We start from the raw sequence: 44,080 nt of genomic DNA on the forward strand, positions 1-44,080 counted from the left end.
GATCACTTCGGGTTCCTCGCCCGACCCCATCGGGGTCAGGTCGATCACGCTGGTCGGTTCGAGCGAGCAGGCGCCGGCGTCGATCACGGCTGCCAGTTCGGGCAGGCGTTCGCGGATCTGCTGCGGGTCGTTCAGCGGCTCTTCCTCGCCGGGGGGAATCAGCGTGCTGGCCAGCAGCGGCGCGCCGTGCAGCGCGAGCAGCTCCTGCAGCGCCCGGTGCTCGGGCACGCGCAGCCCGATGGTCTTGCGCGAGGGGTGGCTGACGCGGCGCGGCACTTCCTTGCTGGCTTCGAGGATGAAGGTGTAGGGACCGGGCGTGCCGAGCTTGAGCAGCCGGTACTGCCGGTTGTCGACCCGTGCGTAGCTGGCCAGCTCGCTGAGGTCGCGGCACAGCAGCGTCAGGTGGTGCTTGTCATCGACGCCGCGGATGCGGCGCAGCCGCTCGACCGCCGACTTGTCGTCGAGGTGACAGACCAGCGCATAGCTGGAGTCGGTCGGCACGGCGAGCACGCCGCCTTTTTCCAGCAATTGCACCGCCTGCTTGAGCAGCCGGGCTTGCGGGTTCTCGGGGTGGACTTCGAAATACTGTGACATCTGGCGATTGTCCCACTTGAGCTCACGGTCCGGGTCAGACTTGTCGTGGCAGGCGTGCCGCCAGCCAGGCTGCCGTGGCGCCGCAGACCGCGATCAGCGCGATGCCGGCCATTTCGAGCCGGCCCGGCACATGGGCGAACACCAGCCAGCCGGCCAGCATCGCGAAGCCGATCTGGGCGTAGAGGTAGGGCGCCAGCGTGGCGGCCGGCGCGCGACCGAAGGCCGCGCCGAGCGCGAAATGGCCCAGCGTGCCGGTGGCACCCGTCAGGCAGAGCAGGGCCCAGGTCTGGCCGTCGGCCGGCGTCTGCCAGATCCAGGGCAGCGCCGCGGTCAGCACCAGCGCTCCGCCCCAGCCGGAATAGAAGTTCAGCGTCATCGCGTGCTCGGTGCGCGCCATGCGGCTGGTCAGGATCTGGTAGACCGAGTTCGCCAGCGTGCAGCCCAGTGGCAGCAGCAGGGTCCAGCCCGCCGTGGCGCCGCCCGGTTGCGCCACCAGCAGCGCGCCGCAGAAGCCGCCCGCGACCAGCAGCCAGCGCAGCGCGCTGACCTTTTCCTTCAGGAAGGTGGCCGCCAGCAGCGTCGTCACCATCGGCGTCAGCATGATGATGGCGGTGAACTCGCCCACCGGCATGTACTTGACGCTGAAGAAGCCCAGCAGGCTGGTGCTCAGCAGCAGCGCTGCGCGCAGCAGGTGCAGGCGCGGATGGGCGGTCTGCAGCGAGCGCCAGCCGCGCGTGGGCAGCACCACCGCGCTCATGACCAGGGCCTGGAACAGGTAGCGGAACCAGATCGCCATCAGCACCGAGATACCCAGGCTCAGGTACTTGACCGAGGAGTCGAGCGTGGCGAAGCAGGCCACCGCCAGCAACAGCAGGGCGATGCCCTGCAGCGGTCGGGCGGCGCTCATGCGGTCTGGATGCGGTCGGCCAGCAGCTCCCAGACCGGGGTCAGCCGGCCTTCGAGCAGCGGCAGGTCGCCTAGGTCGATCCGGCTTTCGTCGGGGCTGTGGAAGTCGCTGCCGCGCGAGGCGGCCAGGCCGAACTCGAGCGCGAGTTCGGCGTACTTGGGGTATTCGCTCGCAGCGTGGCTGCCGCAGACCACCTCGACGCCCTGGCCGCCATGGGCCTTGAATTCGGAGAACAGCGCGTATTCCTGGGTCGGGCTCTGGTCGTAGCGCGCCGGGTGCGCGATCACGGCGACGCCGCCGGCCTCGCGGATCCAGCGCACCGTGTCGCCCAACGCGGCCCAGCGGTGCGGCACGAAGCCGGGCTTGCCGTCGGCCAGGTATTTGCGGAACACCTCGTTGTTGTCGCGGCAGACCCCGGTCTCGACCAGGAAGCGCGCGAAATGGGTGCGCGAGATCAGTTCGGGGTTGCCGGCGTACTTGAGCGCGCCCTCGTAGGCGCCCGGGATGCCGACCTTGGCCAGCCCTGCACCCATTTCCTGCGCCCGCTCGCCGCGCCCGCCGCGCGTGCGCTCCAGGCCGCGCACGAGTGCGTCGTTTGCGGGGTCGAAGCCCAGGCCGACGATATGCACCGTCAGGTTGCAGAAGGTGACCGAGATCTCGACTCCGGTCAGGTAGGGCAGGCCCAGCGCGAGCGCCGCCGTGCGGGCGCGCTGCTGGCCGCCGATCTCGTCATGGTCGGTCAACGACCACAGCTCGACCCCGCGGGTCTTGGCGCGTTCGGCCAGGATTTCGGGCTCCAGCGTGCCGTCGGAGACGGTGGAGTGGCAATGCAGGTCGGCGTTGAGGATGGTCACCGGCTCATTTTAGTGCTGCATGGCAACATCGGGTCGGTCGCCGCTGCGACGGTCGGGTTGGCAGCAGGGGCTTGTGCGCTGCCAGGGCCGCCGGTGGCGACGGCTACACTCGCTGGCGTGTCACTGTTCAAATCCGCCTCACTCGTCTCCCTGCTGACCCTGGCCTCGCGCATCACGGGTCTGGCGCGGGAATTGCTGATCGCCTCGAGCTTCGGCGCCAGCGCGCTGACCGACGCCTTCAACGTCGCCTTTCGCATTCCCAATCTGCTGCGGCGCCTGTTCGCCGAAGGCGCCTTCAGCCAGGCTTTCGTGCCGGTGCTGGCCGCCAGCCGCGCCAAGGACGGCGACGACGCGACGCGCCAGCTGATCGACCAGGTCGCGACCCTGCTGGCGGTCGCGTTGACCTTGACCTGCATCCTGGGCGTGGCCGCCGCGCCGGTGCTGGTCTGGCTGATGGCCTCGGGCCTGCAGCAGGACCCGCATGGTTTCAACGTTGCGGTGGTGCTGACGCGCTGGATGTTTCCCTACATCGGCTTCATGTCGGGGGTCGCGCTGGCCGCTGGCATCCTGAATACCTGGAAGCGCTTCGCGGTGCCGGCGGCGACGCCAGTGCTGCTCAACCTGTCGATGATCGCGGCGGCGGCCTGGGGCGCGCCCTGGTTCGCCAGCCTGGGCATCGAGCCGATCTTCGCGCTGGCCGCCGGCGTGCTGGGCGGCGGCATGCTGCAGCTGGGCGTGCAGCTACCGGCCTTGAAGAAACTGGGCCTGCTGCCCCGGCTGCGCCTGAACCTGGGCGGGTTGCGCGCGGCCTGGGCCCATCCGGGCACGCGTCGCATCCTGGCCTTGATGGCGCCGGCGCTGCTGGGCGTGGGCGTGGCGCAGATCTCGCTGCTGATCAATACCCAGATCGCCTCCCATCTGCGCACCGGCAGCGTGAGCTGGCTGACCTATGCCGACCGTTTGATGGAGTTCCCGACTGCGATGCTGGGCGTGGCACTCGGCGTGGTGCTGCTGCCCCAGCTGTCGGCGGCCCGGGCCTCGGGCGATGATGCGCGCTACAGCGGGTTGCTCGACTGGGGCCTGCGCTGGGTCGTGCTGCTGGCGCTGCCCTGCGCGGTCGCGCTGCTCTGCTTTGGTCAGCCGCTGGTCGCGGTGCTCTACCACTATGGCGCCTTCCAGGCCGTCGACGTGCAGCAGACCCAGCTCGCGCTGACTGGCTATGGCGTCGGCCTGCTCGGGCTGATCGCGATCAAGGTGCTGGCGCCGGGCTTCTATGCCAGCCAGGACATCCGCACCCCGGTCCGGATCGCGGTGGTGGTGCTGGTTTGCACCCAGCTGTTCAACCTGCTGCTGGTGCCGTTCCTGGCACATGCCGGGCTGGCGCTCTCGATCGGACTCGGTGCGCTGCTCAATGCCGGCTGGCTGCTGATCGGGCTGCGCCGGCGCGGCGCCTACCAGCCGCAGCCGGGCTGGCGCCGCTTCCTGCTGCAGGTCGCTGCCGCCAGTGCCTTGCTGGCGCTGTATCTGGTCTGGGCCGCCAGTGCGCTCGATTGGCTGGCGCTGGGCAAGGCCGAGCGCGTGCTCTGGCTCGCGCTGGCGGTCGTCGGTTCGGCGCTGCTGTATTTCGCTGTCCTGCTGGCGACCGGCCTCAAGCTGCGCCAGTTCGTGCGCCGATAAGCCATGCTGCCGGCCTTTGAACTGCCGACTCCGCTGGGTTATTTCGCCACGCTGGTGCGCGAGGACCCGGGCTTTCCGCTGCTGGAGGCAACTGCTGCGGTCGCGCTGGACGAGTATCCCGAGCTCGACATCCAGCAGCTGCTGGGCCAGGTCGATCAGATGGCGCGGCGGCTGCAGCGCCGCCTGCCGGCCGATGCCGGACCGTTGGAGCGCTTGCGCCGGCTCAATCAGTTCTTCTTCGGCGATCTGGCCTTCGGCGGCAATGTCAACCATTACTACGACCCCGACAACAGCTACCTGAACCGGGTGCTCGAGCGCCGGCGCGGCATCCCGATCACGCTCGGGGTGTTGTGGCTCGAGCTCGCGCAGGGCCTGGGCCTGCAGGCGCGCGGGATCAATTTTCCGGGCCATTTCCTGGTCAAGGTCAGCCTGGTGCAGGTCCAGGTCGTGATCGATCCCTTCACCGGTCAGTCACTGGGCCGCGAGGACCTGTCCGAACGGCTAGAGCCGTTCCGGCGCCGCCATGGCCTGGTCGACGAGTTCGAGCCGCCGGTCGGGCTCTATCTGCAGTCGGCGCCGGAGCGCGAGATCCTGGCCCGGGTGCTGCGCAACCTGAAGGACATCCAGCGCCAGGCCGGCGACTGGCCGCGCCTGCTGCAGGTGCTCGAGCGGCTGGTGATCCTGCTGCCCGAGGACTGGAGCGAGCGGCGCGACCGCGGGTTGACGCTGGCCGACCTGGGGCGTATCGACGAGGCCAGGGCCGATCTCGAGATCTATCTGCTCCAGGCCGAGGATGCGCCCGACCACGACCTGATCGCGCAGCGGCTGGCGCAGCTGCGCGGTGGTGGGGCCTAGCGCTCAATACTCCCAGAAGATGCGCTGAAGTTCCTTGCTGTCCTGGGTCTTGGTCAGGGCTACGGCGGCCAGGATGCGGGCCTTTTGCGGGTTCAGGTCATGCGCGACCACCCAGTCGTACTGGTCGTCGGGCTGCTCGGCATTGCGCAGCACGAAGCCGCCGGCATTGACATGCGAGGAGCGGATGATCTGCACGCCCTGGCTGCGCAGCTCGCGCAGCGCCGGCACCACCCGGTTGCTCACCGAGCCGTTGCCGGTGCCGGTGTGGATGATGGCCTTGGCGCCCTGGCCGGCGAAGGCGCGGTAGGCGGTGTCGCTGACGTTGCCGTGGCCATAGGCGATATCGACTGCCGGCAGGGTCTCGATCTTCTCGATGTCGAACTCCGAGTTGATCGTGTGGCGCTTGGCCGGCAGGCGGAACCAGTAGTTCTTGCCCTCGACGACCATGCCCAGCGGGCCCCAGGGGCTCTTGAAGGCCTCGGTCTTGATGTTGATCATCTTCGACACGTCACGACCGCTGTTGATCTCGTCGTTCATCGTCACCAGCACGCCCTTGCCGTGCGCGTCCTGGCTCGCCGCGACGTTGACCGCGTTGAACAGGTTCAGCATGCCGTCGGCCGACATCGCCGTGCCCGGGCGCATCGAGCCGACCACGACCACCGGCTTGTCGCTGTGGATGACCAGGTTGAGGAAATAGGCGGTCTCCTCCAGCGTGTCCGTGCCGTGGGTCACCACCACGCCATCGACATCGCTTTGCTTGAGCAACTGGGCGACACGCTTGCCCAGCGTCAGCAGGTGTTCGTTGGTGAAGCTCTCCGAGGCGATCTGGAACACCTGTTCGCCCCTGACCTGGGCCACGGCCGACAGCGTCGGAAGACCGGCGATCAGCTTGTCGACCGGCACCTTGGCGGCCTGGTAGGTGGCGCTCTTGGAGGCATCGGCACCGGCGCCGGCGATCGTGCCGCCGGTTGCGAGGATGACCACGTTCGGCTTGTCGGCGGCCCAGGCCGTCGAGAGCGCGGCGAACAAGGTGGTGGCAGCGATGGCGCAACGCGCCAGCAAACGATGATGCTTCATGATAGGGTTTCCTTCAGTCTGGGTGCGGGTTTCCGGGATCGGGGCGAAGCCGATCGCCGACTTGGCTGCCTTTCTTGAAGCAAGCAGCGTGCCAGCTGTAAGGTTGTTGTATGGATTCTTGACTGCCGATTTCCAACCGAAAATTCATTGACCTCGATCCGGGAGGTCGGATTTCCGAGCCTGGGGTGGCCCCAGACCGTCACCAGGTCGGCAGTGCGCACCCCGCTGGCGCGTGCTTGTCGCCAGGACATGAAAAAAGCCCGTTGCCGGGCCTTTCGTGAGTGGGGGAGGGGGCTGTCTTCAGGCCACGACGACCTGCTCGCCCGCGCCTTGCTCGGCGATGCGGCCGATCTCGTAGACGTTTTCGCCCAGCTCGCGCAGCGTCGCTGCGGTGGCAGCGGCTGCTTCAGCGGCGACGACGACGACCATGCCGATGCCGTTGTTGAAGGTGCGGTTCATCTCGATGTCGTCGATGCCGGCCGTGGCTTGCAGCCAGGCGAACAGCTCGGACTGCGGCCAGCTGCCCTTGACCAGCTGGGCGGCGGTGCCTTCGGGCAGCACGCGCGGGATGTTCTCGAGCAGGCCGCCGCCGGTGATGTGCGCCAGCGCCTTGATCGGGTGCTGGGCCAGTGCGGCCAGCACGTTCTTCACGTACAGGCGGGTCGGCGCCATGATGGCCTGCTTGAACGGCTGGCCGTCCAGGGTGGCCGGGACCGTGCCCTGGCTCTCGGCGCGCTCGATGCACTTGCGCACCAGCGAGAAGCCGTTCGAGTGCACGCCGTGCGAGGCCAGGCCCAGCACCACGTCGCCCGGCTTGACATTCTGGCCGGTCAGGATCTTGGACTTCTCGACCGCGCCGACCGCGAAGCCGGCCAGGTCGTATTCGCCGGCCGGGTACATGCCCGGCATTTCGGCGGTTTCGCCGCCGATCAGTGCGCAACCCGACAGCTCGCAGCCCTTGGCGATGCCGCCGACCACGGCCGCTGCGGTATCGACGTCGAGCTTGCCGCAGGCGAAGTAGTCGAGGAAGAACAGCGGCTCTGCGCCTTGCACCAGCACGTCGTTGACGCTCATCGCGACCAGGTCGATGCCGACGGTGTCGTGCATGTTCCACTCGAAGGCCAGCTTGAGCTTGGTGCCCACGCCATCAGTGCCGGAAACCAGCACCGGCTCCTGGTAGCGCTTGGGCACTTCGAACAGCGCGCCGAAGCCGCCAATGCCGGCCAGCACGCCTTCGCGCATCGTCTTCTTGGCCAGCGGCTTGATGCGCTCGACCAGCGCGTCGCCCGCGATGATGTCCACGCCGGCGTCTTTATAGGAGATAGGAGTCGTTGTCATGTGGGTAAGCCCGATAGAATTTGCGAGATTTTACGGCCGAGCCGCCATGTCCATCCACAAGTTCCCATGCAACTGAGCCGCAGCCGAGTCCGTTTCCCGGCCTGGCGCTGGCGTGGGGCAACATTTTTCGACCGGTTTTGCCTGCTTGCGGTCATCGACCGCCAACCCTCACTGACGCCATGACCATGCGGCAACTCGTGTTGGACATGGGCCTGGCGCCCGTGCCCTCCCTGGAAAATTTCGTTGCCGGGCGCAATGCCGGCCTGCTCGAACACCTGCGGGTCTGGTCGCGCAATCCGATGCGCTCGCCGGTGCCGACCTTCATCTGGGGCGGCGCCGGCAGCGGCAAGAGCCATCTGCTGCAGGCCACCTGCGCGGCGCTGCGCGAGCGCGGCGTGCCGGTTGGCTGGATCGACCCGAACGTGATGGCGCCGCCCGAGTTCGACGAGGGCTGGGGCGCGGTGATCTTCGATGATTGCCACCTCTACACCGAGGTCCAGCAGGCGATGGCCTTCAACTGGTTCATCAACGTCCAGTCGCCACGGCGCGGCGCGGCGCGCTGGGTGTTGGCTGCCGCTGACCGCCCGCCGGCCGACCTCGCGCTGCGCGAGGACCTGCGCAGTCGCCTGGCCTGGGGCGATGTGTTCCAATTGTTTCCCCTGGACGACGCCGAGCGCCGAGCCGTCCTGCGCCGCGCCGCCGACCTGCGCGGCGTGTTCCTGAGCGACGAGGTGATGGACTTCATGCTCAACCGTTTCTCGCGCGACCTCAGTAGCCTGATGCTGCTGCTCGAGACGCTGGACGGTTATGCCCTGCGCACCCAGCGCGCCATCACCATTCCCTTGATCAAGGCCATGCTCGAAAACGAGTAAGGCCAACCGACAAAGACCTGCCCGCCATGAAACTGGCCCTCTTTGACCTGGACCACACGCTGCTGCCGATCGACTCGGACTATTCGTGGGGCCAGTTCACGACCCGCATCGGCTGGACCGATCCGGTCGAGTTCACCCGCCGCAACGACGAATTCTTCGCCCACTACCAGGCCGGCACGCTCGATGTGCACGACTATGTGCGTTTTGCGACCGAGGCGGTACGCGACCACAGCCCCGACCAGGCCGCTGCCGCGCACGAGCGCTTCATGGCCGAGGTGATCAGCCCGAACCTGCAGCCGCAGGCGCTCGAGCTGGTGCAGCGCCACCGCGACGCCGGTGACCAGGTGCTGATCATCACCGCGACCAACGAGTTCGTCACGCGTCCGATCGCCCAGGCCTTCGGCGTGACCGAGCTGATCGCGATCGAGCTCGAGCGCGGCCCGGATGGCTGGTACAGCGGCGAGATCCGCGGCACGCCATCGTTTCGCGAAGGTAAGGTCGCTCGCCTGCAGCAGTGGCTGGCCGCGCGCGGCCTGGGCTGGGACGACTGCGACATGACCTTCTATTCCGACTCGACCAACGACCTGCCGCTGCTCGAGCGCGCGCACCACCCCGTCGCCACCAATCCCGGTGCTGCCCTGCGCGAGATCGCGCAGCAGCGTGGCTGGCGCATCCTGGACCTGTTCCCCGAATCCGCATGATCAAGACCTTCATCGACAAGTTGCTGGGCAAGAGCGCCCCGGGCAAGGGCCCGAAATTCGGCAAGCGCGAGGATGTGCCGGCCACCGTGCACGGCATCGACCCCTCGCTGGTCGATGGCCGTGCGCTCGACGTGGTGCACACGCTCAAGAGCGCCGGCTTCGAGGCCTATGTCGTCGGTGGCGCGGTGCGCGACCTGCTGCTCGGCCTGCGACCGAAGGACTTCGACGTCGCGACCAACGCCACGCCCGAGCAGGTCAAGGGCCTGTTCCGACGCGCCTTCATCATCGGGCGGCGTTTTCGCATCGTGCACGTGGTCTACGGCCGCGGCCGCGAGCATGAGGTGATCGAGGTCTCGACCCTGCGCGCCCACCTCGACAGCGCCGATGCCGAGCAGGTCAGCGGCAACGAACGCAGCAGCAAGACCGCGCTGGCCGGCATGAAGCATGCGGTCGATGCCAGCGGCCGCGTGCTGCGTGACAACGTCTGGGGCCCGATCGAGCAGGATGCGGCGCGGCGCGACTTCACGATCAACGCGATGTACTACGACCCGGAGACCGAGACCGTGGTCGACTTCCACCACGGCATCCGCGACTCCAACAAGCGCGTGCTGCGCATGATCGGCGACCCGGCCGCACGCTACCGCGAGGACCCGGTCCGCATCATCCGCGCGGTGCGCTTTGCTGCCAAGCTCAGCGGCCTGGGCTTCCAGTTCGAGGCCAAGACCCGCGCCGCCATTGCGCCTTCGGTCGGCCTGCTGGCCGATGTGCCGCAGAGCCGCCTGTTCGACGAGATGCTCAAGCTGCTGCAGACCGGCCATGCGCTGGCCAGCGTCGAGCAGCTCAAGTCCACCGGGCTGGCCAAGGGCATCTATCCGCTGCTTGACCTGGTGGTCGAGCGTGCCGAGGACCCCTTCGTGCGCTCGGCGCTGCAAGACACCGACCGCCGTGTCGGCGAGGGCAAGCCGGTCGCGCCGAGCTTCCTGCTGGCCTGCGTGCTCTGGAGCGATGTGCGCGCGGGCTGGAACAAGCGCCAGAAATCCGGTCTGCCGGCCTTCCCGGCGCTACAGGAAGCGGTCGACGAGGTGTTCGAGTCGCGCATCGGCGATGTCTCGGGCCGCGGCAAGCTCGGTGCCGACATGCGCGAGATCTGGCTCATGCAGCCGCGCTTCGACAAGCGTACCGGCACCGCGCCGTTCTCACTGGCCGACCAGCCGCGTTTCCGCGCCGGCTTCGACTTCCTGCGCCTGCGGGCCCAGGTCGGCGAACTGCCCGAGGAAATCGCGCACTGGTGGGAGACCTTCAGCACCGCCAGCGATGCGGTGCGCTACGACATGGTCGACGCGATCCGCCTCGAGCAGCAGCGCGCCAAGCCCAAGTCGCGCGCCAAGACCGGTGACGCTCCGGCTGGACGCGTGTTCCGCCAACCGGCCGAAGGCCGTACCCTGCCGCCTTCCGGTGAGCAGGCTGAAGACAGCGCAGCGAACGAGCCGCCGCCGTTCGAGTCCGAATCGGGCGAGGCCGCGCCGGCCAAGAAGCGCCGCCGCCGTCGCAAGCCCAACAGCGGTGCTGGCGGTGCTGGCGGTGTGGCTGGGGCAGGGGGCGACGACGCCGGCTCCGGCCCGCAGCCATGAGCTCGGCTGTGCTGGCCCATGTCGCGCTGGGCGCCAACCTGGGCGACGCGCGCGCCACGGTGAGCGACGCGATCGCGGCGCTCGATCGGCTGCCGCAGACCCGGCTGCTGCGGGCGTCGGCGCTCTACCGCAGCGCGCCCTGGGAGGCCAGCGGCCCCGACTTCATCAACGCGGTGGCAGCGGTCGAGACCGGACTCGGCGCGCACGAGCTGCTGCGCGCCTTGCAGGCGCTCGAATTGCAGGCCGGGCGCGAGCGGCCCTACCGCAACGCGCCGCGCACGCTCGACCTCGACCTGCTGCTGTATGGCGATGCCGTTATCGACACGCCCGACCTGAGCGTGCCGCATCCGCGCCTGCGCGAGCGCGCCTTCGTGCTGCTGCCGCTGGCCGAGATTTCGCCGGCACTCGTCACGGCCGACGAGCTGCAGGCGGTTGCCGGTCAGGCCATCGAGCGGCTCTGATCCGCTGGACGGGCCGCTGTTGGGCGGCCCCGCGCCCCGGCGCGTTCTGGCGTAGGCGGTCCCCGCTCAGGGCGCCAGGCGCTCGCGCAGCCAGCCGTCGGCCTGCTGCTGGTAGCGCAGCCGGTCGTGGAGACGGCTCTTGCGGCCCTGCCAGAATTCCCAGCAGTCCGGCACCAGCCGGAAACCGCCCCAGTGCGGCGGGCGCGGCGGATTGAGCAGGAACTGGGCGCCGAACTTGGCCGCATTGGTCACCAGCAGCGTGCGGTTCGGAATCACCTGGCTCTGCGGGCTGGCCCAGGCGCCGATCCGGCTGTCGAGCGGACGGCTGTGGAAATACTCGTCGCTTTCCTCGGCGCTGACGCGCTCGACCCGGCCCTCGATGCGCACCACGCGCTCGAGCTCGACCCAGTGGAACTGCAGCGCGGCAAACGGGTTGCCGGCCAGCTCGCGGCCCTTGCGGCTGTCGTAGTTGGTGTACCAGACGATGCCGCGTGCGTCGTAGCCCTTGATCAGCACCACGCGCGTGCTCGGACGCAAGTTGCTGCCGACGGTCGCGACCGTCATCGCATTGGGTTCGGGGATCTCGCTCTTGATCGCTTCGTGCAGCCACTGGTCGAACTGCAGCATGGGGTCGGCGTGCGAGGCGTGTTCGTTGAGCTCGGCGCGCTCGTAGCTCTTGCGGATGTCGGCTATTTTCATGCTGCCAGTATAGGCAGCCCGGGCCGGGCGCGGCCGTAGAATCGACCCTCCTTGTCTCGAATGCCGTCATGACCGCTGCCATGCCCCCGACCACCCTCGACCTGCGCGCCAGCGCGCAGAAAGCCGAAACCCTGTCCGGCCAGGCGCTGCTGTCCGCCTTCGCTCGCCTGGCCGACGGCCTGCCCGAGCTCGATGTCGCTCCGGTGCGCTGGAGCGCGCAGGCCGAACTGCGCCAGCCCTTGGGCGACCTGGGCGCCGACCTCGGCCGCACCGAGCTGCCCGAGCCCCAGCTCTGGCTGCACCTGCAAGCCAGCGCCGAGCTGCCGCAAACCTGCCAACGCTGCCTGTCGCCCTACGCGCAGCCGGTCGAGGTCGACCGCTGGTTCCGCTTCGTCGCCGACGAGGCGGTGGCGCTGGCCGAGGACGACGAGTGCGAGGAAGACCTGCTGGCGCTCGAGCCACGCTTTGACCTGGCCGCGCTGATCGAGGACGAGCTGCTGCTGGCGCTGCCCCTGGTGCCGATGCACGAGGTCTGCCCGGTTCCGGTGCGCATGAGCGCGGGCGAACTGCCCGATCTGCCGGAGGAAAAGAAGCCCAATCCCTTCGCCGCACTGAGCGCGCTCAAGGGCCGTACAAGCGACCATTGACCGCCGGTCTGACAAGTCGCTATAATCCAGGGTTTCGCGCTGGCCTGAAAATCTATTTTCAAGGGGCTGGTGCAGCCATCCACCCATTTGATTTTTCGATAGGAGCCGATCATGGCCGTCCAGCAAAACAAAAAGTCCCCTTCCAAGCGCGGTATGCACCGTTCGCACAATGCCCTGAACGTGCCGGGCATCGCTGTGGAAGCCACCACCGGTGAAGTGCACCTGCGTCACCACATCAGCCCGAACGGTTTCTACCGTGGCCGCCAGGTCCTGAAGAACAAGTCCGAGGCCTGATCGGCGCTGACGCGCCATCGCCCTCGCACAGTTTGTTCGAGGCAAAGCCCGCATCACTGCGGGCTTTTTTTATCCTGTTGCTGCCACTTGAGGACGCTGGAATGATCACCATCGCGGTCGATTGCATGGGCGGAGACTACGGCCCCGCAGTCACCTTGCCGGCCTGTGCCGCCTTTCTCGCTTCTCACCCCGACGCCCATCTGCTGCTGGTCGGCCTGCCCGAGGCCATGGCCAAGCTGCCGGCCTCGATCGACCGGGCCCGGATCCAGGTCATCGCGGCCAGCGAGGTCGTCACGATGGACGATCCGCTCGAAGTCGCGCTGCGTCGCAAGCGCGACTCGTCGATGCGCGTCGCGATCAACCAGGTCAAGGACGGCGCCGCCCAGGCCGCCGTCTCGGCCGGCAATACCGGCGCGCTGATGGCGATCGCGCGCTTCGTGCTCAAGACGCTCGACGGCATCGACCGGCCCGCGATCGCTGGCCAGATGCCCAATGTCACCGGCGGCGCGACCACCATGCTCGACCTCGGCGCCAACGTCGATTGCAGCGCCGAGCACCTGTTGCAGTTCGCCGTCATGGGCTCGGCCCTGGTGGTCGCGGTCAGCGGCAAGGAGTCGCCCACGGTCGGTCTGCTCAACATCGGCGAGGAAGCGATCAAGGGCAACGAGGTCATCAAGCAGGCCGGCGCCTTGCTGCGCGCCGCCGCCGCCAACGGCGACCTCAACTTCAAGGGCAACGTCGAGGGCAACGACATCTTCAAGGGCGTGGTCGACCTGGTGGTCTGTGACGGCTTCGTCGGCAACGTCGCGCTCAAGAGCAGCGAGGGCCTGGCCAGCATGGTCAGCACCCTGATCAAGCAGGCGTTCGGGCGCAACATCCTGACGAAAATGGCCGCCATCGTGGCCTATCCGGTGCTATCGGCGTTCAAGAAACGGGTCGATCACCGGCGCTACAACGGCGCGGCGCTGCTTGGCCTGCGCGGCCTGGTGTTCAAGAGCCACGGCTCGGCCGACGCCTTCGCCTTCGAGCAGGCGCTGGTGCGCGCGTATGATGCAGCCCACAACCAGTTGCTCGACAACGTGCGGGCGCGCATCGCCCATGCGGCGCCGCTGATGGCGGCCAAGGGCGCAGCCGCCTTGTCGGCGACCCCAGCCTGAGACGCTGCTGGCGTTCAGGGCCAGACCAACCCAGACCGAACATGAGACGCTATTCCCGCATTTCCGGTACCGGTAGCTACCTGCCGCCACGCCGACTGACGAACGCCGACATGGTCGGCCTGCTGGCCGAACGCGGCATCGAGACCAGCGATGACTGGATCGTCGACCGCACCGGCATCCGAGCCCGCCATTACGCCGACGACGGTGTCAATGCCAGCGATCTCGGCCTGCAGGCCAGCCTGAAGGCGATCGAGGCCGCCGGCTGCCAGATCGGTGACATCGACCTTATCATCGTCGCGACTTCCACGCCGGACATGGTCTTTCCCTCGACCGCCTCGATCCTGCAGCGTAAGCTGACCGAGTCGGCGCAGGCGTCGGGCCAGCCCGGTGCGGCCGGTGGCGCCGCCTTCGACGTGCAGGCGGTCTGCAGCGGCTTCATCTACGCGCTGACGATTGCCGACGCCATGATCCAGACCGGTGCCGCGACGCGCGCGCTGGTGGTCGGCGCCGAGGTGTTCTCGCGCATCCTCGACTTCAATGACCGCACCACCTGCGTGCTGTTTGGCGATGGTGCCGGTGCCGTGGTGCTCGAAGCCGTCGAGCATGACGGCAGCGGCCCGGCCGTGCTGGCCAGCGACATCCACGCCGACGGCCGCCACACCGGCATCCTGTGCGTGCCGGGCACGGTCAGCGGTGGCCAGGTGCTGGGCGATCCGCTGCTCAAGATGGACGGCCAGGCCGTGTTCAAGCTCGCGGTCGGCCTGCTCGAGAGCGCCGCCAAGGCCGCGCTGGCCAAGGCCGGCATGACCGAGCCCGACGTCGACTGGCTGGTGCCGCACCAGGCCAATATCCGCATCATCCAGAGCACGGCGCGCAAGCTCAAGCTGTCGATGGACAAGGTGATCGTGACGGTCGACCAGCATGGCAACACCTCGGCCGCCTCGATCCCGCTCGCGCTCGACGAGGGCGTGCGCAGCGGCCGCATCCAGCCGGGCCAGACCGCGATGCTCGAAGGGGTGGGCGGTGGCTTCACCTGGGGCGCGGTGCTGCTGCGTCTGTGATTCCCAAGACAAGACAGTTCAGAAAGCAAACATGAGCCACTTCGCATTCGTTTTTCCGGGCCAGGGTTCCCAGTCGGTCGGCATGCTCGACGCCTGGGGCGACCATCCGGTCCTGCTCGAAACGCTCAAGGAAGCCTCCGACGCGCTCGGCGAAGACATCGGCCGCCTGATCCACCAAGGTCCCAAGGAAGCGCTGGCACTGACCACCAACACCCAGCCGGTGATGCTGGTCGGCGCAGTCGCGGCCTGGCGCATCTGGCTGGCCGAGGGCGGTGCGCTGCCGGCCGCGGTCGCCGGCCACTCGCTGGGCGAGTATTCGGCCCTGGTCGCTGCCGGTTCGCTGACGCTGGCCCAGGCCGCACCGCTGGTGCGCTTCCGTGCCCAGGCGATGCAGGACGCAGTGCCGGTCGGTGTCGGCGCCATGGCCGCCATCCTGGGCCTGGACCCCGAGGCGGTCAAACTCGGCTGCGCCGAGGCGCAGGCCCTGTTCGCGGCTGACAGCGGGGAAGTGGTCGAGGCGGTCAACTTCAACGACGCGGCGCAGACCGTGATCGCCGGCAGCAAGGCCGCGGTCGACAAGGCCTGCGAGGTCCTGAAGGCCAAGGGCGCCAAGCGCGCGCTGCCGCTGCCGGTGTCGGCGCCGTTCCATTCCAGCCTGATGAAGCCGGCGGCCGAACGCCTGCAGCAGAAGCTGGCCGAGACCGCCTTCGCCCTGCCGCAGATCCCGGTGCTCAACAACATCGACGTCGAGGTCGAGACCGAGGTCGATCGCATCCGCGACGCGCTGTATCGCCAGGCCTTCGGCCCGGTGCGCTGGGTCGAGAGCGTGCGCGCACTCAAGGCCCGCGGCATCAGCCACATCATCGAATGCGGCCCCGGCAAGGCGCTGACCGGCATGGTCAAGCGCATCGACGCCGAGCTGGTCGCCGCCGCCATCAACGACCCGGCCTCGCTGGCCGAAGTCAAGGCCCTGCTGGCCTGAAGGAAACCCATGTCTGACAACCAAACCCCCGCCCAGGTCGCACTGGTCACTGGCGCCTCGCGCGGCATCGGCGCAGCGATCGCGCTCGAACTGGCCCGCCAGGGCTATCAGGTCATCGGCACCGCCACCTCGGACGACGGCTCAAGCAAGATCAGCGCCGCCCTGTCGGCCTTTGCCGGCTGCCGTGGCGCCAAGCTCGACGTCAACGATGTTGCCGCCGGCGAGGCCCTGATCGACACCATCGTCAAGGAGCAGGGCGGCCTGCAGGTGCTGGTCAACAACGCCGGCATCACGCGCGACACCCTGGCCATGCGCCTGAAGGACGAGGACTGGGACGCAGTGCTCGACACCAACCTCAAGGCCGTGTTCCGCATGAGCCGGGCCGCGATCCGTCCGATGATGAAGCAGCGCTACGGCCGCATCATCAGCATCACCAGCGTGGTCGGTGCTTCCGGCAATGCCGGCCAGGCCAACTACGCCGCTGCCAAGGCTGGCGTCGCCGGCATGACGCGCGCACTGGCGCGCGAGCTCGGCAGCCGCAAGATCACGGTCAACTGCGTGGCGCCCGGCTTCATCGAGACCGACATGACCGGCTCGCTGCCCGAGGCCCAGCAGCAGGCGCTGCTGAGCCAGATTCCGCTCGGACATCTGGGCAAGCCGGCCGATGTCGCCTACGCCGTGTCCTTCCTCGCCAGCCCGCGCGCGGGCTACCTGACCGGCCAGGAACTGCATGTCAACGGCGGCATGTTCATGGCCTGATCGGGGCCAGGCCTCCGAATCGGATAACATCGGCCCCGGCTAGCCGCCAGGGGCTGGATCGCGGTCAGCGACGCAGTTTCCGGACTGGCGAAGCCGGCCCGGCTAAAATGGCGGCACAGTTTTCAACCACCCTCAGAGGGAAATATGAGCGATATCGAAGCACGCGTGAAGAAAATCATTGCCGAACAACTCGGCGTGGAAGAGTCCCAGGTCACCAACGAGAAGTCCTTCGTGGCCGATCTGGGTGCTGACTCCCTCGATACCGTGGAACTGGTCATGGCCCTGGAAGATGCCTTCAGCATCGAAATTCCGGACGAAGACGCCGAGAAGATCACCACGGTCCAGAACGCCATCGACTACGCAGTCGCCAACCAGAAGTAAGCATCCATGAGCCGCCGCCGTGTCGTTGTGACCGGTCTGGGCTGCCTCACCCCCGTGGGTAACACGGTGGAGACGGCCTGGGCCAACCTGCTCGCTGGTCAGTCCGGCATCGATCTGATTACCAAGTTCGATGCCAGCAACTTTGCCTGCAAGATCGCAGGTGAGGTCAAGGGCTTTGACCTGGAGTCCTACATCAGCGCCAAGGAAGCGCGGACCATGGACAGCTTCATCCATTACGGCATCGTTGCGGCAGCCCAAGCCGTCGCCGATGCTGGTCTGCCTACGGGCGACGCGCTGGGTGAGGAAGAAGCCACACGCATCGGTTGCGTGATCGGCTCGGGTATCGGCGGCTTGCCCCTGATCGAGAACACCCGTGACGAACTGGTGAGCCGCGGCCCGCGCCGCATCTCGCCTTTCTTTGTGCCGGCCTCGATCATCAACATGATCGCGGGCCATGTGTCCATGCGTTTCGGCTTCAAGGGGCCGAACCTCGCCGTGGTCACCGCCTGCACCACCGGCCTGCACTGCATCGGTGAAGCCGGTCGCATGATCGAATACGGCGACGCCGACGTGGTCGTCGCCGGTGGCTCCGAAGCCACCGTCTCGCCGCTGGGCGTGGGCGGCTTCGCTGCCATGCGTGCCCTGTCGACCCGCAACGACGACCCCAAGACCGCGTCCCGTCCCTGGGACAAGGACCGCGACGGCTTCGTGCTGGGCGAGGGTGCCGGCGTGATGGTGCTCGAGGAATACGAGCATGCCAAGGCGCGTGGCGCCAAGATCTACGCCGAACTGTCGGGCTACGGCATGAGTGCCGATGCCGGCCACATGACGGCGCCGAGCATGGACGGCCCGCGTCGCGCCATGCTCAACGCGCTGCGCAATGCCGGTGTCAATGCCGACCAGATCAACTACCTGAACGCGCACGGCACCTCGACCCCGCTGGGCGACATCAACGAGACCAAGGCGATCAAGGCCGCGCTGGGTGACCATGCCCGCAAGGTCGTCGTCAACTCGACCAAGTCGATGACCGGTCACCTGCTCGGTGGTGCTGGCGGCATCGAGAGCATCTTCACGGTGCTGGCGCTGCATCACCAGATCAGCCCGCCGACCATGAACATCTTCAACCAGGACCCCGAGTGCGACCTGGACTACTGCGCCAACCAGGCGCGCGAGATGAAGATCGACGTGGCGCTGAAGAACAACTTCGGTTTCGGCGGTACCAACGGTTCCCTGGTGTTCAAGCGCGTCTGATCCCGCTCTGAGCCATGCACAGCGCCCCTTCGGTGGAATACCCGGCGGGGCGTTCTGCTTTCCAGGGCCGCTTCGAGCAGGTGCTCGCGCTGGCCTGGGTCGCCATGCAGCTGGCCTGGTGGCAATCGCTGCGCGGCGCCGCCTTGCCCGGTGCCTGGTGGTTCTCGGGCCTGCTCGGGTTGGGGCTCTGGGGCTTCGCGCGCTGGCGCTCGCGCCAGCCAGTCGCCGGCCGGCTGTGCTGGGAGCCCACACGGGCTCCTGCCGGCGCCCAGGCTGCGCCGCTGCCAGGTCAGGCTGGCCTGCCAGGCCGCTGGATCTGGCGCAGCGAGGCTTATCGCCACGGCACCGAGCTGGCCGGGCTCTACTGGGCGCTCGACCTGCAGGGCCGGGTGCTGCTGCGGCTCAACAATGCCGCCGGCCTGGGCTGGTGGGTCTGGCTCGAGCGCGACAGCGCACCCGCCGACTGGCAGGCGCTGCGGGTCGCCCTGGTGGCCTGGCGCGAGGCACAGCGCCGGCCCGCACGGCAGGGCGCATGAGCCGCCCCGCATGAACCAGCCCGCATTGATGCGGCTTGCACCCAGGCGGCGGGACGGATAGAGTCGGTTCAATGCTTGCAGGTTCCTCCCATACTTCTTCCGCGCACAGCGACTGGCTGCTGGTGCAGCGCACGCTGGCCGGCGAGATGCGGGCCTTCGAGCTGCTGGTGCTCAAATACCAGTGCCGGGTCGAGCGCCTGATCGGGCGCCTGGTGCGCGACCCCGGCCTGATCGAGGACCTCGCGCAGGAGACCTTCATCCGCGCCTACCGCGCGCTGGGCCGCTTCCGTGGCGAATCGGCCTTCTACACCTGGCTCTATCGGATCGCTGTGAATACCGCCAAGCGCCAGCTCGCCGAGCTCAGGCGCGACCCGGTGCTCAGCATGAGTTCGCTCGAATCCGCTGACGAGGATGAAACTTCTGGCGCCACGCGTGAACTAATGCTGCAGGCGATCGATGACGCGACCCCGGAAGCCCTGCTGGCGAGCAAGGAAATCGCGCAGGCGGTCAATGCGGCGATGGAGGCCCTGCCAGCCGAGCTGTGCCAGGCCATCACGTTGCGCGAAATCGATGGCCTGAGCTACGAGGCGATCGCGCGCCAGCTCGACTGTCCGATCGGCACGGTCCGGTCGCGGATCTTTCGTGCCCGCGAGGCGATTTCGGCCCGCATCAAGCCGCTGCTGGAGCGCCAGGGCGGCAAGCGCTGGTAATTTGGCCAGCCCTTGTTTTTCATTTGTGTCACCCATGAACCCGCCTCAGAACCTAGACGCCATGCCGACACCATCTGCCGACGGGCGCGAGTCCCTGTCCGCCCTGGTCGACGGCGAGTGCCGGCCCGATGAGCTTGCGGTACTGCTGCAGGCCGGCCCGCAGCGCCAGGCGCTGGACGCGGCCTGGACCTCCTATCTGGCCGTCGGTGCTGCCTTGCGCCAGTCTGCCGGCGACGACGTGCGCCCGCCCTCGACCGACTTTGCTGCCGCCGTGATGGCCCGGCTCGCCACCGAGGCCTTGCCCGGCGTGGGCGAGGTGGCCGAGATGCCGCCGCAGGTCAGGGCGCGCGCGGCCGCCAATGACGAGAGCTGGCGCTGGAAATGGGTCGCGGGCCTGGCCGCCTGCGCCGCAGTTGCCGCCTTTGGCTGGCAGTTGCTGGACCAGGAAGTGGCAGCCGGCCCCGAGCTGGCCAAGTCGCAGCCAGTGACCCGCTAGGGCTGGGTCTTGAGCCCTGAGCCTGCGCCTTCTTGCGGCCGGGTCCTGGAGCCAGGCCTTGATCTGTCCAGGTGGCGCCCTCATCTGAAAGCGGTCATCGCTACTCTGGAGAGCTGTACATGCCGATTTCTCAATCGCTGGTCCGCCGCCTGAAATCCGGCACCCTGTTGCTGGGTGCCGCCTTCACCACGGCGACTGTCCTCTGGCAGCCGGGCCTGAGCCTGGCCCAGCCCACGAGCGCGCCTGCCGTCACCGGTTCTGCGGCACCGCGCGGACTGCCCGATTTCGCCGACCTGGCCGAGCAGGTCGGCCCTTCGGTGGTCAATATCCGGACCACCGAGAAAGTCGTGCCAGGCCAGGCCGGCAGCCAGGAAGAGCAGATGCTCGAGTTCTTCCGCCGCTTCGGCCTGCCGGTGCCGCCCGGCGCCAGCCCGCGCGGTCCGCGGCAGAATCCGGCCCCCGAGGAGCGCCCGCGCGGCGTCGGTTCGGGCTTCGTGCTGAGCTCTGATGGCACCATCATGACCAACGCCCATGTGGTCGAAGGCGCCGAGGAGGTCATCGTGACGCTGACCGACAAGCGCGAGTTCAAGGCCAAGGTCATCGGCGCCGACAAGCGCAGCGATGTCGCGGTGGTCAAAATCGAGGCGCGCGGCCTGCAGCCGGTCAGGATCGGCGACATCGGCCGCCTGCGCGTCGGTGAGTGGGTGATGGCGATCGGCTCGCCGTTCGGGCTCGAGAGCACGGTCACCGCCGGCATCGTCAGCGCCAAGCAGCGCGAGACTGGCGACTACCTGCCCTTCATTCAGACCGATGTCGCGATCAACCCCGGCAACTCGGGCGGGCCGCTGATCAACCTGCGCGGCGAGGTGGTCGGCATCAACAGCCAGATCTACTCGCGCTCGGGCGGCTTCCAGGGCATCTCGTTCGCGATCCCGATCGACGAGGCGGTGCGCGTGTCGGACCAGTTGCGCGCCAGTGGCAAGGTCACGCGCGGGCGCATCGGCGTCTCGATTGCCGGCGTCGACCCGGACATCGCCGAATCGCTCGGCTTGAAGAAGGCCGAGGGTGCGCTGGTGCGCGGCGTCGAGGAAGGCTCGCCGGCGGCCAAGGCCGGTGTTGAGGCCGGCGACATCATCGTCAAGTTCGATGGCAAGGCGGTCGAGAAATCGGCCGACCTGCCGCGCCTGGTCGGCAACACCAAGCCTGGCGCCAAGGTCGGCCTGACGGTCTGGCGCCGCGGCGCCTACAAGGAGCTGCGCCTGACCGTGGTCGCGCTCGAGGAGGAAAAGGTTGCCAAGGCGGCGGGTGCTGAGAAACCGTCGGCCAAGTCCTCGGGCGCGGCGCAGGCGCTCGGTCTGGCGCTGCGCGAGCTCGACGCCGAGGAGCGCGCCGCGCTCAAGCTGCGCGGCGGCCTGGTCGTGGTCGATGCCGCTGGCGCCGCCGCGCGCGCCGGCTTGTCCGACGGCGACGTGATCCTGGCGGTCGCGAACCGCGAAATCCTGGGTCTGAAGGACTTCGAGGCCGCGTTGGCTGGCCTCGACAAGGGGCGTGCCGTCAACCTGCTGGTGCGCCGTGGCGACTGGGTCCAGTACTTCGTAATCAGGCCGAATTCGCGTTGAACGGGCTTTTGCCTACAATCGAGCCTTAGCTTCTGTATAGCCAGACTCCGGCTCTGGGCGCGTCAATTCCTGGCGCGCCTGTTTTTTTGTTGGGCAGCCTGCCCGCCCCGCTGGACAAGTCCGACCGCCCGCGATGAACCACATTCGAAATTTCTCCATCATTGCCCACATCGACCACGGCAAGTCCACCCTGGCCGATCGACTGATCTCGCGCTGCGGGGGGCTGAGCGACCGCGAAATGAGCGAGCAGGTGCTCGACTCGATGGACCTCGAGAAGGAGCGCGGCATCACGATCAAGGCCCAGACTGCCGCGCTGCAGTACAAGGCCCGCGATGGCCAGATCTACAACCTGAACCTGATCGACACCCCCGGCCACGTCGACTTCTCCTACGAAGTCAGCCGCTCGCTGTCGGCCTGTGAAGGCGCGCTGCTGGTGGTCGATGCGTCCCAGGGCGTGGAAGCCCAGACCGTGGCCAACTGCTACACCGCGCTCGACCTCGGCGTGCATGTGCTGCCGGTGCTCAACAAGATGGATCTGCCCAACGCCGATCCCGACAACGCCCGCGCCGAGATCGAGGACGTGATCGGCATCGACGCGACCGACGCGATCCCCTGTTCGGCCAAGACCGGCATGGGCATCGACGAGATCCTCGAGCTGGTCGTGGCCCAGGTGCCGCCGCCCAAGGGCAACCCGGACGGCCCGCTGCGCGCGATGATCGTCGACAGCTGGTTTGACGCCTATGTCGGCGTCGTGATGCTGGTGCGCGTGGTCGACGGTACGCTGAACCGCGGCGACAAGATCAAGCTGATGGCGACCGAGGCGCTCTACAACGCCGAAAAGCTCGGCGTCTTCACGCCGCACAACGAGCCGCGTCCGGCGCTCAGGGCGGGCGAGGTCGGCTACATCATCGCCGGCATCAAGGAGCTGACGGCGGCCAAGGTCGGCGACACCATCACCGCCATCAAGACCAGCAGCGGCGCCAACCTGCCGTTCGCGACCGAGGCGCTGCCGGGCTTCAAGGAAGTCCAGCCCCAGGTGTTCGCCGGCCTGTACCCGACCGAGGCCAGCGAATACGACTCGCTGCGCGACGCGCTCGAGAAGCTGCAGCTCAACGACGCGGCGCTGCGCTACGAGCCCGAGGTGTCGCAGGCGCTGGGCTTCGGTTTCCGCTGCGGCTTCCTGGGCCTGCTGCACATGGAGATCGTGCAGGAGCGCCTCGAGCGCGAGTTCGACCAGGACCTGATCACGACCGCGCCGAGCGTGGTCTACCAGGTCGCCAAGGGCGACGGCGAGATCATCATGGTCGAGAACCCGTCCAAGATGCCCGACCAGGGCCGGATCCAGGAGATCCGCGAGCCGATCGTCACGGTCCACCTCTACATGCCGCAGGAATATGTCGGCGCCGTCATGACGCTGGCGAACCAGAAGCGCGGCGTGCAGATGAACATGGCCTACCACGGCAAGCAGGTCATGCTGACCTACGAACTGCCGCTGGGCGAGATCGTGCTCGACTTCTTCGACAAGCTGAAATCCGTCAGCCGCGGCTACGCCTCGATGGACTACGAGTTCAAGGAGTACCGCGCCTCCGACGTGGTCAAGGTCGACATCCTGCTCAACGGCGAGAAGGTCGATGCGCTGTCGATCATCGTCCACCGCAGCCAGTCGGCCTACCGCGCCCGCGCCGTGGTCGCCAAGATGCGCGAGATCATCAGCCGCCAGCAGTTCGACGTCGCGATCCAGGCCGCCATCGGCGCCAACATCATCGCGCGCGAGACCGTCAAGGCGCTGCGCAAGAACGTGCTGGCCAAGTGCTATGGTGGCGACATCAGCCGCAAGAAGAAGCTGCTCGAGAAGCAGAAGGCCGGCAAGAAGCGCATGAAGCAGATCGGCTCGGTCGAGGTGCCGCAGGAAGCCTTCCTGGCCATCCTGCAGGTGGAGGAATGATGAGCGACGACAAGATGGCGACGCTGACCGGCATCCTGCTGGCGGCTTTCGGCGGCTATGGCCTGGCCTGGTACCTGGGTCTGGCCGAGGGCAACTTCGCGTTGCTGCTGTTCCTGGTCACGGTCGTGACCGGCATCTACTGGGTGGCCGAGAAGCGGATCTTCCTGCCGCGCCGCCGCGCCGCCGCCGAGCAACTGGTGGCCGAACAGGCGCGTCGCAGCGCCGAGCTCGAGCGCATGGGCGTCAAGGCCGACAGCATCGACATCGCCGATGCGCAGCACAAGCTGCTGGCCCAGCCCTGGTGGTTGGACTGGACCGCCGGCCTGTTCCCGGTGATCGTGGTGGTGTTCCTGCTGCGCAGCTTCCTGTTCGAGCCGTTCAAGATTCCCTCGGGCTCGATGATTCCGACCCTGCGCGTGGGCGACCTGATCCTGGTCAACAAGTTCCATTACGGCGTGCGCCTGCCGGTGCTCCACACCAAGGTGCTGGCCAACAACGAGCCGCAGCGCGGCGACGTGATGGTGTTCCGCTACCCGCCGCAGCCCAGCCTGGACTACATCAAGCGCGTGGTGGGTGTGCCGGGCGACGAGGTGGCCTACCTGAACAAGCGCCTGACCGTCAACGGCCAGCCCGTTCCCACCGCCAGCGCGCCCGAGTTCTTCGACTCCGACTCGATGCGCTATGCCCGTCAGTTCGAGGAGCGCCATGGTGGCAAGACCTACCACACGCTCAACGACGACGAGCGTCCGGCCTTCATCCCCGGCGCCAGCGACTTCCCGTACAAGGACCAATGCCGCTACAGCGTCGAGGGCGTGGTCTGCAAGGTGCCGGCCGGCCACTATTTCATGATGGGCGACAATCGCGACAATTCGCTCGACTCGCGCTACTGGGGCTTCGTGCCCGAGGCCAACATCGTTGGCAAGGCCTTCTTCGTCTGGATGAATTTCGGCGACCTGGGCCGCATCGGCGCCTTCGAGTGATGGGCAATCCGCCCGCCAGCCATTAAGATGCGGGCAGGATGGCATTCGGGAGGGCGATGATGAAAACCAGAGAACGCGGCTTGGGCCTGGTCAGTCTGATCCTGGTCAGCGCGATGGTGGTGGCGCTCGGAGCGGTGCTGGTACGCATCGTTCCGACCGTGATCGAGTACCAGTCTATCCAGCGCGCCGCCCAGCGCGCCTCACAGGGCGGCACCGTGGCCGAGGTCCGCAGCCTGTTCGACAAGGCGGCCGCCATCGATGACATCAGCTCGATCGACGGCCGCGACCTCGAGATCAGCAAGCAGAACGACCGGGTGATCGTCGAGTTCGCCTACGAACGCGAGATCCATCTGGCCGGCCCCGCCTGGCTGGTCATGCGTTATTCCGGCCGCTCGAAGTGAGCGCCGGCCTGAAGGGAATACACAGCTTTTGAATGCCGATTTGCTGGCGCTGCAACAGCGCCTGGGATACCGTTTTACTTCCGTCCCGCTGCTTGAGCGGGCGCTGACCCACCGCAGCCATTGCGCCGATCACTACGAGCGGCTCGAGTTCCTGGGCGACTCGGTGCTGAGCCTGGCCGTCTCGGGCCTGCTCTATGAAAGACTGAGCCGCCAGCACGAGGGCGAGCTCTCGCGCATCCGCGCCAACCTGGTCAAGGAAGACACGCTGGCGGGCATCGCCGCCACGCTGGCCCTCTCGGGCCTGCTGCGCCTGGGCGAGGGCGAACTGCGCTCGGGTGGCCAGCGCAAGCCCTCCATCCTGGCCGACGTGGTCGAGGCCCTCATCGGCGCGGTCTACCTCGATGCTGGCTTCGCCCAGGCCGAGGCACTGGTGCGCCGGCTCTACCAGGATGTCGACATCAATCCGGCCATGAGCGCGAGCAGCAAGGATGCCAAGACTGCCCTGCAGGAATGGCTGCAGAGCCGCAAGATGAAGCTGCCGACCTACCGCGTGACCGCAATCAAGGGCGAGGCGCATCGCCAGACCTTCGAGGTCGAGTGCGAGATCGAGTCCGGCCAGCGCCAACCCGGCAGCGGCGTCTCGCGCCGCGCCGCCGAGCAGGCCGCCGCGGCAGCCCTGCTGCAACAACTGAACAAGAATCCGAAATGAGCCGACCCCTTACTCCCAAGTCCGATCCCGCCGCCAAGTCCATGCCGAACCAGGACCTCGACGCCATGCTGGCCGGCGCGCTGCGCAAGTCCAGCAAGGCGCAAGCCACAGCCCCCGAAGCCGAACCGGCCGAGCCGCTGGGCCCCAAGCGCTGCGGCTATATCGCGATCGTCGGCAAGCCCAACGTCGGCAAGTCCACGCTGCTCAATGCACTGGTGGGCCAGAAGGTCAGCATCACCTCGAGCAAGGCTCAGACCACGCGCCACCGCATCACCGGCCTGCGCACGCTGGGCGCGACCCAGTTCGTCTTCGTCGATACGCCGGGCTTCCAGACCCGGCACGGCAATGCGCTGAACCGCTCGCTCAACAAGACCGTGCTCGGCGCGGTGACCGATGTCGACCTGATCGTGTTCGTGGTCGAGGCCGGCAACTTCCATTCGGCCGATGCCAAGGTGCTTGAGCTGCTGCCCAAGAACATCCCGGTCATCCTGCTGGCCAACAAGCTCGACATGGTGCACCGCCGCGCCGAACTGGCGCCCTGGCTGGCCGAGATGCAACAGCGCCATCCCTTTGCCGAATTCGTGCCGATGTCGGCCAAGAGCGCCAAGGACGTGCAGCGCTTCTACGCCATCTGCGAGAAATACCTGCCCGAGCAGGATTGGATACACGATGCCGACGACCTGACTGACCGCAGCGAGCGCTTCATGGCGGCCGAGATGGTGCGCGAGAAGCTGTTCCGCCTGACCGGTGACGAGCTGCCCTACACCTCGACCGTCATCATCGACAAGTTCGAGGAAGAGGGCAAGCTGCGCCGCATCGCCGCGACCATCGTGGTCGAGCGCGACGGCCACAAGGGCATGGTGATCGGCGACAAGGGCGAGAAGCTCAAGCGCATCGGCACCGAGGCGCGCCAGGAGCTGGAAAAGCTCTGGGGCGGCAAGGTCTTCCTTGAGCTCTGGGTCAAGGTGCGCTCCGGCTGGGCCGACGACGACGCCCGCGTGCGCAGCTTCGGCTACGAGTAAGCGCTGGCGCGCCGATGGCCAGCCCCAGGCCCAAGCTGCCGCGCGTCCACGAGGAGCCGGCCTATGTGCTGCACCGCCATGACTGGAGCGAATCCAGCCTGATCCTGGAGGTGTTCAGCCGTCGCCATGGCCGGGTCGCGCTGGTGGCCAAGGGCGTCAAGCGTCCGACCTCCCAGTACCGGCCGGTGCTGTTGCCGCTGCAGCCGCTGCGCCTGGGCTGGGGCGGCGATGCCGAGGTCCGCACGCTGAGCAGCGCGCAGTGGCAGGGCGGGCATGTGATGCCCTCGGGCGACAAGCTGCTGGCGGGCTATTACCTCAACGAGCTGCTGCTCAAGCTGCTCGCGCGCGATGACGCGCACCCCCAGCTGTTCGACCATTACGCCGATGCGGTGCTGGCGCTGGCCGAGGGCCAGGAAGCGCAGGCCGCCGTGGTGCGCGCCTTCGAGCTGCTGATCCTGCGCGAGGCCGGCCTACTGCCGGCGCTCGACCTCGAGTGTGCCAGCCTGGCGCAGTTGCTACCCGACGCCCATTACCGGCTCGAGCCCGAGGCCGGCCTGCGCCTGGTCCCGGCAGCGGGTGGCCTGCCGCCCCAAGCCCATCACGCCTTGCCGGGCGAGTCCTGGCTGGCAGTGCAGGCGGCGCTGGACGACCCCCATCCCTTTGCCGCGCTGCTGCGGGTCTGCCATGGCGCGCGTGGCAATGCCTTGCGCCAGCCACTGCGCCAGCTGCTGCACTACCATAGCGGCGTGCGCGTGTTCCAGACCCGCCAGCTGATGCTGGACGTACGGCGCCTGCGGCCTTTGCACCCGCCTGAACCCTTACCGACACCATGAACCCCACCGCCTCCCTGCTCAGCGTCCAGCCTGCCGCCAGCCTACCGACCGCCTTGTCCGTCAACGTCAACAAGGTCGCGCTGGTGCGCAACACCCGCCACCTGGGCATCCCGAGCGTCACGCGTGCCGCGCAGCAATGCCTGGAGGCCGGCGCGCAGGGCATCACCGTGCACCCGCGCCCGGACGCCCGCCATATCCGCGAGCAGGATGTGTTCGACCTGCAGGCCCTGCTGCAGGACTGGCCGCAGCGCGAGTTCAACATCGAAGGCAATCCGTTCCACAACCTGATGGAGATCGTGCGCCAGGTGCGGCCGCAGCAGGCCACCTTCGTGCCCGACAGCGAAGGCCAGTTCACCAGCGACCATGGCTGGAACCTGGCGCAGGACGGCGAGCGCCTGCGCCCGCTGATCGCTGAATGCCGCACGCTGGGCGTGCGCGTCAGCCTGTTCATGGACCCGGTGCCCGAGGCGATGGCGCAGGTCAGGGCGCTGGGGGCTGACCGCATCGAGCTCTACACCGAGCCCTACGCGGCCGCCTGGGGCCATGCGACCCAGGCCGAGCAGCTCGAGCGCTACCGCGCCGCGGCCCAGGCCGCGCTCGACGCCGGCCTCGGCATCAACGCCGGCCATGACCTGAACCGCGACAACCTGGCCGATTTCCTGCGCGGGGTGCCGGGGGTGGCCGAGGTCTCGATCGGACACGCGCTGATCGCCGATGCGCTCGAACTCGGCTACGGTGCCACCGTGCGCGCCTACCTGGACTGCATCCTGGCCGCACGCGCCTGAACCCAGCAGCCCGGACCATGATCTACGGCATCGGCACCGACATCTGCGACGTGCGCCGCATCCGCGACAGCCTCTCGCGCCACGGCGAGCGCTTCGCCGAGAAGATCCTCAGCGAGGCCGAGCTGGCGACCTGGCGCTCACGCAGCGAGCGCTGGCCCGAGCGCGGCGTGCGCTACCTGGCGACCCGCTTCTCGGCCAAGGAAGCCTTCAGCAAGGCGATCGGCATGGGGATGCGCATGCCGATGACCTGGCGCGATTGCGAGATCGCCAAGCTGCCCAGCGGCCAGCCCGTGATCTTGCTGCACCGTGGCCTGAAGGACTGGTTCGAGGGCCAGGGCCTGAACGCCCATGTCAGCGTCACCGACGAAACCGATTACGCCGCCAGCTTCGTGGTGGTGGAGCGCAAAGGCGGCGAAACCCTGCCATCAGGAACGATATGACTCCACATTCCCCGCTGATCATCGACATCGCCGGCACCAAGCTCAGCAAGACCGACAAGCAGCGCCTGGCGCACCCGTTGGTCGGTGGCGTGATCCTGTTCGCCCGCAACTGGGAGAACCGTGCGCAGCTGACCAAGCTTTGCCGCAAGATCAAGAAGGTCCGCTCCGACCTGCTGATCTGCGTCGATCACGAGGGCGGGCGGGTGCAGCGCTTTCGCCGTGACGGCTTTACCCACCTGCCGCCGATGCGCGCCTTCGGCCATATCTGGCTTGAGGGCGACGGCTCGGCCACTGGTGCTGCCGCGCTGGCGGCCTGCAATGCCGCGACCGCGGCCGGCTATGTGCTGGCGTCCGAGCTGCGCGCCTGCGGGGTCGATTTCAGCTTTGCCCCGGTGCTCGACCTCGACCATGGTGGCAGCAGCGTGATCGGCGACCGCGCCTTCGCGCGCGACCCGCGCATGGTGACCCTGCTGGCGCAGGCGCTGATGCATGGCCTGCGCCAGGCCGGCATGGCCAACTGCGGCAAGCATTTTCCCGGCCACGGCTGGGCCACCGCCGATTCGCATGTCGACATGCCGGTCGACGAACGGGTGCTCGACGCCATCCTGGCCGATGACGCCGCGCCCTACGGCTGGCTCAATGCCAGCTTGAGCAGCGTGATGCCGGCCCATGTGATCTACCCGCAGGTCGACACGCGCCCGGCCGGCTTCTCCAGCCTCTGGCTCGGCGAGGTGCTGCGCCGCCGCCTGGGCTTCACGGGTGCGGTGTTCAGCGACGACCTGTCGATGAAGGGCGCCCGCCAGCTCGGGGGGCGCGAGCTCAGCTACACCGAGGCCGCGATCACCGCGCTCGAAGCCGGCTGCGATCTGGTGCTGCTGTGCAACCAGTCACTGCTCGAGGACGGCGCTCCGATCGACGAATTCCTCGCCGGCATGAGCGAGGCGCTGCTCAAGGGCCGCTGGACCGCGCGCGAGACCAGCGAACTGCGCCGGCAAGAGCTGCTGCCCAGGGACAAGGCACTCAAGTGGGATCAGCTGATGGTCGAGCCTAGGTATATGCACGCGCTGTCGCTGCTGCCTTGAGCGTTCCGACAGGTTTGGGGCGTTGTCTGCAATGGTTAGGTGCGGCGCTTACTGCGCCACCCAGAGCGGCTGGCCGATGGGCGAGCACAGCGCCAGGAAGGCCGTGACGTTCATGATGACCGTGCCCCAGAAGACCGAGCGGAACTCGGCCTTCGTGGACTTGTGGCGCAGGAACTGCTGTGCGAGCAGTGCGCCCGGCCAGCCTCCGGCCAGAGCGAGGAAGTGGAGCGTGCTTTCTGGCGTCCGCCAAGCGCCACGCACGGCGGCTGACTTGTCGAGGGCGTAGGTCAGGAATGTGAAGGCGCTTGTCGCCACATAGACCAGAGCCAGCCAGGCCGGTGGGCGCCAAACGAGGATTGCCACGAGGTACAGAACCAAGAAGCCCGGAATCGCAAACAAGGTCGCGGTTCCCCATTGGGCAGGGGAGCGCAGTGGCCTCTCTCTTTGCGCAGCAGGGTATGAGGTGCGGACGGGCTCGACATTCTTGGCGCGCTTCTTGCCCTGCGGCCCCGTCTCGACCTCAAAGGAAACGGCCTGGCCTGCTTGCGGCCGACCGGCGAGTTGCCTAAATGCCTTGATGTGGACAAAGATCTCTTGCCCACTTTGTGTGGGCTCGATGAAGCCAAAACCGCGCTCATCATTCCACTGCGACAGCACGCCTTCGAAACGCATCTGCATCGACTTTCCTCCCTCTGGACAGTGTCGCATGAGGGAGTCTGGCTGCCAAGCTGCGTGCTTAGGCGAGGCCTCGGTCCGACAGGCCTGGCCGCCAGATGGCATTCTGGCGCTGCCGACCCGAGCCCAGGCGCTTACTTCAAGGCCTTGACGCGCGCCAGCTCCGTGCGCAGCAGTTGGACCATGGCCGGGTCGTAGGTCTGCAGCACGCGATCGACCACGCCCTGGGTCGCCTGGCGCATGCGTGCCAATTCCGCGGCCGGCACGGGTGTGAACTGCATGCCGCCGGCGGTCAACTCGTCGACGGCCCGCTTGGCCTGTGCCCGGCTGACCTGGCGCTCGTAATCACGGGCTTCGATCGCGGCAGAGCGCAGGATCTTCTGCTCGTCGCTTGAGAGCTTGTCCCAGAACTTCTTGCTGACCAGCACCGCGATCACGCCATAGGCATGGCTGGTCGAGCTCAGGTATTTCTGCGTCTCGTTCAGCTTGGCCGAGCGCGTGATCAGGTAGGGGTTTTCCTGCGCGTCGAGCGCCTTGCTTTCCAGCGCGCCGTAGAGTTCGGCGAACGACATCGGCACCGGATTGGTCTTGAGCGCCTTGAAGGTCTCGATGAAGACCGGATTCTGCTGCACGCGGATCTTCAGGCCTTCCAGGTCCTCCAGGCGCTTGATCGGGCGCTTGCTGTTCGTGACATGGCGAAAGCCGTTTTCCCAGAAGGCCAGGCCGACCAGGCCCTTTTCCGGCAACTTGGCCAGCAGCGCCTGGCCGAACGGACCGTCGAGCAGGGCATCGGCCTGTTCCGGCGTGTCGACCAGGAAGGGCAGGTCGAGCAGCGCAAAATCCTTCACCATGCCCGCAATCGGCGGCGTGCCGGGAGCGAACATTTCCTGCACGCCACCGGCCAGCGCCGATAGCTGCTGCATCTCGTTGCCGAGCTGCAGGGCCGGGAATTCGCGCACCTTGAGCTTGCCGCCGCTCCTGGCCGCGACCAGATCGGAGAACTTCTTGACGCCGAAGCTGATCGGGTGGTCCGCATTGACCGGGTGGCCGATGCGGATCGTGCGTTCCTCTATCGTCTGGGAATTCGCCGCCGAACCCAGCAGCAGGGCGGCAGCCACTGCGGCCACTTGCGACAGTTTGAACAGATTCATTTTGACTCCTCGGGCATTTTCTTATGGGATAGCACTGCCGGTCACGGGGGATGACCTGCATCTGTTGCCACTGGAACAGCATTCCGTGGCAGATGCATCATAAGCAAGGAAATGCTTCTTTCCGGGGTGCTAGGGTATGCCCTGATAGAAGTGTCATTTCAGCAAGTCATGCCCGATCCTGGCTGCACCGGGCCAGTCCACGCATACAACTCGCAACCATTGGATGCAGACTGAAACACTCTCAAGCTCCGATGCGCCGGACAATCGGCATACAGCATCCGGACTCGAAGAGTCCACGCATTTCAGTATAGGTATCCTTTTCATGCAGAACATCGCCCGCCTGGCCAAGCCCCTGACCGCTATCCTGTTGTTGCCCGCCATCATGGCCTGCGCCCCCATGTCCCATCGGCAGCAGAACACGGCCGTCGGTGCCGGGGTCGGTGCCGTGGCGGGATCGATCCTGACCGGCGGCAGCACCCTGGGCACCCTGGGTGGTGCTGCCATCGGTGGCGTCATCGGCAACGGCACCGACGGCCGCTCCAGGCGCCGCTAAGGCCGGACCAGCCATGCCTGCATCGCGCAGCCTGCCTGGTGGCGGCAGGTAGCAAGCGCAAGCGTCAGCAAAAAGCCCCGCTTCCTGGGCGGAAAGCGGGACTTTGACGCGATGTTCCTGGCTTGCCAGGGCGGGTGGGGCTTCAGGCCACCGCGTCAGCGCTCTGGCGCTGCAGCATCGCCAGCGTGCTGGCAATCGTCGCGCGCAGTTCACGCCGGTCGCAGATGAAGTCGACCGCGCCCTTGGTCTGCAGGAACTCGGCGCGCTGGAAGCCTTCGGGCAGCTTGACGCGCACGGTGCTTTCGATCACGCGCGGACCGGCAAAGCCGATCAGCGCCTTGGGTTCGGCGATCACGACATCGCCCATGAAGGCGAAGCCGGCCGAGACGCCGCCCATGGTCGGGTCGGTCAGCACGCTGATGTAGGGCAGGCCCTTCTTGGCCAGTCGGGTCAGCGCGGCGTTGGTCTTGGCCATCTGCATCAGCGACAGCAGGCCTTCCTGCATGCGTGCGCCACCAGTGGCGGTGAAGCAGAGGAAGGGCACCTTCTGCTCGATCGCGGTCTCGACGCCGCGCACGAAGCGCTCGCCGACCACCGAGCCCATCGAGCCGCCCATGAAGTCGAATTCGAAGCAGGCCACCACGACCGGTATGGTGTGGATGGCGCCGCCCTGGACGATCAGTGCATCGGTCTCGCCGGTCGCTTCCAGCGCTTCTTTGAGGCGCTCGGGGTATTTGCGGCTGTCCTTGAACTTGAGCGAGTCGACCGGAATGACTTCCTGGCCGATCTCGTAGCGTCCCTCTGCGTCGAGGAAGGCGTTCAGGCGCTCGCGCGCGCCGATCCGGTGGTGATGCGAGCAATGCGGGCAGACGTTCTGGTTCTTTTCCAGGTCGGTCTTGTAGAGCACGGCGTCGCAGCTCGGGCATTTAGTCCACAGGCCCTCGGGCATGCTGCGGCGCTCGCTCGGGTCGGTGCGGGAAATCTTCGGGGGGAGCAGTTTTTCCAGCCAGGACATGGATTCTCCTTGCTTGATGGCGGTTGAGGGCCCGGCCGCTGGACGGCGACCGGGCTCGCGAATGGCCGTAATTATGCGCGCAAGCTGTCGAGTGCCTGACGGATGCCGCCCAGGAACTCGGCGGCCACCGGGGCGACGCGCTCGCGCGGCTCGTTCTCGATCAGCTGGATCAGCTTGGTGCCGATCACGACCGCGTCGGCGCTGCGGCCGACCGCGCAGGCAGTCGCCGCGTCGCGGATGCCAAAGCCGACGCCGACCGGGGTGTTCACATGCTGGCGAATGCGCGGCAGCATGGCCTCGACCGCGTCGGTGTCGAGGTGGCCGGCACCGGTCACGCCCTTGAGCGAGACATAGTAGACATAGCCGCTGGCGATGCGGCCGACCTGCGCCATGCGCTCGTCGGTCGAGGTCGGCGCCAGCAGGAAGATCAGGTCCAGTCCATGGGATTTCAGCGTGGCAGCGAATTCCTCGCATTCCTCGGGCGGATAGTCGACGATCAGCATGCCGTCGACGCCGGCCGCTGCCGCATCGCGCGCGAAGCTGTGCTGGCCATGCTTGATCTCGTAGCGCTCGACCGGATTCGCATAGCCCATCAGCACGACCGGGGTCGTGGCGTCCTGCTGGCGGAATTCGCGCACCATGGCCAGCACCTGGCTCAGGCCGATGCCAAAGCCCAGCGCTCTCTCGCCGGCCTTCTGGATCACCGGGCCGTCGGCCATCGGGTCCGAGAACGGCACGCCGAGCTCGATCACGTCGCAGCCGGCCTTGACCATGGCATGTAGCAGTTCGGGTGTGATGTCGGCGTAGGGGAAGCCGGCGGTGACATAGGGGATCAGCGCCTTGCGGCCCTGGGCCTGCAGCTGCTGGAAGGTGGTTTCGATACGGCTCATGTCGGGTTCCTCAGGCGCGCGGGCTCAGGGTGACGGGCTCGTACTCGCCCTTGACGGTCTGGCCGCGGCAGCTCGGGCGGCAGTAGAAATCGGCCTTGGACAGGTCGGCGACGGTGCCGATGTCCTTGTCGCCGCGGCCCGACAGGTTGACCAGGATGGTCTGGTCGCTGCGCATGGTCTTGGCCAGCTTCATCGCGTAGGCCAGTGCATGGCTGGACTCGAGCGCGGGGATGATGCCCTCGGTGCGGCACAGGTAGTGGAAGGCATCGAGCGCTTCCTGGTCGGTGATGCCGACATACTCGGCGCGGCCGATGTCCTTCAGGTAGGCATGCTCGGGGCCGACGCCGGGGTAGTCCAGGCCGGCGCTGACGCTGTGGGTCTCGGTGATCTGGCCATCCTCGTTCTGCAGGATGTAGGTGCGGTTGCCGTGCAGCACGCCGGGCTGGCCCAGCTGCAGCGAGGCCGAGTGCTTGCCGCTCTCCAGGCCTTCGCCAGCGGCCTCGACGCCGATCAGGCGCGTCTTGTCGTGCGAAATATAGGGGTGGAAAATGCCCATCGCGTTGCTACCGCCACCGACGCAGGCCACGACCGCATCGGGCTGCAGTTCGGTGCCGTTGCCCGGCAGGCGCAGCTCGCCCAGCATCTCGGGCATCTGGGTCAGGCATTCCTCGCCGATCACGCTCTGGAAGTCGCGCACCATCATCGGATAGGGGTGCGGGCCGGCCACGGTGCCGATGATGTAGAAGGTGTTCTCGACGTTGGTGACCCAGTCGCGCATCGCCTCGTTCAACGCGTCCTTCAGCGTCTTGCTGCCGGACTCGACCGGCACCACGGTGGCGCCGAGCAGCTTCATGCGGTAGACGTTGGGGCTCTGGCGCTTGACGTCCTCGGCACCCATGTAGACCACGCACTCGAGGCCGTAGCGGGCGCAGATGGTCGCGGTCGCCACGCCATGCTGGCCGGCGCCGGTCTCGGCGATCACGCGCGGCTTGCCCATGCGCTTGGCGAGCATGGCCTGGCCGATCACGTTGTTGATCTTGTGTGCGCCGGTGTGATTCAGGTCCTCGCGCTTGAGGAAGATCTGCGCGCCGCCCATCTCGCGGCTGGTGCGCGCGGCGTGGTAGATCGGCGAGGGACGGCCGACGAAATGCTTGAGCTCGTAGTGGAACTCGGCCAGGAAGGCCGGGTCATGCTGGTACTTGGCGTAGGCGTCCTTGAGTTCCTGGATCGCGTGCGTCAGCGTTTCGCTGATAAAACTGCCGCCGTAGGGACCGAAATGGCCCTTCACGTCGGGTTGGTGGTAGTCAAACATGGCAGGTTTCCGATCTGGTGCGGGCGACGCCTGGCGCGCGCCCTGGGGTCCGGGAATAGGGTGGGCTGCCGGTACCGGATGGATGGCAGCCTGGGTATCTCAGGTCGCGTCGGCTTGGCGCACGGCAGCGACGAAGCGGTCGATCAGCTCGGGGCTCTTGATGCCCTTGGCGGACTCCACGCCCGAGCTCACGTCAACCGCCCACGGGCGTACGAGACGGATGCCATCGATCACATTTGCAGGTGTGAGTCCACCAGACAAAACGAGGCGAGCGCTGGCGTTTAGTTGCGGGTGTGACCAATTGAAAGCTGTCCAGTCAAAAGCGACGCCGCCACCGCCGTAGCCCTGCACATGGGCGTCCAGCAGGATGGCCTGGGCATCGGCGTAATCCTGAGCATATTCTAGGAGATCGAAGCTGCGCGCGCCATCACCGACCGGCACCCGGGCCGCGCGCAGGAAGGGTCGGGCGTTAACCCGGCATTGCTCGGGCGTCTCGTCGCCGTGGAACTGCAGCAGCGCGTTGGGCACCGCCTGCAGTCCGGCCGCGATCTCGGCCGCGCTGGCATTGACGAACAGCAGCACCGGGGTCACGAACGGCGGCAGCAGCCGCGCCAGTTCGCCGGCGCGCGCTGGCGTGACGGCGCGCGGGCTGGGTGGGTAGAGCACGAAGCCGATCGCGTCGGCGCCGGCCTGCACCGCGTGCCGCACATCGGCCTCGCGCGTCAGGCCGCAGATCTTGATTCTGGTACGTTTCATCATCCTGGCAGCCAGTCGAAGCCGGCCACGCTGTCGGGCAGGCCCCAGTGCGGCTCATAGCGTGGGCCGAGAAAATAGAGTCCGTCGGGGGAGAAGGTCGGTGCCGCGATCTCGCGGCTGCGCGCGTCGCGCACCTCGGCCATCCAGTCGGGCGTGCGCAGTCCCTGTCCGACCGCCAGCAGGCAGCCCATGATGTTGCGGATCATGTGGTGCAGGAAGGCGCTGGCCTCGAATTCGAAGCGCCAGTAGGCGCCGTGGCGGCTGATGTCGATCCGGCGCAGGTCCTTGACCGGCGACAGCGCCTGGCATTGCGCGGCGCGAAAGCTGCTGAAGTCATGCTGGCCCAGCAAGTGCTGCGCGGCTTCCTCCATCGCGGCCTGGTCGAGCGGGCGAAACACCCAGCCCACGCGCCCGCTGTCCAGGCTCGGGCGCACCGGCGACTCGAGCAGCACATAGGCATAGCGCCGCGCAATCGCGCTGGCGCGGCAGTGAAAGGCGGCGGGCACCACGTGCGCCCACTGCACCGCGATGTCGTCGGGCAGGTAGCGGTTGCTGCCACGCACCCAGGAGTTCATGACGCGCTCGACCTCGGTGTCGAAATGCACCACCTGCATCAGGCCGTGCACGCCTGCATCGGTGCGGCCGGCGCACAGGGTCGAGACCGGCCGGTCGGCAAATTGCGCCAGCGCCTTTTCGAGCTGGTCCTGCACGGTCCGGCCGCTGGGCTGGCTTTGCCAGCCCTGGTAGGCGCTGCCGAGATAGCTGATACCGAGTGCAATCCGCAAAATGGGTCTTTTCTCAGAAAGGGCTGTGGCCCAGGCGCAGTGGCCGCGCCACAGTACGCGGCTGGCGTTGCACCTGGGGCCAGGTTCCGGCCGCAGCCGGATGGTGGTTTGCGCTCTGGGTCGCCAGCCGGTCTGCAGGGCAGGGGCGGGCGACCGGTTTCACGTCAGGCTGCCAGCAGGATGCGCAGCATGCGGCGCAGCGGCTCGGCCGCGCCCCACAGCAGCTGGTCGCCGATCACGAAGGCCGACAGGTACTCGGGGCCCATGTTGAGCTTGCGCACGCGGCCGACGCCGACTTCCAAGCCGCCGGTGATGGCGGCCGGGGTCAGTTCCTTGACGGTGACGGCGCGGTCGTTCTCGACGAACTTGACCCAGGGATTGCCGCCCTTGATGATGGCCTCGATCTCTTCCAGCGGCAGGTCCTTCTTGAGCTTCAGGGTCAGCGCCAGGCTGTGGCAGCGCATGGCGCCGATGCGCACGCACAGGCCGTCGACCGGAATGGTGGCTTCGGTGCCGAGGATCTTGTTGACCTCGGCCTGGCCCTTCCACTCTTCCTTGGACTGGCCGTTGGGTAGCTGCACGTCGATCCAGGGGATCAGGCCGCCGGCCAGCGGGGCGCCGAAGAACTCGGTCGGCACGTCCTCGCGGATGGTCTTGGCGACCTTGCGGTCGATCTCGAGGATGGCCGATGCCGGGGTGGCCAGCTCGTCAGCGACGGCGGCATGGACCACGCCCATGCCCTTGAGCAGTTCGCGCATGTGGTTGGCGCCGCCGCCCGAAGCCGCCTGGTAGGTCATCGAGCTGACCCATTCGACCAGACCGGCCTTGAACAGGCCACCCAGGCCCATCAGCAGGATCGAGTTGGTGCAGTTGCCGCCGATCCAGTTCTTGCCGCCATTGGCCAGCGACTGCTTGATCAGCTCGTCGTTGACCGGGTCGAGCACGATCACGGCGTCGGATTCCATGCGCAGCGACGAAGCCGCGTCGATCCAGTGGCCCTGCCAGCCGGCAGCGCGCAGCTTGGGGAACACTTCCTTGGTGTAGTCGCCGCCCTGGCAGGTGATCACGATGTCGCACTGGGCGAGCGCCGCGATGTCGTTGGCGTCCTGCAGCTGGGTGTGCTGCTTGGCCTGCGCCGGAGCCTTGCCGCCGGCGTTCGAGGTCGAGAAGAAGATCGGTTCGATATGGTCGAAGTCGCCTTCAGCCACCATGCGGTCCATCAGGACCGAACCCACCATGCCGCGCCAGCCCACGAGGCCGACCAGATTACCCACTTTGCTCATCGCAAACCCTTTCAAGTTTCAAAAGATGGGGCGGTAAGCCCCGTTTGGTTTTGCCCGGCTCGTCTGGCCGGGTGGGGGCGCGACGAACCGGAGCTGTATCAGCCCTTAATGGTGGTCTTGGTGATGGCAGCCACCACCGCGTCGCCCATTTCGCGCGTGCTCACCCGCTTCGTGCCTTCCGACCAGATGTCGGCCGTGCGGTAGCCCGCGGCGAGCACGTCCTTGACCGCCGCTTCGATTCGATCGGCGGCTTCGGCTTGGTTGAGGGAAAAACGCAACATCATGGCAGCAGACAGGATTGTAGCCAAGGGGTTGGCAATGCCCTGGCCGGCGATGTCGGGCGCACTGCCGTGGCTGGGTTCATACAGACCCTGGCCCTTGGCGTTCAGGCTGGCCGAGGGCAGCATGCCGATCGAGCCGGTCAGCATCGAGGCCTCGTCGCTCAGGATGTCGCCGAACATGTTGCCGGTGAACAGCACGTCGAAGGCCTTGGGCTTCTTGACCAGCTGCATCGCGGCGTTGTCGACATACATGTGCTCGAGCGCGACGTCCGGGTATTCCTTGGCCACCTCGGTCACGACATCCTTCCAGAATTGGAAGGTTTCGAGCACGTTGGCCTTGTCGACGCTGGTGACCTTCTTGCTGCGCTTGCGTGCGGCCTGGAAGGCGACATGGGCGATGCGCTCGATCTCGGGGCGCGAGTAGCGCATGGTGTCGAAGGCTTCCTCGGCACCCGGGAAATGGCCGTCGGTCGCGATGCGGCGTCCACGCGGCTGGCCGAAGTAGATGTCGCCGGTCAGTTCGCGGATGATCAGGATGTCGAGGCCCGCGATCAGCTCGGGTTTCAGGCTCGACGCACCGACCAGCTCCTCGTAGCAGATGGCGGGCCGGAAGTTGGCGAACAGGCCCAGGTTCTTGCGCAGGCCCAGGATGGCCTGCTCGGGGCGCAGCGGGCGGTCCAGCTTGTCGTATTTCCAGTCGCCGACGGCGCCGAACAGGATCGCGTCGGATTCCTGGGCCAGCTTGAGCGTGGACTCGGGCAGCGGGTGGCCGTGCACCTCGTAGGCGGCGCCGCCGACCAGGGCTTGCTCCATCTGGAGGTCGAGGCCGAGGGTGTTCAGGACCTTGACCGCTTCAGCGACGATTTCGGTGCCGATGCCGTCACCGGGAAGAACTGCGATTTTCATGCGTGATCCATTGCTGGCGCCCGCCTGGGCGGTCGCCGTCATTCAAAATTGGCCGGCCAGTTTCAGCCGTTCATGCTGTGGGCCAGCCAGGGCTTGGCCTGCAGGCGCGCGGTCTCGAAGGCCTTGATCTTGTCGGCGTGACGCAGCGTCAGGCCGATGTCGTCGAGGCCGTTGAGCAGGCAGTACTTGCGAAACGCCTGCACCTCGAAGGCGATCTCGCTGCCGTCAGGCTTGACGATGACCTGGCGCTCGAGATCGATCGTCAGTTCATAGCCCGGGTTGGCAGCCACCTCGTCGAACAACTGCGCCACCGTGGCATCCGGCAGCACTATGGGTAGCAGACCGTTCTTGAAGCAGTTGTTGAAGAAGATGTCGGCAAAGCTCGGCGCGATGACGGCGCGAAAGCCGTACTGGTCGATCGCCCAGGGCGCATGCTCGCGCGAGGAGCCGCAGCCGAAGTTCTTGCGCGCCAGCAGCACCGAGGCGCCGGCATAGCGCGGCTGGTTCAGCACGAAGTCCGGGTTTGGCTGGCGGCTGGCCGGGTCCTGGCCGGGATAGCCCGCGTCCAGGTAGCGCCATTCGTCGAAGAGGTTCGGGCCGAAGCCGGTCTTGCGGATCGACTTGAGGAACTGCTTGGGAATGATCGCGTCGGTGTCGACGTTCTCGCGGTCCATCGGGGCGACGAGCCCCTTGAGAAGGGTGAATTTTTTCATGGGGAATCCCGCTTACTGGGCGGCCTTCTGGATCACGGAGCCGGCCTGGCCGATGTCCTGGCCGATGCCGCGCACGGTATTGCAGCCGCCCAGGGCCAGCAGGCCGGACAGGGCGATCAGGGCAGTGAACAAGCGCATCTCGGTCTCCTTGGGGCTCAGGCGAATGTGCGGATGTCGACGAAATGGCCTTCGATTGCGGCGGCAGCAGCCATCGCGGGGCTGACCAGGTGAGTGCGGCCACCCGCGCCCTGCCGGCCTTCGAAGTTGCGGTTGCTGGTCGAGGCGCAGCGCTCGCCCGGCTCGAGCCGATCGGCGTTCATCGCCAGACACATCGAGCAACCCGGCTCGCGCCACTCAAAGCCGGCGGCCTTGAAGACCTGGTCCAGGCCTTCGGCCTCGGCCTGCGCCTTGACCAGGCCCGAGCCCGGCACCACCAGCGCCTGCTTGACGTTGGCAGCGACCTGGCGGCCGAGCTTTTGCACCAGGGCAGCGGCTTCGCGCATGTCCTCGATCCGGCTGTTGGTGCAGGAGCCGATGAAGACCTTGTCGACCGGGATCTGGCTCAGCGGGGTGCCAGCCTTGAGGTCCATGTAGGCCAGCGCGCGCTCGATCGCGCCACGCTTGTTCGGGTCCTGCTCGTCGGCCGGATTCGGCACCACGGCGGTGATCGGCAGCACCATTTCGGGCGAGGTGCCCCAGGTGAGCTGTGGCTCGATCTGCGTCGCGTCGAGCTCGACCACAGTGTCGAATACCGCATCGGCGTCGGAGTGCAGCGTCTGCCAGTAGGCAACGGCGGCTTCCCATTCGGCGCCGGTCGGTGCCAGCGGACGGCCCTTGACGTAGGCGATGGTCTTGTCGTCGACCGCGACCAGGCCGGCGCGCGCGCCGGCTTCGATCGCCATGTTGCAGACCGTCATGCGGCCTTCCATCGACAGGGCACGGATCGCGCTGCCGCCGAACTCGATCGTGTAGCCGGTGCCGCCGGCGGTGCCGATGCGGCCGATGATGGCCAGCACGATGTCCTTGGCGCCGACGCCGGGGGCGCAGTCGCCCTCGACCTTGACCAGCAGGTTCTTCGCCTTCTTGGCCAGCAGGGTCTGGGTCGCCATCACATGCTCGACCTCGGAGGTGCCGATGCCATGCGCCAGCGCGCCAAACGCGCCGTGGGTCGAGGTGTGCGAGTCGCCGCAGACCACGGTCATGCCGGGCAGGGTGGCGCCGTTCTCGGGGCCGACCACATGCACGATGCCCTGACGCTGCGACATGAAGGGGAAGAAGGCTGCCGAGCCGAATTCCGCGATGTTGCTGTTCAGCGTGGTGATCTGTTCCTTGCTGATCGGGTCGGCGATGCCGTCATAGCCGAGCTCCCAGCCGGTGGTCGGCGTGTTGTGGTCGGCGGTGGCCACGACCGAGCTGACGCGCCAGAGCTTGCGGCCCGCTTCGCGCAGGCCCTCGAAGGCCTGCGGGCTCGTCACTTCATGAACCAGGTGGCGGTCGATGTACAGCACCGCGGTGCCGTCTTCCTCGACGTGGACGACATGCTCGTCCCAGATCTTGTCGTAAAGGGTGCGTCCCATGCGTGAATCTCTCGTGACTCGTTGTGGCCAAACTTCAGATTTTAGGCCCAGTGGCCGGACCGGAACAAAAAAGCCCGCACGGGGCGGGCTTTTGATCGCGGATGCGTTCAGGCAGGACGGCGCATCAGCGCTGTGCCAGCGGCGGCACGTCGCGCTTGACGGAGCCGGTGAACAGCTGACGCGGACGGCCGATCTTGTACTCGGGGTCGCTGATCATCTCGTTGAGCTGGGCGATCCAGCCGACGGTGCGGGCCAGCGCGAAGATGCCGGTGAACAGATTGACCGGGATGCCGATCGCGCGCTGCACGATGCCGGAGTAGAAGTCGACGTTCGGGTAGAGCTTGCGCTGCACGAAGTAGTCGTCTTCCAGCGCGATCTTCTCGAGTTCCTTGGCCAGCTTGAACAGCGGATCGTTCTCGAGGCCCAGTTCGGCCAGCACTTCGTTGCAGGTTTCCTGCATCAGCTTGGCGCGCGGGTCGTAGTTCTTGTAGACGCGGTGACCGAAGCCCATCAGCTTGACGCCGGAGTTCTTGTCCTTGACCTTCTCCATGAACTCGCCGACCTTGGAGACGCCACCGCTGGCCTGGATCTCTTCGAGCATGTTCAGGCAGGCTTCGTTGGCGCCGCCGTGAGCCGGACCCCACAGGCAGGCCACGCCAGCCGCGATGGCGGCGAACGGGTTGGTGCCCGACGAACCGCACAGGCGCACGGTCGAGGTCGAGGCGTTCTGCTCGTGGTCGGCGTGCAGCGTGAAGATGCGGTCGACAGCGCGCTCGATCACGGGGTTGACCACGTAATCCTCGCACGGGTTGGCGAACATCATGCGCAGGAAGTTACCGGCGTAGGACAGGTCGTTGCGCGGGTAGACGAAGGGCTGGCCGATGCCGTACTTGTAGGCCATGGCGACCAGGGTCGGCATCTTGGCAATCAGGCGGATCGCGGCGATCTGGCGATGCTCCGGATTGTTGATGTCGGTGCTGTCGTGGTAGAAGGCCGACATCGCGCCGACCAGGCCGGTCAGCACAGCCATCGGGTGCGCGTCGCGGCGGAAGCCCTTCAGGAAGCTCTGCATCTGCTCGTGCACCATCGTGTGGTTGATCACAAGCTTGTGGAAGTCCTTGCGCTCGCCTTCGTTGGGCAGGTTGCCGTTGAGCAGCAGGTAGCAGGTGTCGAGGTAGTCGCAGTTGGTCGCGAGCTGCTCGATCGGGTAGCCGCGATACAGCAGTTCGCCCTTGTCACCGTCGATGTAGGTGATGGCCGACTGGCAGGAAGCGGTCGACAGGAAGCCCGGGTCGTAGGTGAACATGCCGGTCTGTGCGTACAGCTTGCGGATGTCGATCACGTCCGGACCGATGTTGCCGGCGTAGACCGGGAGATCGACGCTGGGCGCGCCGTTGCTGAACGACAAGGTGGCTTTGTTGTCAACGAGTTTCATAGCTTCTCCTAAGGGCACTGTTGTGGGTGGGGCTCTGCGTTCAATGCCGGATGCGCATGACACCCAGCAGTTCGACGACTTCGTCACAGGCAAGTTCGTCCTGTGGCTCTTTGCGCTGCAGCAACAGATCGAGCAGGTCGTTATCCGACAGGTCCATCAGTGCAGTCATCGCACGAGCCTGACGCACCGTGATGCAAGATTCGTGCTCAGCGAAGAAACGTTCGATGAACAGGTCGTTCTCGAGCAGTCCGCGCCGGCAGCGCCAGCGCAGTTTGCTCAGAGCACGTTCGTCTAGCAGGTCGGTGTCGTTCATGGTTCGTGCGTGGTTGAGGCGTCAGATGGCGCGGCGGATCATGAGTTCCTTGATCTTGCCGATGGCCTTGGTGGGGTTCAGGCTCTTGGGGCAGACGTCGACACAGTTCATGATCGTGTGGCAACGGAACAGACGATACGGGTCCTCGAGGTTGTCGAGGCGTTCGGCCGTCGCGTCATCGCGGCTGTCGGCGATGAAGCGGTAGGCCTGCAGCAGACCGGCCGGGCCGACGAACTTGTCCGGGTTCCACCAGAAGCTCGGGCAGGAGGTCGAGCAGCTCGCGCACAGGATGCACTCGTACAGGCCGTTGAGCTCCTCGCGCTCCTCGGGCGACTGCAGCCGCTCCTTTTCCAGCGCCGGGGTCTGGTTGATCAGGTAGGGCTTGACCGAGTGGTACTGCTTGAAGAACAGCGTCATGTCCACGATCACGTCGCGGATTACCGGCAGGCCCGGCAGGGGCTTCAGGGTGATCACGCCCGGCAGCGTGTTCATGTTGGTCAGACAGGCCAGGCCGTTCTTGCCGTTGATGTTCATCGCGTCCGAGCCGCAGACGCCTTCGCGGCAGCTGCGACGGAAGGAGATCGACGGGTCGACCGCCTTCAGCTTCATCAGCGCGTCGAGCAGCATGCGCTCATGGCCGTCGAGTTCGACCTCGATCGTCTGCATGTAGGGCTTGGCG

General features: G+C 67.0%; 49 protein-coding genes (1 of these 49 only partly in view). 28 read left to right on the plus strand and 21 right to left on the minus strand.

The genetic code is table 11. The features are described 5' to 3' along the window. The 3 genes in view from C6P61_RS05170 to C6P61_RS05180 are tightly spaced (at most 34 nt apart) and all read right to left on the minus strand, a layout consistent with a single transcriptional unit that may run on beyond the window. Positions 1-594: the 5' portion of an L-threonylcarbamoyladenylate synthase gene (locus C6P61_RS05170; RefSeq protein ID WP_105728856.1), read on the minus strand. The gene continues 39 nt to the left of window position 1, outside the view; only the first 594 of its 633 coding nucleotides appear in the window; its start codon is at positions 592-594; its stop codon lies beyond the left edge, outside the window. A gap of 34 nt (positions 595-628) precedes the next feature. Beyond that, positions 629-1,501 (minus strand): DMT family transporter, encoded by an 873-nt coding sequence (locus C6P61_RS05175; RefSeq protein WP_105728857.1) that lies wholly within the window; start codon positions 1,499-1,501, stop codon positions 629-631. Beyond that, complete coding sequence (locus C6P61_RS05180; RefSeq protein ID WP_105728858.1) at positions 1,498-2,355, minus strand: 3',5'-nucleoside bisphosphate phosphatase; 858 nt, start codon at positions 2,353-2,355, stop codon at positions 1,498-1,500. The genes C6P61_RS05175 and C6P61_RS05180 overlap by 4 nt, the downstream gene beginning before the upstream one ends. Positions 2,356-2,472: 117 nt before the next feature. On the opposite strand from C6P61_RS05180, the gene murJ reads away from it, so the two are divergent. Continuing rightward, entirely contained in the window at positions 2,473-4,032 is a 1,560-nt protein-coding gene (gene murJ, locus C6P61_RS05185) for a murein biosynthesis integral membrane protein MurJ (protein ID WP_105728859.1), read from the plus strand. A gap of 3 nt (positions 4,033-4,035) precedes the next feature. After that, positions 4,036-4,887 carry a SirB1 family protein gene (locus C6P61_RS05190; protein ID WP_105728860.1) on the plus strand — a complete coding sequence of 284 codons (852 nt, stop codon included), beginning with the start codon at positions 4,036-4,038 and terminating at the stop codon, positions 4,885-4,887. A 3-nt stretch (positions 4,888-4,890) separates the two neighbouring features. On the opposite strand, the gene C6P61_RS05195 is transcribed toward C6P61_RS05190, so the two are convergent. Further along, positions 4,891-5,964, minus strand: coding sequence for an asparaginase (locus tag C6P61_RS05195; RefSeq protein ID WP_105728861.1), 1,074 nt, complete (start codon positions 5,962-5,964; stop codon positions 4,891-4,893). Between the two features lie 300 nt (positions 5,965-6,264). Then, complete coding sequence (gene purM, locus C6P61_RS05200) at positions 6,265-7,302, minus strand: phosphoribosylformylglycinamidine cyclo-ligase (protein ID WP_105728862.1); 1,038 nt, start codon at positions 7,300-7,302, stop codon at positions 6,265-6,267. Positions 7,303-7,487: 185 nt separating this feature from the next. On the opposite strand from purM, the gene hda reads away from it, so the two are divergent. Genes hda through folK form a run of 4 tightly spaced genes read left to right on the plus strand, consistent with a single transcriptional unit; the run spans position 7,488 to position 10,967 of the window. After that, positions 7,488-8,174: a DnaA regulatory inactivator Hda gene (gene hda, locus C6P61_RS05205; protein WP_105728911.1), complete on the plus strand. Its 687-nt coding sequence runs from the start codon at positions 7,488-7,490 to the stop codon at positions 8,172-8,174. A 26-nt stretch (positions 8,175-8,200) separates the two neighbouring features. Beyond that, positions 8,201-8,875, plus strand: a complete 675-nt coding sequence (locus tag C6P61_RS05210; RefSeq protein WP_105728863.1) for a histidinol-phosphatase — start codon at positions 8,201-8,203, stop codon at positions 8,873-8,875. Next, the gene (gene pcnB / locus C6P61_RS05215) at positions 8,872-10,506 is read left to right on the plus strand and encodes a polynucleotide adenylyltransferase PcnB (protein ID WP_105728864.1); all 1,635 of its coding nucleotides are present in this window, start codon (positions 8,872-8,874) and stop codon (positions 10,504-10,506) included. The genes C6P61_RS05210 and pcnB overlap by 4 nt, the downstream gene beginning before the upstream one ends. Next, the gene (folK, locus tag C6P61_RS05220) at positions 10,503-10,967 is read left to right on the plus strand and encodes a 2-amino-4-hydroxy-6-hydroxymethyldihydropteridine diphosphokinase (RefSeq protein ID WP_105728865.1); all 465 of its coding nucleotides are present in this window, start codon (positions 10,503-10,505) and stop codon (positions 10,965-10,967) included. The genes pcnB and folK overlap by 4 nt, the downstream gene beginning before the upstream one ends. 66 nt (positions 10,968-11,033) lie before the next feature. Here the strand turns inward: folK and pdxH are convergent, their stop codons facing one another. Then, positions 11,034-11,666 carry a pyridoxamine 5'-phosphate oxidase gene (gene pdxH / locus C6P61_RS05225; RefSeq protein ID WP_105728866.1) on the minus strand — a complete coding sequence of 211 codons (633 nt, stop codon included), beginning with the start codon at positions 11,664-11,666 and terminating at the stop codon, positions 11,034-11,036. A gap of 80 nt (positions 11,667-11,746) precedes the next feature. Between pdxH and C6P61_RS05230 the strand changes: the two genes are divergently transcribed. From C6P61_RS05230 to nagZ, 21 genes are all read left to right on the plus strand, one after another. Continuing rightward, a complete protein-coding gene (locus C6P61_RS05230) occupies positions 11,747-12,313 on the plus strand; it encodes a YceD family protein (RefSeq protein ID WP_105728867.1) in 567 nt (188 codons plus the stop codon). 111 nt (positions 12,314-12,424) lie between these two features. Next, a complete protein-coding gene (rpmF, locus tag C6P61_RS05235) occupies positions 12,425-12,607 on the plus strand; it encodes a 50S ribosomal protein L32 (RefSeq protein WP_105728868.1) in 183 nt (60 codons plus the stop codon). Between the two features lie 101 nt (positions 12,608-12,708). Further along, the gene (gene plsX, locus C6P61_RS05240) at positions 12,709-13,764 is read left to right on the plus strand and encodes a phosphate acyltransferase PlsX (RefSeq protein ID WP_105728869.1); all 1,056 of its coding nucleotides are present in this window, start codon (positions 12,709-12,711) and stop codon (positions 13,762-13,764) included. A gap of 41 nt (positions 13,765-13,805) precedes the next feature. Next, positions 13,806-14,825 (plus strand): beta-ketoacyl-ACP synthase III, encoded by a 1,020-nt coding sequence (locus C6P61_RS05245; RefSeq protein WP_105728870.1) that lies wholly within the window; start codon positions 13,806-13,808, stop codon positions 14,823-14,825. 31 nt (positions 14,826-14,856) lie between these two features. Continuing rightward, positions 14,857-15,807, plus strand: a complete 951-nt coding sequence (gene fabD, locus C6P61_RS05250) for an ACP S-malonyltransferase (RefSeq protein ID WP_105728871.1) — start codon at positions 14,857-14,859, stop codon at positions 15,805-15,807. A gap of 9 nt (positions 15,808-15,816) precedes the next feature. After that, positions 15,817-16,566, plus strand: a complete 750-nt coding sequence (fabG, locus tag C6P61_RS05255; protein WP_105728872.1) for a 3-oxoacyl-ACP reductase FabG — start codon at positions 15,817-15,819, stop codon at positions 16,564-16,566. Positions 16,567-16,710: 144 nt separating this feature from the next. Further along, positions 16,711-16,947 (plus strand): acyl carrier protein, encoded by a 237-nt coding sequence (gene acpP, locus C6P61_RS05260; protein WP_105728873.1) that lies wholly within the window; start codon positions 16,711-16,713, stop codon positions 16,945-16,947. 6 nt (positions 16,948-16,953) lie between these two features. Beyond that, entirely contained in the window at positions 16,954-18,198 is a 1,245-nt protein-coding gene (gene fabF, locus C6P61_RS05265) for a beta-ketoacyl-ACP synthase II (RefSeq protein WP_105728874.1), read from the plus strand. A 14-nt stretch (positions 18,199-18,212) separates the two neighbouring features. After that, positions 18,213-18,734 (plus strand): hypothetical protein, encoded by a 522-nt coding sequence (locus tag C6P61_RS05270; protein WP_105728875.1) that lies wholly within the window; start codon positions 18,213-18,215, stop codon positions 18,732-18,734. A 71-nt stretch (positions 18,735-18,805) separates the two neighbouring features. Further along, entirely contained in the window at positions 18,806-19,444 is a 639-nt protein-coding gene (gene rpoE / locus C6P61_RS05275; RefSeq protein ID WP_105728876.1) for an RNA polymerase sigma factor RpoE, read from the plus strand. Between the two features lie 61 nt (positions 19,445-19,505). After that, positions 19,506-19,940 carry a sigma-E factor negative regulatory protein gene (locus C6P61_RS05280; protein WP_170067323.1) on the plus strand — a complete coding sequence of 145 codons (435 nt, stop codon included), beginning with the start codon at positions 19,506-19,508 and terminating at the stop codon, positions 19,938-19,940. Between the two features lie 119 nt (positions 19,941-20,059). Next, positions 20,060-21,559, plus strand: coding sequence for a Do family serine endopeptidase (locus tag C6P61_RS05285; protein WP_105728878.1), 1,500 nt, complete (start codon positions 20,060-20,062; stop codon positions 21,557-21,559). Positions 21,560-21,692: 133 nt separating this feature from the next. Further along, positions 21,693-23,504: a translation elongation factor 4 gene (gene lepA, locus C6P61_RS05290; protein WP_105728879.1), complete on the plus strand. Its 1,812-nt coding sequence runs from the start codon at positions 21,693-21,695 to the stop codon at positions 23,502-23,504. Beyond that, positions 23,504-24,484, plus strand: coding sequence for a signal peptidase I (lepB, locus tag C6P61_RS05295; RefSeq protein WP_425319732.1), 981 nt, complete (start codon positions 23,504-23,506; stop codon positions 24,482-24,484). Before lepA ends, lepB begins: the two co-directional genes overlap by 1 nt. Before the next feature lie 59 nt (positions 24,485-24,543). Next, on the plus strand, positions 24,544-24,885 hold the full coding sequence (locus C6P61_RS05300; protein ID WP_105728913.1) for a DUF4845 domain-containing protein: 342 nt from the start codon (positions 24,544-24,546) through the stop codon (positions 24,883-24,885). Positions 24,886-24,913: 28 nt separating this feature from the next. Further along, a complete protein-coding gene (gene rnc, locus C6P61_RS05305; RefSeq protein WP_105728880.1) occupies positions 24,914-25,594 on the plus strand; it encodes a ribonuclease III in 681 nt (226 codons plus the stop codon). Continuing rightward, positions 25,591-26,616, plus strand: coding sequence for a GTPase Era (era, locus tag C6P61_RS05310; RefSeq protein WP_244908776.1), 1,026 nt, complete (start codon positions 25,591-25,593; stop codon positions 26,614-26,616). The genes rnc and era overlap by 4 nt, the downstream gene beginning before the upstream one ends. Before the next feature lie 14 nt (positions 26,617-26,630). Beyond that, complete coding sequence (recO, locus tag C6P61_RS05315) at positions 26,631-27,449, plus strand: DNA repair protein RecO (protein WP_105728882.1); 819 nt, start codon at positions 26,631-26,633, stop codon at positions 27,447-27,449. Continuing rightward, on the plus strand, positions 27,446-28,234 hold the full coding sequence (locus tag C6P61_RS05320) for a pyridoxine 5'-phosphate synthase (protein WP_105728883.1): 789 nt from the start codon (positions 27,446-27,448) through the stop codon (positions 28,232-28,234). The genes recO and C6P61_RS05320 overlap by 4 nt, the downstream gene beginning before the upstream one ends. A 17-nt stretch (positions 28,235-28,251) precedes the next feature. Further along, on the plus strand, positions 28,252-28,674 hold the full coding sequence (gene acpS, locus C6P61_RS05325; protein WP_105728884.1) for a holo-ACP synthase: 423 nt from the start codon (positions 28,252-28,254) through the stop codon (positions 28,672-28,674). Then, positions 28,671-29,756: a beta-N-acetylhexosaminidase gene (gene nagZ / locus C6P61_RS05330; protein WP_105728885.1), complete on the plus strand. Its 1,086-nt coding sequence runs from the start codon at positions 28,671-28,673 to the stop codon at positions 29,754-29,756. Before acpS ends, nagZ begins: the two co-directional genes overlap by 4 nt. Before the next feature lie 48 nt (positions 29,757-29,804). Here the strand turns inward: nagZ and C6P61_RS05335 are convergent, their stop codons facing one another. After that, complete coding sequence (locus tag C6P61_RS05335; protein ID WP_333708776.1) at positions 29,805-30,434, minus strand: cold shock and DUF1294 domain-containing protein; 630 nt, start codon at positions 30,432-30,434, stop codon at positions 29,805-29,807. Positions 30,435-30,565: 131 nt separating this feature from the next. Continuing rightward, a complete protein-coding gene (locus C6P61_RS05340; RefSeq protein ID WP_211296924.1) occupies positions 30,566-31,582 on the minus strand; it encodes a TRAP transporter substrate-binding protein in 1,017 nt (338 codons plus the stop codon). A 322-nt stretch (positions 31,583-31,904) separates the two neighbouring features. Between C6P61_RS05340 and C6P61_RS05345 the strand changes: the two genes are divergently transcribed. Next, positions 31,905-32,135 carry a glycine zipper 2TM domain-containing protein gene (locus tag C6P61_RS05345; RefSeq protein ID WP_105728886.1) on the plus strand — a complete coding sequence of 77 codons (231 nt, stop codon included), beginning with the start codon at positions 31,905-31,907 and terminating at the stop codon, positions 32,133-32,135. A gap of 142 nt (positions 32,136-32,277) precedes the next feature. Here the strand turns inward: C6P61_RS05345 and accD are convergent, their stop codons facing one another. From accD to C6P61_RS05410, 13 genes are all read right to left on the minus strand, one after another. After that, positions 32,278-33,150, minus strand: coding sequence for an acetyl-CoA carboxylase, carboxyltransferase subunit beta (accD, locus tag C6P61_RS05350; protein ID WP_105728887.1), 873 nt, complete (start codon positions 33,148-33,150; stop codon positions 32,278-32,280). Positions 33,151-33,221: 71 nt separating this feature from the next. Further along, positions 33,222-34,040 (minus strand): tryptophan synthase subunit alpha, encoded by an 819-nt coding sequence (gene trpA, locus C6P61_RS05355; RefSeq protein ID WP_105728888.1) that lies wholly within the window; start codon positions 34,038-34,040, stop codon positions 33,222-33,224. Between the two features lie 10 nt (positions 34,041-34,050). Continuing rightward, entirely contained in the window at positions 34,051-35,352 is a 1,302-nt protein-coding gene (gene trpB, locus C6P61_RS05360) for a tryptophan synthase subunit beta (RefSeq protein WP_105728889.1), read from the minus strand. Between the two features lie 99 nt (positions 35,353-35,451). Next, on the minus strand, positions 35,452-36,108 hold the full coding sequence (locus C6P61_RS05365; protein ID WP_244908778.1) for a phosphoribosylanthranilate isomerase: 657 nt from the start codon (positions 36,106-36,108) through the stop codon (positions 35,452-35,454). Continuing rightward, the gene (truA, locus tag C6P61_RS05370) at positions 36,108-36,893 is read right to left on the minus strand and encodes a tRNA pseudouridine(38-40) synthase TruA (protein WP_105728891.1); all 786 of its coding nucleotides are present in this window, start codon (positions 36,891-36,893) and stop codon (positions 36,108-36,110) included. Before truA ends, C6P61_RS05365 begins: the two co-directional genes overlap by 1 nt. 164 nt (positions 36,894-37,057) lie before the next feature. Next, positions 37,058-38,176 carry an aspartate-semialdehyde dehydrogenase gene (gene asd, locus C6P61_RS05375; protein WP_105728892.1) on the minus strand — a complete coding sequence of 373 codons (1,119 nt, stop codon included), beginning with the start codon at positions 38,174-38,176 and terminating at the stop codon, positions 37,058-37,060. Positions 38,177-38,274: 98 nt separating this feature from the next. Further along, positions 38,275-39,363, minus strand: a complete 1,089-nt coding sequence (gene leuB / locus C6P61_RS05380; protein WP_105728916.1) for a 3-isopropylmalate dehydrogenase — start codon at positions 39,361-39,363, stop codon at positions 38,275-38,277. Between the two features lie 62 nt (positions 39,364-39,425). After that, on the minus strand, positions 39,426-40,076 hold the full coding sequence (gene leuD / locus C6P61_RS05385; protein ID WP_105728893.1) for a 3-isopropylmalate dehydratase small subunit: 651 nt from the start codon (positions 40,074-40,076) through the stop codon (positions 39,426-39,428). 12 nt (positions 40,077-40,088) lie between these two features. Further along, positions 40,089-40,214 (minus strand): entericidin, encoded by a 126-nt coding sequence (locus tag C6P61_RS05390; RefSeq protein ID WP_105728894.1) that lies wholly within the window; start codon positions 40,212-40,214, stop codon positions 40,089-40,091. Positions 40,215-40,231: 17 nt separating this feature from the next. Next, positions 40,232-41,653, minus strand: a complete 1,422-nt coding sequence (gene leuC, locus C6P61_RS05395; protein ID WP_105728895.1) for a 3-isopropylmalate dehydratase large subunit — start codon at positions 41,651-41,653, stop codon at positions 40,232-40,234. Between the two features lie 124 nt (positions 41,654-41,777). Continuing rightward, on the minus strand, positions 41,778-43,088 hold the full coding sequence (gltA, locus tag C6P61_RS05400) for a citrate synthase (protein WP_105728896.1): 1,311 nt from the start codon (positions 43,086-43,088) through the stop codon (positions 41,778-41,780). A gap of 40 nt (positions 43,089-43,128) precedes the next feature. Then, on the minus strand, positions 43,129-43,401 hold the full coding sequence (locus C6P61_RS05405; RefSeq protein WP_105728897.1) for an FAD assembly factor SdhE: 273 nt from the start codon (positions 43,399-43,401) through the stop codon (positions 43,129-43,131). A 21-nt stretch (positions 43,402-43,422) separates the two neighbouring features. Next, positions 43,423-44,080, minus strand: a 658-nt coding sequence (locus C6P61_RS05410) for a succinate dehydrogenase iron-sulfur subunit (RefSeq protein WP_105728917.1), incomplete at its 5' end; no start/stop codon positions are given.

The sequence above is a fragment of the Malikia spinosa genome (assembly GCF_002980625.1).
GTDB lineage: Bacteria > Pseudomonadota > Gammaproteobacteria > Burkholderiales > Burkholderiaceae_C > Malikia > Malikia spinosa.

Excerpts from the sequence above, each read along its gene's own strand:
- C6P61_RS05245 (WP_105728870.1), top strand. The coding sequence starts at position 13,806 with ATGAGACGCTATTCCCGCATTTCCGGTACCGGTAGCTACCTGCCGCCA.
- plsX (WP_105728869.1), top strand. The coding sequence starts at position 12,709 with ATGATCACCATCGCGGTCGATTGCATGGGCGGAGACTACGGCCCCGCA.
- pdxH (WP_105728866.1), bottom strand. The coding sequence starts at position 11,666 with ATGAAAATAGCCGACATCCGCAAGAGCTACGAGCGCGCCGAGCTCAAC.
- C6P61_RS05285 (WP_105728878.1), top strand. The coding sequence starts at position 20,060 with ATGCCGATTTCTCAATCGCTGGTCCGCCGCCTGAAATCCGGCACCCTG.
- lepB (WP_425319732.1), top strand. The coding sequence starts at position 23,504 with ATGAGCGACGACAAGATGGCGACGCTGACCGGCATCCTGCTGGCGGCT.
- fabG (WP_105728872.1), top strand. The coding sequence starts at position 15,817 with ATGTCTGACAACCAAACCCCCGCCCAGGTCGCACTGGTCACTGGCGCC.
- C6P61_RS05300 (WP_105728913.1), top strand. The coding sequence starts at position 24,544 with ATGAAAACCAGAGAACGCGGCTTGGGCCTGGTCAGTCTGATCCTGGTC.
- C6P61_RS05280 (WP_170067323.1), top strand. The coding sequence starts at position 19,506 with ATGCCGACACCATCTGCCGACGGGCGCGAGTCCCTGTCCGCCCTGGTC.
- C6P61_RS05365 (WP_244908778.1), bottom strand. The coding sequence starts at position 36,108 with ATGAAACGTACCAGAATCAAGATCTGCGGCCTGACGCGCGAGGCCGAT.
- C6P61_RS05390 (WP_105728894.1), bottom strand. The coding sequence starts at position 40,214 with ATGCGCTTGTTCACTGCCCTGATCGCCCTGTCCGGCCTGCTGGCCCTG.
- fabF (WP_105728874.1), top strand. The coding sequence starts at position 16,954 with ATGAGCCGCCGCCGTGTCGTTGTGACCGGTCTGGGCTGCCTCACCCCC.
- leuC (WP_105728895.1), bottom strand. The coding sequence starts at position 41,653 with ATGGGACGCACCCTTTACGACAAGATCTGGGACGAGCATGTCGTCCAC.
- hda (WP_105728911.1), top strand. The coding sequence starts at position 7,488 with ATGCGGCAACTCGTGTTGGACATGGGCCTGGCGCCCGTGCCCTCCCTG.
- folK (WP_105728865.1), top strand. The coding sequence starts at position 10,503 with ATGAGCTCGGCTGTGCTGGCCCATGTCGCGCTGGGCGCCAACCTGGGC.
- C6P61_RS05320 (WP_105728883.1), top strand. The coding sequence starts at position 27,446 with ATGAACCCCACCGCCTCCCTGCTCAGCGTCCAGCCTGCCGCCAGCCTA.
- gltA (WP_105728896.1), bottom strand. The coding sequence starts at position 43,088 with ATGAAACTCGTTGACAACAAAGCCACCTTGTCGTTCAGCAACGGCGCG.
- C6P61_RS05210 (WP_105728863.1), top strand. The coding sequence starts at position 8,201 with ATGAAACTGGCCCTCTTTGACCTGGACCACACGCTGCTGCCGATCGAC.
- purM (WP_105728862.1), bottom strand. The coding sequence starts at position 7,302 with ATGACAACGACTCCTATCTCCTATAAAGACGCCGGCGTGGACATCATC.
- trpA (WP_105728888.1), bottom strand. The coding sequence starts at position 34,040 with ATGAGCCGTATCGAAACCACCTTCCAGCAGCTGCAGGCCCAGGGCCGC.
- rpoE (WP_105728876.1), top strand. The coding sequence starts at position 18,806 with ATGCTTGCAGGTTCCTCCCATACTTCTTCCGCGCACAGCGACTGGCTG.
- C6P61_RS05340 (WP_211296924.1), bottom strand. The coding sequence starts at position 31,582 with ATGAATCTGTTCAAACTGTCGCAAGTGGCCGCAGTGGCTGCCGCCCTG.
- C6P61_RS05335 (WP_333708776.1), bottom strand. The coding sequence starts at position 30,434 with ATGCAGATGCGTTTCGAAGGCGTGCTGTCGCAGTGGAATGATGAGCGC.
- C6P61_RS05405 (WP_105728897.1), bottom strand. The coding sequence starts at position 43,401 with ATGAACGACACCGACCTGCTAGACGAACGTGCTCTGAGCAAACTGCGC.
- C6P61_RS05270 (WP_105728875.1), top strand. The coding sequence starts at position 18,213 with ATGCACAGCGCCCCTTCGGTGGAATACCCGGCGGGGCGTTCTGCTTTC.
- pcnB (WP_105728864.1), top strand. The coding sequence starts at position 8,872 with ATGATCAAGACCTTCATCGACAAGTTGCTGGGCAAGAGCGCCCCGGGC.
- recO (WP_105728882.1), top strand. The coding sequence starts at position 26,631 with ATGGCCAGCCCCAGGCCCAAGCTGCCGCGCGTCCACGAGGAGCCGGCC.
- lepA (WP_105728879.1), top strand. The coding sequence starts at position 21,693 with ATGAACCACATTCGAAATTTCTCCATCATTGCCCACATCGACCACGGC.
- C6P61_RS05230 (WP_105728867.1), top strand. The coding sequence starts at position 11,747 with ATGCCCCCGACCACCCTCGACCTGCGCGCCAGCGCGCAGAAAGCCGAA.
- C6P61_RS05175 (WP_105728857.1), bottom strand. The coding sequence starts at position 1,501 with ATGAGCGCCGCCCGACCGCTGCAGGGCATCGCCCTGCTGTTGCTGGCG.
- C6P61_RS05195 (WP_105728861.1), bottom strand. The coding sequence starts at position 5,964 with ATGAAGCATCATCGTTTGCTGGCGCGTTGCGCCATCGCTGCCACCACC.
- fabD (WP_105728871.1), top strand. The coding sequence starts at position 14,857 with ATGAGCCACTTCGCATTCGTTTTTCCGGGCCAGGGTTCCCAGTCGGTC.
- trpB (WP_105728889.1), bottom strand. The coding sequence starts at position 35,352 with ATGTTTGACTACCACCAACCCGACGTGAAGGGCCATTTCGGTCCCTAC.
- C6P61_RS05345 (WP_105728886.1), top strand. The coding sequence starts at position 31,905 with ATGCAGAACATCGCCCGCCTGGCCAAGCCCCTGACCGCTATCCTGTTG.
- acpS (WP_105728884.1), top strand. The coding sequence starts at position 28,252 with ATGATCTACGGCATCGGCACCGACATCTGCGACGTGCGCCGCATCCGC.
- rpmF (WP_105728868.1), top strand. The coding sequence starts at position 12,425 with ATGGCCGTCCAGCAAAACAAAAAGTCCCCTTCCAAGCGCGGTATGCAC.
- asd (WP_105728892.1), bottom strand. The coding sequence starts at position 38,176 with ATGAGCAAAGTGGGTAATCTGGTCGGCCTCGTGGGCTGGCGCGGCATG.
- nagZ (WP_105728885.1), top strand. The coding sequence starts at position 28,671 with ATGACTCCACATTCCCCGCTGATCATCGACATCGCCGGCACCAAGCTC.
- leuB (WP_105728916.1), bottom strand. The coding sequence starts at position 39,363 with ATGAAAATCGCAGTTCTTCCCGGTGACGGCATCGGCACCGAAATCGTC.
- leuD (WP_105728893.1), bottom strand. The coding sequence starts at position 40,076 with ATGAAAAAATTCACCCTTCTCAAGGGGCTCGTCGCCCCGATGGACCGC.
- C6P61_RS05190 (WP_105728860.1), top strand. The coding sequence starts at position 4,036 with ATGCTGCCGGCCTTTGAACTGCCGACTCCGCTGGGTTATTTCGCCACG.
- accD (WP_105728887.1), bottom strand. The coding sequence starts at position 33,150 with ATGTCCTGGCTGGAAAAACTGCTCCCCCCGAAGATTTCCCGCACCGAC.
- acpP (WP_105728873.1), top strand. The coding sequence starts at position 16,711 with ATGAGCGATATCGAAGCACGCGTGAAGAAAATCATTGCCGAACAACTC.
- era (WP_244908776.1), top strand. The coding sequence starts at position 25,591 with ATGAGCCGACCCCTTACTCCCAAGTCCGATCCCGCCGCCAAGTCCATG.